The organism is Thermoplasmata archaeon (assembly GCA_038851035.1).
Taxonomy (GTDB): Archaea; Thermoplasmatota; DTKX01; order VGTL01; family VGTL01; genus JAWCLH01.
On the sequence record JAWCLH010000021.1, the window covers coordinates 1 to 50,047 of the forward strand.

The 50,047-nt window shown below is 60.8% G+C and carries 43 protein-coding genes, 2 tRNA genes and 1 pseudogene; 14 read left to right on the forward strand and 32 right to left on the reverse strand.

The window, feature by feature from the left end; all coding sequences use genetic code 11:
* Positions 1-644 (forward strand): zinc ribbon domain-containing protein (locus QW379_07395; protein MEM2870226.1); only part of this gene is annotated, 644 nt, incomplete at its 5' end.
* A 21-nt stretch (positions 645-665) separates the two neighbouring features.
* Here QW379_07395 and porB read toward each other — a convergent pair.
* The 4 genes from porB to QW379_07415 are packed head-to-tail and all read right to left on the reverse strand — an operon-like array spanning position 666 to position 3,577.
* Positions 666-1,571 carry a pyruvate synthase subunit PorB gene (gene porB / locus QW379_07400; GenBank protein MEM2870227.1) on the reverse strand — a complete coding sequence of 302 codons (906 nt, stop codon included), beginning with the start codon at positions 1,569-1,571 and terminating at the stop codon, positions 666-668.
* Between the two features lie 11 nt (positions 1,572-1,582).
* Entirely contained in the window at positions 1,583-2,761 is a 1,179-nt protein-coding gene (locus tag QW379_07405; protein MEM2870228.1) for a transketolase C-terminal domain-containing protein, read from the reverse strand.
* Between the two features lies 1 nt (position 2,762).
* Positions 2,763-3,032: a 4Fe-4S binding protein gene (locus QW379_07410; GenBank protein MEM2870229.1), complete on the reverse strand. Its 270-nt coding sequence runs from the start codon at positions 3,030-3,032 to the stop codon at positions 2,763-2,765.
* Positions 3,029-3,577 carry a 2-oxoacid:acceptor oxidoreductase family protein gene (locus tag QW379_07415; GenBank protein MEM2870230.1) on the reverse strand — a complete coding sequence of 183 codons (549 nt, stop codon included), beginning with the start codon at positions 3,575-3,577 and terminating at the stop codon, positions 3,029-3,031. Before QW379_07415 ends, QW379_07410 begins: the two co-directional genes overlap by 4 nt.
* 142 nt (positions 3,578-3,719) lie before the next feature.
* Here QW379_07415 and QW379_07420 point away from each other — a divergent pair, with 142 nt between their 5' ends.
* The 5 genes and pseudogenes from QW379_07420 to QW379_07440 all read left to right on the forward strand — a co-directional run bounded on the left by QW379_07420 (position 3,720) and on the right by QW379_07440 (position 8,171).
* A complete protein-coding gene (locus QW379_07420; GenBank protein ID MEM2870231.1) occupies positions 3,720-4,091 on the forward strand; it encodes a hypothetical protein in 372 nt (123 codons plus the stop codon).
* A gap of 74 nt (positions 4,092-4,165) precedes the next feature.
* A complete protein-coding gene (locus tag QW379_07425; protein MEM2870232.1) occupies positions 4,166-5,455 on the forward strand; it encodes a hypothetical protein in 1,290 nt (429 codons plus the stop codon).
* 116 nt (positions 5,456-5,571) lie between these two features.
* Positions 5,572-6,246 (forward strand): annotated as a pseudogene (locus tag QW379_07430) (ABC transporter ATP-binding protein).
* Positions 6,247-6,338: 92 nt separating this feature from the next.
* A complete protein-coding gene (locus QW379_07435; protein MEM2870233.1) occupies positions 6,339-7,871 on the forward strand; it encodes an FtsX-like permease family protein in 1,533 nt (510 codons plus the stop codon).
* Between the two features lie 39 nt (positions 7,872-7,910).
* On the forward strand, positions 7,911-8,171 hold the full coding sequence (locus QW379_07440) for a hypothetical protein (GenBank protein MEM2870234.1): 261 nt from the start codon (positions 7,911-7,913) through the stop codon (positions 8,169-8,171).
* 396 nt (positions 8,172-8,567) lie between these two features.
* Here QW379_07440 and QW379_07445 read toward each other — a convergent pair whose 3' ends face one another.
* The 5 genes from QW379_07445 to QW379_07465 form a co-directional block, all read right to left on the reverse strand.
* Entirely contained in the window at positions 8,568-8,738 is a 171-nt protein-coding gene (locus QW379_07445) for a hypothetical protein (GenBank protein ID MEM2870235.1), read from the reverse strand.
* Positions 8,739-8,774: 36 nt separating this feature from the next.
* A tRNA-Asp gene (locus QW379_07450) sits at positions 8,775-8,847 on the reverse strand.
* The gene (locus tag QW379_07455; protein MEM2870236.1) at positions 8,838-9,374 is read right to left on the reverse strand and encodes a PqqD family protein; all 537 of its coding nucleotides are present in this window, start codon (positions 9,372-9,374) and stop codon (positions 8,838-8,840) included. Before QW379_07455 ends, QW379_07450 begins: the two co-directional genes overlap by 10 nt.
* Entirely contained in the window at positions 9,346-11,397 is a 2,052-nt protein-coding gene (locus tag QW379_07460) for an oligopeptide transporter, OPT family (GenBank protein MEM2870237.1), read from the reverse strand. The genes QW379_07455 and QW379_07460 overlap by 29 nt, the downstream gene beginning before the upstream one ends.
* 41 nt (positions 11,398-11,438) lie before the next feature.
* Positions 11,439-12,002: a hypothetical protein gene (locus QW379_07465; GenBank protein MEM2870238.1), complete on the reverse strand. Its 564-nt coding sequence runs from the start codon at positions 12,000-12,002 to the stop codon at positions 11,439-11,441.
* Positions 12,003-12,152: 150 nt separating this feature from the next.
* Here QW379_07465 and QW379_07470 point away from each other — a divergent pair, with 150 nt between their 5' ends.
* A complete protein-coding gene (locus tag QW379_07470) occupies positions 12,153-12,824 on the forward strand; it encodes a hypothetical protein (GenBank protein ID MEM2870239.1) in 672 nt (223 codons plus the stop codon).
* 14 nt (positions 12,825-12,838) lie between these two features.
* Here the strand turns inward: QW379_07470 and QW379_07475 are convergent, their stop codons facing one another.
* The 3 genes from QW379_07475 to QW379_07485 all read right to left on the reverse strand — a co-directional run bounded on the left by QW379_07475 (position 12,839) and on the right by QW379_07485 (position 15,275).
* The gene (locus QW379_07475) at positions 12,839-14,173 is read right to left on the reverse strand and encodes a PAS domain S-box protein (GenBank protein ID MEM2870240.1); all 1,335 of its coding nucleotides are present in this window, start codon (positions 14,171-14,173) and stop codon (positions 12,839-12,841) included.
* A gap of 105 nt (positions 14,174-14,278) precedes the next feature.
* Positions 14,279-14,479, reverse strand: a complete 201-nt coding sequence (locus tag QW379_07480; GenBank protein ID MEM2870241.1) for a hypothetical protein — start codon at positions 14,477-14,479, stop codon at positions 14,279-14,281.
* A gap of 211 nt (positions 14,480-14,690) precedes the next feature.
* Entirely contained in the window at positions 14,691-15,275 is a 585-nt protein-coding gene (locus QW379_07485; GenBank protein MEM2870242.1) for a Rab family GTPase, read from the reverse strand.
* A gap of 420 nt (positions 15,276-15,695) precedes the next feature.
* Here QW379_07485 and QW379_07490 point away from each other — a divergent pair, with 420 nt between their 5' ends.
* Positions 15,696-16,448: a hypothetical protein gene (locus QW379_07490; protein ID MEM2870243.1), complete on the forward strand. Its 753-nt coding sequence runs from the start codon at positions 15,696-15,698 to the stop codon at positions 16,446-16,448.
* On the opposite strand, the gene QW379_07495 is transcribed toward QW379_07490, so the two are convergent.
* The 6 genes from QW379_07495 to QW379_07520 form a co-directional block, all read right to left on the reverse strand.
* Positions 16,429-19,128 (reverse strand): tetratricopeptide repeat protein, encoded by a 2,700-nt coding sequence (locus tag QW379_07495; GenBank protein MEM2870244.1) that lies wholly within the window; start codon positions 19,126-19,128, stop codon positions 16,429-16,431. The genes QW379_07490 and QW379_07495 overlap by 20 nt on opposite strands.
* Positions 19,129-19,215: 87 nt before the next feature.
* On the reverse strand, positions 19,216-19,500 hold the full coding sequence (locus QW379_07500; GenBank protein ID MEM2870245.1) for a hypothetical protein: 285 nt from the start codon (positions 19,498-19,500) through the stop codon (positions 19,216-19,218).
* Between the two features lie 295 nt (positions 19,501-19,795).
* A tRNA-Ser gene (locus QW379_07505) sits at positions 19,796-19,882 on the reverse strand.
* A gap of 40 nt (positions 19,883-19,922) precedes the next feature.
* Positions 19,923-20,681, reverse strand: a complete 759-nt coding sequence (locus tag QW379_07510; protein ID MEM2870246.1) for a nucleotidyltransferase family protein — start codon at positions 20,679-20,681, stop codon at positions 19,923-19,925.
* A gap of 59 nt (positions 20,682-20,740) precedes the next feature.
* Positions 20,741-21,226 (reverse strand): N-acetyltransferase, encoded by a 486-nt coding sequence (locus QW379_07515; protein MEM2870247.1) that lies wholly within the window; start codon positions 21,224-21,226, stop codon positions 20,741-20,743.
* Entirely contained in the window at positions 21,223-21,429 is a 207-nt protein-coding gene (locus tag QW379_07520) for a hypothetical protein (GenBank protein MEM2870248.1), read from the reverse strand. Before QW379_07520 ends, QW379_07515 begins: the two co-directional genes overlap by 4 nt.
* Before the next feature lie 176 nt (positions 21,430-21,605).
* On the opposite strand from QW379_07520, the gene QW379_07525 reads away from it, so the two are divergent.
* The gene (locus tag QW379_07525; GenBank protein MEM2870249.1) at positions 21,606-25,712 is read left to right on the forward strand and encodes a PKD domain-containing protein; all 4,107 of its coding nucleotides are present in this window, start codon (positions 21,606-21,608) and stop codon (positions 25,710-25,712) included.
* 25 nt (positions 25,713-25,737) lie between these two features.
* Here QW379_07525 and QW379_07530 read toward each other — a convergent pair whose 3' ends face one another.
* The 4 genes from QW379_07530 to QW379_07545 are packed head-to-tail and all read right to left on the reverse strand — an operon-like array spanning position 25,738 to position 31,284.
* On the reverse strand, positions 25,738-27,318 hold the full coding sequence (locus QW379_07530; GenBank protein ID MEM2870250.1) for a S8 family serine peptidase: 1,581 nt from the start codon (positions 27,316-27,318) through the stop codon (positions 25,738-25,740).
* Positions 27,319-27,342: 24 nt separating this feature from the next.
* Entirely contained in the window at positions 27,343-28,062 is a 720-nt protein-coding gene (locus QW379_07535; GenBank protein ID MEM2870251.1) for a phosphoribosyltransferase family protein, read from the reverse strand.
* On the reverse strand, positions 28,059-28,754 hold the full coding sequence (locus tag QW379_07540; GenBank protein ID MEM2870252.1) for a methyltransferase: 696 nt from the start codon (positions 28,752-28,754) through the stop codon (positions 28,059-28,061). The genes QW379_07535 and QW379_07540 overlap by 4 nt, the downstream gene beginning before the upstream one ends.
* Positions 28,755-28,758: 4 nt before the next feature.
* On the reverse strand, positions 28,759-31,284 hold the full coding sequence (locus QW379_07545; protein ID MEM2870253.1) for an Ig-like domain-containing protein: 2,526 nt from the start codon (positions 31,282-31,284) through the stop codon (positions 28,759-28,761).
* 179 nt (positions 31,285-31,463) lie between these two features.
* Here QW379_07545 and QW379_07550 point away from each other — a divergent pair, with 179 nt between their 5' ends.
* Positions 31,464-31,628 carry a hypothetical protein gene (locus QW379_07550; GenBank protein MEM2870254.1) on the forward strand — a complete coding sequence of 55 codons (165 nt, stop codon included), beginning with the start codon at positions 31,464-31,466 and terminating at the stop codon, positions 31,626-31,628.
* Between the two features lie 16 nt (positions 31,629-31,644).
* Here the strand turns inward: QW379_07550 and QW379_07555 are convergent, their stop codons facing one another.
* A complete protein-coding gene (locus QW379_07555) occupies positions 31,645-32,739 on the reverse strand; it encodes a peptidase M17 (protein ID MEM2870255.1) in 1,095 nt (364 codons plus the stop codon).
* 134 nt (positions 32,740-32,873) lie between these two features.
* Between QW379_07555 and QW379_07560 the strand changes: the two genes are divergently transcribed.
* The 3 genes from QW379_07560 to QW379_07570 all read left to right on the forward strand — a co-directional run bounded on the left by QW379_07560 (position 32,874) and on the right by QW379_07570 (position 38,722).
* On the forward strand, positions 32,874-37,271 hold the full coding sequence (locus QW379_07560; GenBank protein ID MEM2870256.1) for a fibronectin type III domain-containing protein: 4,398 nt from the start codon (positions 32,874-32,876) through the stop codon (positions 37,269-37,271).
* Positions 37,272-37,275: 4 nt separating this feature from the next.
* Entirely contained in the window at positions 37,276-38,064 is a 789-nt protein-coding gene (locus QW379_07565) for a sulfide-dependent adenosine diphosphate thiazole synthase (GenBank protein MEM2870257.1), read from the forward strand.
* Between the two features lie 130 nt (positions 38,065-38,194).
* Entirely contained in the window at positions 38,195-38,722 is a 528-nt protein-coding gene (locus QW379_07570; protein MEM2870258.1) for a gamma carbonic anhydrase family protein, read from the forward strand.
* Between the two features lie 160 nt (positions 38,723-38,882).
* Here QW379_07570 and QW379_07575 read toward each other — a convergent pair whose 3' ends face one another.
* The 4 genes from QW379_07575 to QW379_07590 all read right to left on the reverse strand — a co-directional run bounded on the left by QW379_07575 (position 38,883) and on the right by QW379_07590 (position 44,474).
* Positions 38,883-39,338: a hypothetical protein gene (locus QW379_07575; protein ID MEM2870259.1), complete on the reverse strand. Its 456-nt coding sequence runs from the start codon at positions 39,336-39,338 to the stop codon at positions 38,883-38,885.
* Positions 39,339-39,353: 15 nt separating this feature from the next.
* Positions 39,354-39,926, reverse strand: a complete 573-nt coding sequence (locus tag QW379_07580) for an isochorismatase family cysteine hydrolase (GenBank protein MEM2870260.1) — start codon at positions 39,924-39,926, stop codon at positions 39,354-39,356.
* Between the two features lie 224 nt (positions 39,927-40,150).
* Positions 40,151-41,161 carry an aminopeptidase gene (locus QW379_07585; protein ID MEM2870261.1) on the reverse strand — a complete coding sequence of 337 codons (1,011 nt, stop codon included), beginning with the start codon at positions 41,159-41,161 and terminating at the stop codon, positions 40,151-40,153.
* Positions 41,162-41,312: 151 nt separating this feature from the next.
* A complete protein-coding gene (locus tag QW379_07590) occupies positions 41,313-44,474 on the reverse strand; it encodes a right-handed parallel beta-helix repeat-containing protein (protein ID MEM2870262.1) in 3,162 nt (1,053 codons plus the stop codon).
* 106 nt (positions 44,475-44,580) lie between these two features.
* Here QW379_07590 and QW379_07595 point away from each other — a divergent pair, with 106 nt between their 5' ends.
* Positions 44,581-45,330, forward strand: a complete 750-nt coding sequence (locus QW379_07595) for an asparagine synthase-related protein (GenBank protein ID MEM2870263.1) — start codon at positions 44,581-44,583, stop codon at positions 45,328-45,330.
* Positions 45,331-45,611: 281 nt separating this feature from the next.
* On the opposite strand, the gene QW379_07600 is transcribed toward QW379_07595, so the two are convergent.
* From QW379_07600 to QW379_07620, 5 genes are all read right to left on the reverse strand, one after another.
* Positions 45,612-47,120 (reverse strand): tRNA pseudouridine(13) synthase TruD, encoded by a 1,509-nt coding sequence (locus QW379_07600; GenBank protein MEM2870264.1) that lies wholly within the window; start codon positions 47,118-47,120, stop codon positions 45,612-45,614.
* A gap of 162 nt (positions 47,121-47,282) precedes the next feature.
* Positions 47,283-47,567 (reverse strand): RpoL/Rpb11 RNA polymerase subunit family protein, encoded by a 285-nt coding sequence (locus QW379_07605; protein MEM2870265.1) that lies wholly within the window; start codon positions 47,565-47,567, stop codon positions 47,283-47,285.
* A gap of 63 nt (positions 47,568-47,630) precedes the next feature.
* Positions 47,631-48,143 carry a hypothetical protein gene (locus tag QW379_07610; GenBank protein ID MEM2870266.1) on the reverse strand — a complete coding sequence of 171 codons (513 nt, stop codon included), beginning with the start codon at positions 48,141-48,143 and terminating at the stop codon, positions 47,631-47,633.
* A gap of 32 nt (positions 48,144-48,175) precedes the next feature.
* The gene (locus tag QW379_07615; GenBank protein ID MEM2870267.1) at positions 48,176-49,495 is read right to left on the reverse strand and encodes a DNA methyltransferase; all 1,320 of its coding nucleotides are present in this window, start codon (positions 49,493-49,495) and stop codon (positions 48,176-48,178) included.
* Between the two features lie 125 nt (positions 49,496-49,620).
* Positions 49,621-50,047: zinc ribbon domain-containing protein (locus tag QW379_07620; protein MEM2870268.1), on the reverse strand; the 427-nt coding region annotated here is incomplete at its 5' end.

The window sequence follows — 50,047 nt, forward strand, 5'->3', positions numbered from 1 at the left end:
ATGGTACGGAGAAGGCTCTGGCCGAAGTGAGCATCGTTGTCCTGAAGGCCGAGAAGGTGACGGTTCAGGACACTGGGTGGGTGGCGGGGGCTGGATTAGCGCTCGGCATCGTTATCCTGCTGGTCGTTCTTGCCGCTGTCTTTGTGGCGGTCTCGAGGAGGCGCAGGAGGGCTGGCGAAGAGGCGGGCGCGGCCGCTGCAGGGATTGCAGCGGGTGCAGGCGCCGCTGCGGGAGCCGGTGCAGCTGTGGCAGCCGCGAGGCCTTCGAAAGAGGACGAAGTCCTCAAGGAGGCGAAGAAGCTCGTCGCCGAGGTCGAGGACGCGCTTGCGGAGCATCTTGAAGAGCACCCGGAGGGAGCGGCGCAAGTCTCGGGCGCTATGGAGAAGCTGGATTTAGCGCGCGATTTCATAAAGGAAGGCGACGGGGAAGCGGCGATGCAATTCGCGATGGAGGCTAAGGGAGCTCTGAAAGAGGCGAGAGTAGCGAGCTCGTCACCGGAGATTGCGGGCACCGGTGCCGCAGCCCCCACGACTGCGAAAAAGCGGTCGAAGGAGAAGGTGGGTGGTCTCAGGTGCCCCTCCTGCGGCGAGGCGCTTGAGCCCGAGTGGTCGGTCTGCCCCTCGTGCGGACACCAGACGCGCTGATGCTTGCATCCTTCGGCACGCTCAGAATCCAAACTGGGCGCACTGCTCGTCAACCATTTTCTGAATCTTCGCAATCTCTGCCGGATTGTCTATCAGATGGCGGAAGCGGCCCTGGGTCTTCAGGTACTCGATAACCGGCTTCCGCTCTTTGGGTTTCTTGGAGAGCTTGATGTCTTTGAGATTCGGACCCTCCAGTTCCCAGAGGATGAACATCCCGGTTTCAACCGCCAGCCGTGAGATCGCGATTGTGTCGGCGCTGTCGTGCCTCCAACCAGTCGGACATGGGGCGAGTATGTGTAGGAAGCAGGGGCCCTGCAGCTCGCAGGCCCGCTTCACCTTCCTCTTTAAATCGGCGTGGTAGGCGATGGTGGCTGTGGCGGTGTACTTGATTCCGTGCGCAGCCATTATCAATGCAATTGGCTTTTTTGGCCTCTGCTCGCCAATCGAGCACTTGCCGGCGGGGCATGTCGTTGTGCTGGCCCCGTAGGGCGTCGAAGAGCACCTCTGAATTCCTGTGTTCATGTAAGCCTCATTGTCGAAACAAACAAAGATGATTCTTTGGCCCCTCTCCATGGCCCCAGACAGGGCCTGCAGGCCTATATCGAAAGTGCCTCCGTCGCCCGCGAACGCCAGAATATTTTTCCCCTCCCTCTTCCCCAATTTGGTCAATGCTGCGTCTATGCCTGAGGCAACGGCAGCTGCGTTCTCGAACGCGGCGTGTATCCAAGGGACCTCCCATGCCGTCTCGGGCCAGGCGGTGGTAGCGACCTCAAGGCATCCGGTCGCATTCGCGATTATCGTGTTCGGCCCGGCGGCCGCGAGTACATGCCTCACCGCGACCATCTCTCCGCAACCCGCGCACCCCCTGTGCCCAGGTGCAAAAAGGTCTCTCTCCTCCGCCTTTTCTCCCTTCGTCTCTTCCACCATCGCCGTCACCCCTACAAAACCTCCCTGTTCAATCCAGCCCAGAGCGTGAACTCCTCGGGCCTTCCGGTCCTGAGCACTTTCTCCGTCCTCTCCACAATCTCCTCGAAGTGCTCGGGCAAGATGTCCCTCCCGCCCAGTCCGAGAATGCTACTGGTCAGCACAGGGCGCTTCGACTCATTCACGAGGTGCCCGGCCAGCTCAGCGTAGGTCGAGCCGCCGTAGCCAAGGGAGACGGCTCTCTCGGCCACCGACACGGCCCTCGCTCCCTTTATCGCCTCTTTAAGCTGGTCAGCCGGAAAGGGCCTGAGGACTATAATCTTAGCCATCCCGACCTTCTTCCCTGCCGCCCTCATCCTATCGATCGCGACTCTACAGGTGCCGGCCATCGAGCCCATCGTGACGATGATAATATCGGCGTCCTCGGTCCTGTAGGTCTCGACCCTCCTATACCGCCGGCCGAAAACCCTGCCCCACTCCTCGAACACCTCGTCAATCACATGGGCCGAATTCATCAGCGCCTGGTGAAGTGCGTAGCGGGTCTCCATGTAGTACTCCGGCGTCCCGAGGGCCCCGATTGTTAAGGGGCGCTCTGTGTCTAGCAAACAATGGGGAACGTACTTTGGAAGGAACGCGTCAACCTTCTCCTGTTCTGGAACTTCCACGGCCTCCATCGTGTGGGTCAGGACGAAACCATCGAGGCCCACGAGGGCCGGAAGGTAGACCCTTTTATCCTCAGCCACTCTGAATGCGATTATCATGAAGTCGAGCGCCTCCTGGTTGCTCTCGGCGTAGAAGTGTATCCAGCCCGCGTCCCTCTCGGACACGGAGTCCTGCTGGTCGCCCCAGATATTTATTGGTGCGGAGAGGGCCCTGTTGCCCACGGCCATCACGATGGGGAGCCTCATTCCGGCGGCTATGAAGAGCATCTCATGCATTAGGGCGAGGCCTTGGGATGCGGTGGCGGTGCAGACGCGGGCTCCAGCAGCGCTCGCACCTATCGCCGCGCTCATAGCGCTATGCTCGCTCTCGACCAGCATGAACTGTGCGTCCATCTCACCGTTCGCAACATACTCGGAGATTCGCTCCGGAAACAGTGTGGAGGGTGTTATCGGATAGGCGGGAACGACGTCGGGTCTCGCGAGCTTCGCCCCAAGCGCCGTAACCTCATTCCCCCTCATGATTCTCTGCATATCACCTCACCTCCTGTTCCATGGTTATGGCCTTCGCCGGACACTCGGCGGCGCAGATGCCACAGCCCTTGCAGTAGTCGTAGTCAGGTCTGGCACTCTTCTCTCCCTTGTTCATCGCCGAGTCCGGACAGTATATCACGCATAACCAGCATCTCTTGCACTTCTTCTCGTCCACCACAGGTCTCAGAGTCCTCCAGCTCCCAGTCTTGTTTCTCCGGCTCGACCCGGGCTCAGTGGCGACAAGTCCGAGAGTGATTTTCGGCAAATTCATACCCCCCTGGTTTTTTCGTAGGCCTCCCTAGCCGCCCGCACGTTCTCCTCGGTCTTGATGGGAGCGTTTTCCCGAATCGCTCTCTCAATGGCGCTCATCCCGATGTTCCCCGCTGCCCTGGAGTAGGCCCCGAGGATAGCGGTGTTCACTATCGGGTTGGTCGCGGTGCCGAGCCTGTTCGCAACGGCGATGCCCGTTGCATCCACGGTGAAGACCCTCGCCCCTCTATATTTGAATTCAGAAGGGTGCTTCGTGCTATTGAGCACCAGAACGCCCCCATCCTTCAGACCAACGGTGATGTTGACAACCTGGATAAGGGTGGTGTCGAGAACGACCACCGCGTCAGGCGTGTATACCTGGGTTCTCGTGACAATGGGCTTTTCGTCGAGCCTCAGGAAGGCCATGACTGGCGCTCCTCTGCGCTCCACCCCGAACATCGGGAATGCCTGGACCTTCTTCCCTTCAATGAAAGCGGCCGCTGCCAGAATATTGGCCGCCGTGACCGCGCCCTGACCACCCCGCCCATGGAACCTGACCTCGTACACCCCGAACCACCCTCTTCGAGGCCCGGCATTGAAATAGTCATATATACCTATTGTGGAAGCGTGACACATTCACACACGCGCGCGGGCAATGGCCGACCGATAGAGATATTATTCACGAATTACGTAACACGCTGCGTTCATCTTGACGGTGCGAAGGAGAGTCGGGCGAATTCGTTACATAGGCTTCGTTGTGAATTCAGCGGAGGGAGTAGGTAGGAGCGAGCTTGAGGCCTCTCTGGGCGAGCTCTCCCGTCTCCTTCCCCCTCTTGAAGGTCGCAGGGGCCGTATCGAGCTTACGGTCTTCACCGGGAAAAAGGGCATTCTGAGAGTCCCCCACAGATGGAGGAACTCGGTGGTCGAGCTTCTTCCCCGCATTACAATGAAGAGGTTCGGCGGAACAGCTCTGGAGCTCAGACCGGTTGTCACATCGGGAACGATCTCCAAGGTAAAGCGGAGACTGGGCTTTGCGGCGCGGCGCCCTCCGGCGCGCGCCGTGAAGGGGCCTCCCTTCTGAGCAATGCTCCGGATATAGGCGAGACCACAAAATCTTTATTCGCGCAATCGTTTTTCTCTCGCAGAGGCTTTGAGATGGCCGCCGCTGAAGATGAGTGGGGAGGGGACCTTACGAGATTTCTCGACAGGCTCCCTTCCCGCCCCTGTCTTGTGCCGCCCCCACCAAGCTTCTGCAGCGTCTGCGGAAAGCTCAACAATCCCGTCGCCTCCTTGTGCAGATATTACCCGCTCAGGTTCGAGCGCGCCAGGGGCGACACCCGCATCGGCCCGTATACGACAACCACTCTGGATTTCGAGGTAGTGCCGGGCGAAGACGAATTCCCGGACGCACCACTGATTGAGTACGAGAGACCGGGCCGGCCGGCAGGGGTGATTACCATGGCCCCTGCCGGGGCTGCTCCAAGGCTGGGTGTGAAGAAAATACCCCACACCAGAGGAGTTGCCGCCCCCGTCTCCAGGGCAACTCGCGCCCGCAGACCAGCGAGAACGCCGCGCCCCCCCACGAGAAAGGCCGTGAAGCCGCCGAGCCCGGAGGTCTTCGAGGCAGAAGTCGTCGAGATAGTGGAAGAGCCTCCGAAGAAGCCGGCGGAGGAGGTTCCTGAGAAAGGTGCGGAGGTGGAGCGGAGAGAGAGACTGGCGGAGAAAAAGAGTGAGGTTCCAGCGGGGACAGAAAAGGAGAAAAGGACGGAGGACGCGGAACAGCGAGCCGCCCTTGAGGAGGCAGAGAGGCTTGAGAGGGAGTTCATTGCAGCTGGAAAGATCCGGCCTCTTGACGAGGCCCCCACCCCGCCGCCGACTCCGAAGGAGCCCCGAATTCCCACGATCGCACCGATATACAAGGAGCCAATTTTAAAGATCCTCTCCGCTGAGCCGCCAAAGCCCTCTGTCGGAGCCCCCACCGCCAGAGGAGCGGCCCCTATGAAGGAGACCTCGTTGCCCCCTCCTCCACCGGGCTTCCACGCGGCCCCCGCGGCGGCGCCTGCTCCAACGCCACCAACTCTCCCGCCGTCCACTCCTGTGGCCGCTCCCGCAGCGACGCCCCCTTCACCACCGCCCCAACCCACCATCGCGTCCTCCCCCCAGCCCCAGCCCTCTCCCCCTCCCGGACCTCCTCCATCGCCCCAACCCCCAACGCCCGCTACATCTCCAGCACAGCCAGCACCGTCCTCAACTACGCCCCCGCCAGTTCCTGCAACCGGTAGAAGGACCGGCGGCCTTTATGATATTCTCAGAAAAAAGGGCACCGAAGAGAAAAAAGAGGCACCCACGCCCCCCTCCCAGCCTGCCACTACCGAGAGCGGCGGAACAGGAAAAACTGAGAAGGACGAAGAGTTTCTGAAGAAGCTCAAGGAGATCTCGAAATAACGGCGCCTCGCCCTGCAAAGGGCCCAAATAGCTCATCGGATATCCAATGCAAAGGGGGCAGCATCATCGGCGCGATTGCCAGACTAGAGAAGGTCTCCAAAAACTAAGCCTCAAGAATGGGGACTGTCAGGGTCATCAATGACTTCTACCTCGAGATTGAAACCGGAGAGTTCCTTACTATATTCGGACCGAGCGGCTCCGGAAAGACAACGCTACTCAACTTGATCTCCGCGCTGGTCCGGCCTACCTCAGGCAGGATATTCATCGGGGGCACGGAAATCACCGCGCTGAGCGACGCCCAGGCGACGAGGTTCAGGGCCGAGAACCTCGGCCTCGTGTTCCAGTTCTTCAATCTCTTCCCGGAGTTGAACGCACTCGAGAATGTATAAATCGGCGTGGCGCTCAAGGTTCGCGACCCGGTCGAGAGGCGCAGAAAATCCCTGAAATATATTGAGATGGTAGGGCTGGGGGGTATGGAGAACAGATTCCCCTCCCAGCTCCCGGGCGGAAAGCAGCAGAGGGTTGCGGTAGCGAGGGCTCTGGCGATGGAGCCCCTCCTGCTCCTCGCCGACGAGCCAACGGGCAACCTGGACGCGGAGACAGGCCACGCGATCTGGAGACTGCTGCGGGAGCTCAACAGGGCGACGGGCACGACGGTGGTCTCGGTGACTCACTGGGCCGAGGCCGCCGGAATCTCGCACAGGACGGTATACCTGAGGTCCGACAGGGTGGAGAGAGTCGAGCTGAGGGAAAAGAGAGGGGCGGAGAAAAGAGGCGGGGGACTGACGTGACTGGCGCCGGCGGGTCGCTCCCCGATGGAAGAGCGGCAGATCCTAGTGGAGGAGGGGGGTGCCAACCGGTGGAGCGGTGAGGGGGTGAAGGTGTGGGGAGCTATCTTCTGCGGAGATCCAGTCGAACCCTCTGGAGAATTCGCTATCGCGCTCTCGGAAGCGCCTCTCTCATCGTCGCCTCTGCCGCCCTCTACGTCTCTCTCGCCGCCATGATTCCCTCCGCGGAGCGTGCGCTCGAAGAGAAGGTTACTGAGCTTGCGCTCAGTGACTATCTCGTTCACGTGAGCGGAGGGCGCGAGAACGAGACGGCGACCCTGGTCGCCATTGAAGGAGTGGAGAGGGTAGAGGCGCGCCTCCAGAGCTCTTCCCGGATAGAGCAGGGACACACCGGTGGAGAGAGGACCACAGCGGCGACACTCGTCGGGCTCGACCCTTCCAGGAGGTCACTTGTCAACAGCGTCGAGGTGACGAAGGGAAGCTACTTCGACGGCTGCGGAACTGCTCTGCTGGAGCGAAACTTCGCCGTGAGGGCCGGGCTGGGCGTCGGGGACAGAATTCGCGTCCTGACCGCCGGGGGGCGCGAGGAGCTCAGGATAGCGGGTCTCGTCCTCAGCCCCGAGCACCTGGTCCTCTCCTCCAGCCCGCAGGCCCTGATTCCGGCTCCCGGGACGCTGGCTGTGGTCTTTGTTCCGCGGGACTGGCTCAGGAGCGCATTCGGGCTTGGGACAGACGACGTGAACGAGTTCCTCTTCCTCCTTTCGGACCCGGGACCGGAGGTGCGCCGCGCGATAGACGCGGCCCTGGCTCGGGACATTGTCATATACTCTCTGAAAAAGGACGAGGTCTACGGCTACGCCCTTATCAAGGAGGACCTGCGACAGGGCGAGAGTTGGGCGGCCGTCATCGCCCTCATCATGCTTTTGATCGCGTTCTTCATCACCTATGTCTCCCTGACCCGGCTCGTACAGGAGCAAAGGAGGGAGATAGGTGTTCTCAGGGCGCTGGGCTACTCGCGCGGAGCGGTCCTTGGGGCCTATCTCTACCTAGCTGCGCTGATAGGACTCGCGGGATCCGTTACCGGCGTCCTCATCGGAGCCTCACTGGCCCACGCTTTGTCCGGGTTCTACGTCGAGTTGATGATAGGCGCACCGCTCGTCTCCTTCACCCTCAGCCCGAAAACACTTACTGTGGGCCTCTTCTTCGGCCCCCTCACGACCCTGCTCGTCTGCAGTGTGGCGGTCTGGGGCACGGTGTCCCTCGAGCCGCAGGAGGCGATACGTGGCTCTCCACCGGTCCGTTTCTCGCCCAGAGACTGTTCGGGCTGTGCCCTGAGCGCTCCCGTGAGGGGCACCTACCTGACCCACTACGCCTTCATGCACCTCTCCAGCCACCCGGTCAGGACCTGTCTTACAACCCTGGCCGTGTCCGGCTCAATCGTTATCGGCTGCATGGCGCTACTGATGTGGCCCGCATTCGTCAACTCGCTCAGCCAGAGCCTCCACGAGAGCGAGAGGTGGGAATTACTGGTCGAGTTTTCCAGTCCCTTGAACGCGTCTCAACTATCTGCGCTCGCTCCGGGTGATGCAGTTGAGGTCGCGCCGCTCTCGCAAATAACCGCGTCGTAGTCCCGCGCCGGAGCCACGGGTGCGCCGGCGGAACCTGTCGTGGTCGTGGGGCTTGGGCTGGAGCAGCGCCTCCACATATTCAGGATAAAAGAAGGGCGAAGGGCGCTTTCGGACGGGGAAGCGATGGTGGAGAGATCTATCTCAGAGAGGAAAGGGATTGGGGTGGGCAGCTCTGTCCTACTTAGGGGCCCGGGCGGCGCGCAGGAGCTGAGGGTGTGCGGGGTCTTTGAAAATTCCTTGGGCGGGTTCTTCGTCGCCCCGGAGGTTTTCGAGGCACTAGCCGGCAGGGAGCTTTACTGAGGCCTCTACCTGAGCCTCCCGGAGGGCAGGGCGGCGGAGGTGAGGGAGGGCCTGAGCTCTTCCCCGGACGTCGCCGAATTGTATACCCCGGAATCCGCCCAGAGCGGAATTCTGGAGTTCATGGCCGACTACGAGAACCTGATCTACATCTACTCGCTCGTCGGTATCGCGATGGCGGCTGTCACGGTCTCCAATACTGTCTCCGTGGGCGTGCTGGAGAGGTGGCAGGAGTACGGTCAGCTCAGGGCGATCGGCTACTCCCGGCGCCAGATAGCCTCTTCGATAATCACGGAGACTCTCGTCGTCGTGGGGGCCGCGTCGCTCCTGAGCGTTCCGATGACCTACGCGGTCCTGCTGGCCCTCGAGGGCGAGATGAAGAGCTTTTTCCCCATGTACTCAACTATCCTCCACCCGGCAGACTGGCTTGGGTTTCTCTCTCTCAGGCCAGAACCTTGTCTTTGCCCTCCTCGCCGCGGCGCCGAGCATTCGTGCGGTGAACAGGATGGAGCTCGTGAAGGCCGTCGGAGGCGAGCGGTTCGGATAGAGAATATCTTCAGTGACTGTCAAATCCCAACCGCCAATAATTGGTCCTATTGGATAATACGCCCCGGTTGGGATTTGAACCCAAGCCCAAGGCTCGACAGGCCTCGATACTAGACCGCTATACTACCGGGGCTCCCTGCTGGCATGTCGTTTGGGTATTAATTCCTTTTCGCCAGCGGCGTAGTGTATGAGGCCGTTCCTCTCGAGGAGTGAGAGGAAGGCTGCGAGCCTCGCGTAGACCGGCTCCACGCCGGAACCGAACTCCTCCCTCAGAGCCTTCCCGAGCTCCCGTACCGATGTCCTACCGTCGATTGATAGCCAGACGAAGGTTCCGTAGGAGTCCAGATTGACCCTTATATTCTCTCCGACGCCGATGAGCCTGCAGAAGCCCCTGCCAACTCTCCCCCGGAACCTCGGTACGAGAATGGACACGGTACCCGGGGAACGTGGTTTTCCGGGGTACAGGGAGGGAGGAGGAGGGGGCCTTTGGGGTGGTGGGGCTGCGCCTTCTCCTCCCCTCCCCCTCCCGTCGGACGACGCGGGCGGGAGAGTGGGCGGTAGAATCTCATAGACAATACCAGAATTCTTGGCAGGAATCATATCCAGAAGGTTGCGGGCCTTCTTCCAGGTCCTACCCCTTCCTGAAGCGGTTGAGGACATAGCACTTGTAGTCCCGGAGCACCACCCTCCAGCCCTCCGCGAACTCTCTCCTGTTCATTGTCCTGATGTGCTCCCGAATGATGACGTAGGAGAGCAGGAGGGCGATGTAGACGAAGACCAGCAGACCGGGGAGCTCGCCCGGGGTCCCGACAAGCCCCAGCTTGAGATTGAGGATGACAAAAAGGGCTATCACTACGCCCATGATGGCCTCACCCGCAATCAGACCCGACGCGAAGAGAATTCCCCTGTTCTGGTTCTCCTCCATTGCCTTCTTCAGCGCCGGCCCCCGCTCCCCCTCGGGCAGGACCTCGAGCTCTTTGCAGAGCTTCTTCTCCACGAACTTATCTGAGAACATCTGGACGAGGCCGCCGAGCATGATTGGCAGCGTCAGTGTGAAGGGCAGGTAGATTCCGATCGCAACCGCCATCGGCGAGAGCTTGAGCACGAATTTCAGCACAAAGGCCAGAGCCACTCCCAATAGGAGCATCGGGAGGTTGATCTGCAGGTTGAATACACCCCTCGAGATTGTGGCCATGACCACGGCCTGCGGGGCGGGAAGTGGGGACGGGTGGGTCGCATCGGGGAGAGCGATTCCGTAGGCCTGGGCCAGAAGCGCGACCACAGGCGGAATCACGATCGCAGCGACCAGAACACCGATGAACCTCGCTATTTGAATATTATACGGCGTGGCGCCAAGGAGCTGGCCTGTCTTGAGCTCCTGCATCGAGTCGCCCGCGATGGCCGCTGAGCAGCACACCACCGCGCCGACGATGATTGTCGCGGTCATGCCAATGTTAACATCTAGGAGGCCGAACTGGGAAAGACCGAGGAGGAGGGACGCGGTGAAGAGGAGGGTCGCCACCGTGACGCCGGATATCGGGTTGTTCGAGGAGCCGATGACGCCCGCGAGATAGCCCGCTACGGCGGTGAAGAAGAAGCAGAAGACCATCAGCACAAACGCGGAGACACCAGCGACCCAGCCGTTTCCGGTCACCCAGAAGTAGAGGCCGGCCATGAAGACCCCGATGACCACAAAGTATATCAGGCTCATTGGGAAGTCCTTCTCGGTTCGAATGGGCGCGGGCTCGCCCCTCGCCTTCCTTCCGAACCCGCCCAGGCCCTTCATTGCCTTCACGATCGCGCTCCTCAGCTGCCAGAGGGTGATGAGGCCCCCCGTGACGATTGCCCCCACACCTACATACATGGTCTGGCTGAACCAGAGCTCATAGACGCCGCCGAGCATGGGGCCGAGCTGGGGGCCGACGGGGTCGTCTATGTAGAACCCGTGCTCTGGCCAGCCCGCAATTCCGCCGATTAGAGGGATGAGGATTATCCAACCTATAATTCCGCCGAGCACGACATTGGCCGCTATCCTCGCCCCCAGGATGTACCCAACGCCGAGGAGAGCTGGGGAGAGGCTCAGGCCTCCATACATCCTCGCACCCATACCGCCAACCACCGCCTCCAGCCTCTCTTTCCAGAGTCTGAGGCCATAGCCCGAGCTCGCGAATTTGAACAGCGCACCAACCCCTAGGCCCACGAATATCAGCCCCATCCCCCTCCCGCCTTTATCGAGGGCCTTGAGCACCTCCGCGCTCGCGACGCCCTCGGGATAGGGCAGGTTAAGGTCTACTATCATTACACGTCTGAGGGGAATGGTGAATAGGATGCCGAGGAGGCCGCCGATGAAGGAGCCTATCATCATAACGGGCAGGTTGTCCATCAGGCTCTTCCAGCCCGCCGCGCCACCAGTGAAGTTGGGGTGGTATAGAACGAGCAGAGCGGGGAAGGTGAAGATGACGCCCGCCGCGAGGGCCTCGCCCGTCACAGCCATCGCCTTCGAGAGGTTGATCTCGAGCACGGTGCCTTTGACCGGCTTTAGGAATATCAGGGCCATCACAACCGCCGGAATCGTGGCCGAGACCGTCATGCCGGCGTAGAGGCCGAGATAGGCGTTGGCCATCGCCATCACGATGGTCAGGATGATGCCCATAATGAGCATCTTGAGGGTAAGCTCTGGCACGATTTTCTCGGGAGGTATGTAGGGAACGAACTCGTCGGCCGTCAGCTCACCCCCGAAGCCGCGACAATTTTATAGTAATTATAAACGATGGTTAGGGTGAAAGCGTTGCCTGTGTCGGCCACCGTTCGGAGGCCCAGGGGGTCGGGGATGAATGGCTCCTGGTCGCCGCAGGCGCCGACCTCGACCACCACGTCCCAAGTGCCCATTCCGCGCTTCGAGGGCTTCTTCAGGGCTGTGTCCTCCGTCACATTGAAGGCGAAACGCACCGAGACGGAGCCGGAGTTGCCGCTGTCGCTCCGGGATTCCCCTTCGGGGCTGCTGACGGTCACTCCTAGCGTATCGGGCTCGTTGGTCAGCCCTATCCTGCTCGCGGCCTCGTCCTGCCAGGTGAGGGTGACAATGACCTCGACCAAGTTCGTATCGTTGATGACCACGCTGAACTGGGTCTCGGAGTTCTCGCTACCCTGACCCGCGAAACTCGTCTGAACGGATGTGAGCTCGGCTTTCTTCCCGCCGGGAAGGGCGTAGGGCTTCGTCTCTGGGCCACCGGTCACGCCTGCTAGTGCTAGGGCCACCACGGTGACCCCGAGCCCAAGGACGAGCATCCTGCGGTCATTCCTCTCCAGCGCTATCCCTTCAGCGCCGAATGGTATGTGGGTGTAATTAATCTTTTTACCAGAAGAAAATCCCCGGGGGCAGGGCGGAGGACAGTATGCGGAGCAAGCTATTAATCTGAGGAGCGGAATTCATCCCTTGTGGGTGCCGACCCTGAGGAGAGGGGCGGGAGGCTCTGCCCGCGGTGCAAAGCGCGCGAGGATGACGAAACGGTGCGCACATGCAGGGTCTGCGGCGTGGAGCTGGTCGAGATTATCAGGGCGGAGGTTGTTGGTGGTCACAGACAGGAGGAGGCCGGAGAGACCGTCCGGAGCCCGGCGTGCGACGCACCGCTAGCAGGTCCTCCACTAAGCGAGTGCTTCCCGCGCGCCCCCTTCGAGCCGCGAATTCAGCCAGTGGTTGTGCTGGGCGGTGCCTCACAGGAGGTCAGGCGAGTAGCTCTGGCGAGCATCGAAATCGAGTGCGGGGACGCGGACCTCCTGCCTCGAATATCGAACCTCGTCCTCACGGCGGACGGGGCACAGATGTCCGGACCACCGAAGGACCATGTTCCTTTGGGGGTTGGTGAGAGTGTCGAGGTCTTCGCCCGTGGACTGGACGATAAGGGGAACTGGTTCCCCTTGCCCGAGAGCTTCCCCGTGAGGTGGAGTGCGGACCGCGAGCTCGAGCTCTCCTCCGGGGCCGGACACAGAGTCACGATTAGACTCCTTCGAGAGCCTAAGGTGTCCGCGCTCGTGACTGCTAGAGCAAGGGGCTCCGACGGGAGAAGGCTCCAAAGGATATTCACGGTCGAGAGAAAGCCGCCCGGCTGAGGAGCTGTATGGCCTCAGGCGCGGAGCTCAAAATCGAACCTGCAGCATCCGGCGCCCCGCGCGATTGTGGTGATTGGCCGGACCTCTCCTACTAGACCCGTCCATTCGAAGGTCCTCTTCAGAATCATCTCGCATAGCCTGCACAACAGGGGGCTCCTTTTTGCGTCCTGGAGCCAGCAGCAGTTGTGGAGCTCTAGGCGACCACCGGAGCCGGAGAGAGAACTCTCCGCCCTGACGTCGATATTTCCGAACAAACTGGAGAGGTACAGGAGGTATCTCTTCAGCACACGAGCCGGTTCGCTCCGGTCCTTTAAGTCTCCGTTCTCGTACTCCTCCATCCTCCTCAGATTCTCGACGTGAAGCTGTCGGGCGCGCGCCTCGAACTCCTTCTCGAATACCTCCAGCGCGTGCTCGAGCTCCGCCTCTGTGAGTCTTGCTGACAGTAAGGGCAGGGCGGAGATGAGCACGATATGGAGGTCCGAGCCCCTGCGCTTCACCAGAGCCTCCTCGAGCGACCTTTTATCCGTGACGTCGGTGACGACGCCGAGCACATGCGCCCTCCCCATCAGCTTCACTGGCGAGAGGTTGACGTGGCAGTGTCTATAGGAGCCATCAGCAGATTGAATTCTGGTCGTGAACTCGATCTGCTCTCCGCCGAGCGCAAGGAGGAATTGCGATAAGGCCTTCGTCTGGTCATCCGGGTGGATGTGCAGGCCCGCCCTTCTGCCCACGTGGTCGCCCGGCCAGCGGCCCACGATGCGGCCGCACTCCGGGTTAATCAACACGTAGTTCCCCTCCTCATCCAGAACGAATATTCCGACCGAAGCGTTGGTCACGACCTCCTCGAGGAACTCCGCCTTGGCCCTGAGCTCCTCCTCCCTTCTCCTAGCCTCAGTACAGTCCTCCACCGTGCCTTCGTATACGGTTGAGCCGTCCCTGCCAATCACGACCCTCGCATTCTCCCGCACGAGGAGCTCTCTGCCGTCGTGTGTTGTCCACACCGACTCAAGCCCTCTTATCTCCCCGTCGCGCATTATGCGCTCCCTGAACTGCGCTCTTGAGTAGTTTGGCTCGTAGGCCCCGCATTCGAGGTTCCGGGCCGCGAGCTCGCTAAAGGACCTGAAACCCAGCATTTTCACCACGGCGGCGTTGGCCAGAAGAATTTTTCCGTCGGAGGTGGTCCTGTAGACTCCTATCGGGAGGTGCTCAACGAGATCGCGATACATCCTCTCGCGCTCCTCGGCCTCCGCGAGCTCCCTCTCGAGCTGTGTAACCCTCTGCCTCAGAGCCTCACAAGGGTCACCGGGCCCTCTCTCCTCTCCCCCCGCCCTTCCTCTCTTCGAGTTCAGAACCCCCTCGCCTCCATTGAACGAGGAACGCGAAAAGGTGCAGGTATAAAAACGTGTCGAACCACTCGCTCAGGGTTGTCGTAGGGCTCGCCAGTGTGGTATCTGTCAGACCTCCCCGCCCCGGGCCTTCCCCCCTCTCCTGCGTTCGCATTGGCCAATGTGCGCCCATGGAACGGCTATGTATCCCCCAAACTCTGCGGCCTCAGCGCTGAGAAGAAGCGCCTCGATGAGGGTCTGGGGCGCCTCCTGAGGGCCATTTGTCCCTCTTCCGGAGTTGCTGTCACGGTGCTCCCGCCTCTCGCTCATCCCGACCTCCTGTCTACATCAGCAGTGAGACCGGCTTTTCTGCAGTATATGAGGGGGCCATCTTCAGAAGTCTCCAGCAAACGCTCGACAATGGGGGTGTGACCAAGGAGGAGGGGCCGGGGGCGAAGACCAGAGCGCTGGGAATGGGCGCGCCTTTGGTTTAGCAGCCCCTCAGGCTTGGTTTTTTCACTCGGAGTACCCTTGAATTGCTCTATGCACAGATGGTCCATCGAGATCCGCTCACTGAAGCGCCGTCCAACACCGACCCCGCCAGCTTTCTGAGGAGTCGCTCGAACGAGTTGTGCACATTCTGTCCTGTACGCGCGCTCGCCAGTCGCAGCTCGCAACCGAAGCCGGCGCAGATGTCCTTGAGAAACTCGATATCCAGCCGCTTCTTCTCTAAAATGTCCATTTTGTTGAGAACAAGGACGACCGGGACTTTGCCGGCCTCCTCTCTCAGGTCTTCCAACCAGTCTATTGTTCCATAGAGCGTCTGGGGGCGGGTGGCATCCGCCACGACCATTGCCCCATGGGAGCCTCGGAGGAAAAGCCTGTGGGCTCTGAGAAACCTCCTGTGGCCGGTGATGTCCCATACGCAGAGCTTCAAGCGGATATCGAGCGCGCAATCCGGAGAGCTGATGAGGACAGTTTTCCCAGAGACGAGAGTGCCTACTGTGGGACGCTGCTCGGGGTCGAAGGTGCCGCTGAGGTATCTCCTTACTAGTGATGTTTTTCCCACTCCAGCGTCGCCAAGCACGCAGACCTTTCGCACGAGATGGTTTGTCCTTCTCTCCATCCATCCTCCCTTGGTCTTCAATCCGCGCTCCCGCCGGCCTCGCAAATATACGTCGTCGGACTCATCATTTAAATAATTAACTGGAAAAATTAACAGCAAGCTATTAATACTAGAAAGAATCACCGTCGAGAAAATTGTTGGGATTTGACCAAATTTGGTCGATTTTCAAGAGCTTTCGGGTCATTTTTACGCTGATAATATCTTAATATAAAATTAAGAACTTGATTTAACAGGCATTAATTTATAAAAATGTTATATTCCATAATCTATTTTTAACATTTTATATATTATTTAATTTTTAAATTATTAAGATTGCACTATCATAAATAATTTGCTGTTAATTTTTCCCGAAGATAATAAAAAGGGGCTGTGGTGTCGAGTTTGCGCCTCCTGAACAGAGGGGGCAGGAAAGGGAGAAACATGGAAACTGAGAAAAACGGGGAGAATAGGAGATGGGCAGCTCTTTTTGGGGCCCTTGTGGGCCTGATGCTGCTCGGAATGGGACTGCCCGCTGGAGGTGCCGTGGAGTTGGACTCGAAGGACTACGCCTACGCGGTCATCTTCGCGGTAGACGAGGACGGAGATTACGGGCCGATAAATGAGGGCTGGGCCCTGCACAACTGGCTAATCGACCACGGATGGCTCGATAGCCACATAACCTTCCTAGCGGACCATGACGAGGCCGACGGCCCAGCGACCAAGGAGAACCTGCGGGGCGCGATCGAGTACATCGCCAACCACTCCAGCTCGGAGAGCAAAGTGTTTATTTCTGTGATGGACCATGAATCATGGATAAATGGCCATTGTTATATTCAGACTAAAAATGGTCTAGTCTCAGTCCTAGAGCTACGAGATTGGATTAACGATATCGCAATCTACAAATCGATGACCATTGAGCTCAGTTCCCGCTACTCGGGCGCGTTCATCGAGGACCTCAGCGGCGAAGACAGGCTCATCGTGACCAGCCACACCTACTCGGAGAGCTACACGCCCAACCACTTCCTGCTGTCCGAGAGCCTGAGCGACCCGGCCGCGGACACCAGTGGCGATGGTTTTGTCTCCGTCCAGGAGGCGTTCGCGCATCAAGCCAACAAAATACAGCAGCAGTACCCCGGAACCCAAACGCCGCAAATCGAGGACAGCGCCGGAACCGTCATCCTTGACGTCGCTTAAGGGCTATGTCCCGGAGGAGGTCCTTGACCTCCTCCACTCTCTTGCGGGCCTTGCATTGTTGAAAAAGATGTAGGGCTTCCATTAAGATAGCATTGGCTTTATCCAGTTCCCCGCTGTTTTTTAGAGCCTCACCATAATAAAATAATTTCATTGCTATTTCGTATGGTATTGAATATTTTCTTAATATCGTTAAACTCTTTTCAAAATAAGAAAATGATTTTTCCCAATCTTTCATTCTTGCATAGACTTGTCCAAAATTAGAAAATCCACCCGCAATACTTAATTGATCCCCCGTATCTTCTGCAATTTTCATAGCTTTTTGAATACATCGTAATGCTTTATTAAAATCTCCTTTTATAGAGTAAGGGTCTGAAAGATTCATCAATGAAACAATCATTCCTTTTTTATTTTGCGTTTTTTTCGAAAGGAGATAACATCTTGTCCATGCTTTGATCGCGTTGTCATAATCCTTCAGATCCAAGTACTGAATTCCCAAACTATTATACGCCCTCGCCATTGGATGAATCCACTTCCTCGCCTTGAAGAGCTCGATTGCCCTATAATAATAATCTATCGCCTCCTCATATTTTCCGAGGCAGTTGTACACAAGCCCAAGGTCAATGTAGGTCTCCCCCCTCTCTGCCTCCATGTTCTCCGCCTTGAGGAAGTCCAGGCTCTTTTTCAAGTACGTCAGGGCCTCCTTGAACTCACCCTTCCTCCAGTAGACCTTCCCAATACCGCGGTATATCTCTCCGAGGGTGGGGATGTCGTAGAGCTTCAGGGCGCGCTTCTCGGCTAAAAAGTACTTCTTCAGAGCCCTGTCGTACGCCGCCTGCTCCCTGAGGGCGTGGGCCATCGCCGCCAGAATTCTGCCCTCTTCGGGGGGGTTCCCTTTCACATTGGCGAGCGCTCTATCGAGGTATATCTGGGCCATTCTCCACTCGCCCGAGGCGAGCGCGAGCTCAGACTTGATTTTGCACTCTGCAACAATACCCCGCGACGGTATGTCGACCCTCGCGGCCTCTTTGAGGAGCTCGTTTATCCGGTCGCTGAAGCCGGCCTTGAGCAGAGCCCTAACATGCTGGGCCCCGAGTTCCAGCGCCTCGACAATCCTGTCCGCAGCGGTGAGATGGTCTATAGCAGCCGCTATGTTCCCGTCGTTCTTAATGGAGAGGTGGTAATTGGCTGCGACTTGATGGTATCGCTTCCTGTCCTCGTGCTTCAGGGAGCGGTACACCGTGTCCACGACGATATCGGGGAGAGAGAACACGCCTGGAGGCGCCTCATTCACAAGCCCCGTCCTGACAAGCCTCTCGACTGCCTGAACCGTCGCCTGGGGAATCTGGAGGGCGCTGAACGGCACAGGGATTTTGAAGACGCTCAGGCAGCTCAGGACGGTTCTCTCGTCCTCGGAAAGCTTGGCGATAACCTCGCTCTCGATGAACTTTCTGAAGTCCTTCACTGCGCCGGACAAGCCTGAGCGGATAATCAGCTCGATGAAGAGAGGGTTGCCCCGCGTCAGCTCGTTGACCCTCTTCGCCGGGAGGGAGAAGGCTTTTCCAAGCTGGAGCATCTGCGCAACCTCGCTCTCTTTGAGGCCCCTTAGCTCCATCTCCCTCACGAGCTCCTTCAATAGGATGTCGCGTGGGTCGAAAACCCCGACCAATGGTTCGCGGGAGGTCGCTATGACCTTGACTTGGGTGGCGGCCCGTGGTGCGCGAGAGCCCTCCTGATGCGCAAAACTCAGGAAGAACTTTAACATCGGTCTGAAGTCGATTTGGAGCTTATGCAGGTCGTCAAAAACGAACAGAGCCCTCACACCGCACAGGTCCCTCTTCAGTATTTCAGCGATTTGCTGCATCGTTATCGGATTGAGTTCTGTTCGGAGGACATGCTCCAGTGTTCTATGTCCGCGTCTCGCGAGCAGCTCCGCCACGGGCTCGAGCAGGTTGCGCAGAGTGTCCCACTCCCGGCAGGAATGGAAGGCGACTGAGAGGTCGCCGGTAAGGCCCCTGATGAAGCGCGATACGAGTGAGGTCTTACCTATCGCGGCCGCGCCCGTCAATGAAAAGAGCCGGGCCTTCGGGTCGGCCAGAAACGAGGCGAGCTCCTTGAGTTCGGCCTTCCTCCCGACGAAGTGGGGGATGTCGAGGATGGCGTTTCGGAGGTCTATTATCTCCGGTCTGGCCAACCGTGGAGCCTCCGGCCTAGCCGGCTTCTCCCGGATTGCGTCGGCGCGGAGGCCATGGCGCTCATCCGTCGCCGTGAGCAGGGCGAAGAGGTTCCCCTCCATCCTCAGAGCCTTGCTGAGCTTTCTAAGACTCCTCACGGTAACTGTGCCATCGAGGCTGGTGAACCTAACCTTGCGTCGCAGAATCTCCTTGACCTCGGTCGCGGCAAGCTTCGCCCCGGCCTCGGTGAGAGAATAGGAGAGAGGGCTGCGCCTGAGGCCCGGAATTCTTACGCGTGAGGATGCCACCGAGCCCTCTGCGGTCAGTGAAGTAAGGAGCTTGCTGAGTCTGGGAACGCTGACGCCAAGGGCTTCGGCCATTCCCTTCTGCGTAAAGTCCTCAGGCCTCGCCTTCTTCCCAGCCCACATCTTCGTCTCCCTGAGGCTGTGGAGGTAGAGCAGAACCCGAACTTTTGGAGGGAGCGAGTCCCAAATGCTGGTGGGAAGCATGTCGAGGGCTCAATATGTCTTTCACTAGATAAGGATATTTCCTTAAAAAAGGCCAAAGAGCGGGTAGGGAGAGGCGCACCTCAGGAATCAGATGCGGATGCGGGTCTCGAGGGGCGCCCTCGGGCTCGCCCTCGGTGCGGCGGTCTTGTGATCCAGCATTAGGGCCTTTATTGATTTTTCTGCACGCGCGTCCTGCGGGAGGCGGTTTGTAAGCCCTGTGAGAGCACCTCCGGTGTATAGAACCAAATCCTTTTCCGTTCTAGAAAACCGATACTCCCTGACGAATGATGCAAGCTCGGGGGCTCTCTTGCTTTTCGTGAGGGTGAAATTAATAATAGGTATGATACCGAAGATGACGGAGTGCGCACCCATCTCTTCCACTTTCCTTTTCGCTCTATAAATGGTATTGTAAAATATATAAATCTTTATAAAGGTTTGATTCTCCATTTTTTATCCCTTCTCGGCCCCGACATGGACACTGTTGGCACCGGTTTTCAGAGGCTCAGGCGTCGATTCCGATTTCAGACCACCCTGAGAGGGCGGAGGGTGGGGGGAGGAAGGGATTTGAATCACAGAAGAGCGCTTGCTGGGCTCGGGATCTTCCTAGCCCGCGCCTCTCCTCGGCGCCATTCAAATCCCCCCGACGGCGGACTATGGTGTTTGATAACGCAGAGGGGGAGATTTGAACTCCCGAAGACCTTGAGGGTCCACCAGCTCTCAAGGCTGGCGCCGTTGGCCGCTTGGCTACCTCTGCACGCCGGAGGAATGACGCTCGCTCGTTAAAGCGTTTTGCATCACCGATGATGCCGCCTCTCGCGCATAATCCTGTCAGCCTCAGCATAGCTCTCGGGCGAGCCGATATCGAACCACATCCCGGAGAAAACGAAGCTATAAACGGGCCTCCGGCGGCAGAGCCAGGCCACGAAGTGGCCAGCGGCGTCGCAGGGGTTTCCCTCGTCAATATATGTCTGGAGGAGACGAAGGGCATCCGCATCGAAAACGTAGCAGGCCGTGGAGACGAGGGTTGAGGGTGGCTCCGGGGGCTTCTCTAGAAGGGACAGAATTCTCCCTGCTCGGTCCAAGGAGACCACACCGTAGAGCGACGCTCTCTCGTACGAGCCGATGTCGTAGACCGCCACGACGGACGTCCCGACTCTTCTGTGGTGTTCCACGAGCTCTGAAAGCTCGAGATCGAACAGGTTGTCACCGGCGACCACAAGGGTGCTGTCGCTTGGCTTTTTTTTGGAGAAGAGGTGGGCGAGAGCCCCGACGCTCCCTAGCTTCTCACCCTCCCGCTCAGCATCTTCGACGAAGAGCTCGAAGGCTAGGCCTCCGCACTCCCTCTCCATGAATTCCCTGAAGTTTCTCTCGAACTTCTTGTTGGTGGTGAGGTAGCACCTCCCGAGCCCACCGACTCTCCTGAGCTTCTCAATAGTATAGGAGAGAATTGGCCTTCCTCCGACAGGTAGGAGGGGCTTGGGGGTGTTCTCGGTCAGGGGTAGCAGCCTCCGGGCGAACCCGCCAGCCAGAATCACGCAATTTAGCTCCGTCATCGAGCCTTGATTTCCCTCACTGGATATAATCCCTTTGCGCCGCTCCAGAACGCTCGATATCACCCGAGCCACTTCACCAGCACATGGGCGCTCTCGCCGTCTCTATAATAGTTCGGAATCATGCCCGTTATGGAGAAGCCGAGCCTCTGGTAGAACGCTAGGGCACGGTGGTTGCTCATCCTGACCTCGAGCGTGACGGCATCGGCCGGCAGAGCTTTCGCCGCCTGTATGAAACTGGCAAGGAGGCATGAGCCCAGGCCCCGGCTCCTGTAGTTCGGATGGACCGCGAGCAGAAGGACCCTGACCTGCCTGGGCCCCGATATCATCCCGAGGAGGAAGGCGGCGAGCTCTCCCCGCCTCTCGACGACCTGAAAACCGTCGGGCCAGCTCTGGTATAGATTGAGGTACATCTGCACATCGTACTTTTCCCTGAACACGCTCTCGACAAGCCTGGCGACTTGGGAGAGGTCCTCCAGCCTGAACCTTCGGATGACGAAATCCTCGTTACCGGTACCGCCCTCAGGGCGGTTGTCTGTAAGGCTCATTTAGTAGCCCTGACGCCGGCTGCAGGCGAGCTCTCTCCGGACTTCTCAGGCATTTTCCAGGAGCATTTCTGGTAGAACTTGGGAAGGACGCCCAGTATAGTGTCGCACTCGCTACAGACGATCAGGAAGTATAGGCCCTTGTCCCGAATGGACCCTTCGGTGTCCTTAGCACAGTGGGGGCAGATGCTCTTGGGCTTCTGCATTACCACTCCCGGCTCACTACCCAGACCGGTTTCGTCGTAATTAAGCGTTACGAATGGACTTGAGGGCTGGGAAAAGGGCTGGGGTGGAAGACAGATAAAAATTATTGCATGGATAAGAAATCTTCATATATCCAAGAGGGATTAATGTAGAGAAGTAGAAAATCGGAGGATCGCGGATGAAGAAGAAGAGTTCACTATCGAGAATCGGAGCGATCTACCCAGTTCTTTTGCTAGCTGGGTCGCTGCTTTGCCCATTCGTCCCGGGCGGAGGAGGAATGCGCGGCCCGGGCCTAGATGTCTCTGTCCTCGGCTTCTCCAACATCAAGGATCTTGACGACCCCGGTTTTCAGAAGCCCTACCCCACGGGACAGACCAGCGTGAGGGTGAACGTGAAGAACACCGGGGATACCGCGACCTCGGCATTTGAGGTGAATATCGAGGTGGCGTATAACGATACAAATAGAACAGTCTTCTATGCTGACGCTGAGGGAGCCTCGATGCCGCCCGGCTGGACGGTCCGCGACTTCACCACCGGCAGATGGCATGTCACGAACAGGACCTGCTACTCCGCAACACACTCCGCCGGGTGCATCGGAGAGGGGCAGGCGGCAATTCAGTACGCTTCCAACTGGGAGGAGGCTCTGGAGAGCGCCGTGTCGATTTCCGTGCCGACCGGGAGCCCGGTGCTGAACTTCAGGCACCGCTACGCCACCGCCGTGAGCCAGGACGGGGGCTATATTGAGATAAAGAACGGAACCGGTGAGTGGGAGAGAGAGGGCCCTGAGACCTGGAGCTTCAACACCCCGGGTTACAACACCGTCACCGCCCCCATCAATCCGATATCGAAAGACGTTCCCTGCTTCGGGGGTGACAGCCATGGCTGGCTCTTCACGAGCGCTGACCTTAGTAAGTACGCGGGCTACAGTATCAAGATTCGATTCGTATTCAGCAGCAGCGGGACTTTCATAAGCCCGGATGGTGTCAGCGGCTGGTACATAGACGATGTGGAGGTTACCAACGGCATCGAGACGCCGTTCAAGGACGATTTCGAGTCTGGTCTGGGGAAGTGGACGCCCAGAAACCTAAGGACGCTCGACGGCCCGGGAGGAGGGGTGGGCACTTCCTGGAACGTCTTCACGGACACGAGCCCGCCTTACAATCTCTCAAGCACAAAATGCTTCTCCAATCGGAACCAGACCACAAACCAGTACGCCGATGGGGAGGACTCTGCATTGATATCGCCGCCGATTCAGCTCGCGGGCTTTACCCACGCCCGCCTCTACTTCCAGAGCAAGATGCAGTCTGCGGGCGCGTGCGACGGCGGCTTCGTTGAGCTCCAGAGCGGCGCCGGGGAATGGGTGTACCTCAAGCCCTTCATGATGGAGTATGGGAACACGCTGGACTCCGGATCGCCCTATGGCAACATCGGGGGCTACAGCGGAATGAACCCCGGAGGCAACTGGCTTCGCGCGACGTTTGACCTGACCCCCTACGTGGGCACGACGGTGAAAATCAGGTTCCACTTCTATGCAAAGGAGGGCTCCCAGAGGAGTCAAGGGTGGCACATCGACGAGATCACCGTCGTGGCCTGGAAGCTAGTCAACAAGGACCAGAAGAAAGTTCAGATTCAGCCGATGAGTGTGGGGGCGTCGGACACTGCCTCTGCGGTTTTCGACCTCGCCCAGCCGGGCTATTATGGACTAAGAGCGACAGCCCTGCTCCCCGGCGACACGGTCCCCTCTAACGATATATCCTACCTGCTCATCCGTGTCGAGAATGACTTCTCATTCAGAATGGAGCTCGGGACGAGCATGCCCGTGGAGATTATCCATGGAAGGAAAGGGGAGCTAGGCATAACACTAACCAACACCGGCAATACCGCGAATGAGGTGAACCTCACCATTTCGAATCCACCACAGGCTTGGATGATAAACCTCAGCAAGCCCAACCCGATATTCCTGACCTCTGGTAGCCAGATCAGCGTCCGTATGGATATTTTCGTCCCACTAGCAGAGAAGAGCGGTTCCTACAGCTTCAGGCTCAACGGGACTTCGAACAGAGACCCGACAAGGACGGAGGAGCGGGAGATACTGGTTCACGTGGTCAACCACCCCCCCACCGCCGTGCCGGGCCCGAAGAGAACCACGCGGGTTTACGCACCCGTAATGTTTGACGGCTCAGCCTCCAGCGACCCAGACGGCGACGAGCTCTTCTTCTCATGGGATTTCGGCGACGGAACCACCGCCACTGGGATGAAGGTCAACCACACATACACGCGTGCCGGGAGCTACAACGTCACCCTGAATGTTTCGGATGGGGGCCAGGGCTCGTGGAGCGTTGCCAGCACTGAAGTTGAGGTGAGCGACGACGCCCCAATTCCAATAATCACCATCGACACCTTGCCAAACAACGGCACCTATCAGAAGGGCGAGCCAGTGGTATTCAATGGAACAAGATCCCTCGACGAGAATCCGGGGCTCCTGCAGTTCGATTGGGACTTCGGCGATGGCACAGAGCATGGCACGGGCGCGGTGGTCGAGCATGTGTATATAGAGGGAGGGAAGTACGATGTCATATTGACGGTCACCGACCCCGCCGGCCACAAGGGGACTTCGGACCCCTACCGCGTGGTGATCAACAATCCGCCCAAGGCGGTTATCTCCTCTCCCAAGGACAGGGCCTTTTTCCTCACCACTGATGAGATTCACTTCAGCGCCAACGGCAGCAGCGACCCCGACGGTGACGAGCTGACTTATGAATGGCGCTCCAATCTCATGGGGGCGCTCGGGACCTCCCGCTTCTTTAATATGAAGATAAATGTGACCGGAACACACATCATCCAGCTGATGGTGTACGATGGGAAAGGGAGGTCGAGCTACGGAATCGCTATGGTCACCATCGACGTGAGTGAGAGGACAAACAACCCACCCGAACTGAGCAACGGGAAGGTAGACCCAACCGAGGGCGACGAGCTTATCACGACCTTCCGATACACCGTGACCTACAAGGACGCAGACAACGACATGCCCCTGTACGTCCACCTCATTCTCGACGGCATCAGCTCCTCCCCGCACGTGATGAGGGCGGTTGACCCGCTCGACACCAACTGCTCGGACGGAAAAGAGTATGAGTTCATAGTGATGCCGAACACCCTACTCAAGGGGGCAGTCTATCCTCACAACTACTCCTTCGAGACCGCGGATGGTCATGGCTCGGGCAAGGTCGCGACCGAGACCCGGGAAGGCCCTCTGGTCAAGTGGCTCCGGGACATACGCCAGGACTCGTGGAGGCCGAACGTAGTTCTTGGACACGTTTATCAAGCGGGCCCATTCCGCACTCCCCTCAATGGGGTAAACGTAACGCCGCCGCCAGTGCCGGCGGGAAAGCTGGCGCTGGATCTCTGCTTCGTGATGAACACCACAGCTCCCCCCGAGCTCTGGTACTGGGCCAACCTCACAATCCGCTACTCAACCCTAAATTTCAGCAGAGTAAACGAGAGCACTATAAGAATATACTGGAGCGTCGACGGCGGCGCCTGGACGCCCGTGCCCCTTCAGGGTCTAGAGCTGGAGAGCCAGCAGCTCTGGATGAACGTCTCGAGGGCGAACGTCCGCGTTGCCATCTTCGGCGACCCGATTCCCGTCGCCCGACCCCCATCCCATCGAGAGGAGGGCCCAAGCGCCCTGATGATATATGGTAGCGTCGCCGCCGTCGTGGTCGTCCTTCTGGCTGTCGTAGCGGTGATAGTGATGCGCCACCGCAGACCCGCGGCCCCTCCGGAACCGAGCTATGAGGAGGCCTACGCTCCGGAGAAGGAGAGGGTCGAGGCGCCCGCAAAACCGGCCAGGACCGAGAAGGCCACGCCCGCGCCCCCCGTTGTTCCAGTAACGACCACCGGGGAGCAGGTGAAGATATTCCGCCCCGCGACCGAGCAGGAGGTCAAGGTCTTTAGGCCCGCCGAGGCGGAGGAGGTCAAGGTGTTCAGGCCGGGGGGCGAAGGAGAGACCGAAGTGAAGGTCTTCAGGCCCGGGGGGAAGGAGGAGGAAGAGGAGGCCGGGGAGGGCGAGGCTGGGGAGGAGAAAGGCGAGGAGGGCGGGACGGGTGAACAGGGTGAGCCGGTCCGGGAGGCTGGGGCCGAGGAGCGGGAGGAGCTACGGGACAGCGCTGGAGAGGGCGGCGCTGGTCCGGGCGAGGGCACAGGGACCGAGGAGGACCAGGGGAAGGGAAGGGAGAAAAAGCTCCCCGACGACGAGCTGGACAGAATGCTCGAGGAGCTCAAGTGAGCCCGGCCCTAACTAGCACCTTCCCTCAGACCGGCGTCCTTTTCCTCCGGAGCCCCCCGATTTTCCAGACCCTGAAGGCCACCAAGAGCGCCAGAGAGGCCGCAACCGCTCCGGCCACCCAGAGAATTCCGGGGCCCGAGGCAATCCCACGAGGTCCAGTGAAGGGTACGGTGAAGCAAGTTTCGTAAATGAGGGAGCTCTTATTTCCGAAGAGAGCCCTGGCCTCGAGAGTGTGGTTGCCCTCGGCCAGCCCATTGAGTTCGAGAGACCAGTTGCCGAAGGGGCCGTTCCCTAGGCGCAGGGGTCTCCACGCGCCGCCGTCGATTCTGGCCTCGGCCCTCTCGAGCTCCCCGTATCTATTCCAAGCGAGTCCCCGCGCCCTCGCCACCCGACCTTCGACAGTGACGCTTGTAACGAAGCACTGGAGGCCGGTGTCAACCCTTTCAACGTCACGCGTCCTCTCAGCCATTCTGACTGCCCTATAGGCATCGACTATCCCCCATCCGTACTCCCTGTTCCAGAAGGGGTCGAGGTCTGGGGCAGAGGGCTCCCCCCTCCTCTCTGCGGTGGCCCTGAGAATCTCCCTGGCGACCGCCGGGCTGAGTTCGGGGTTCGCCTCCAGCATCAGGGCGACGATGCCAGCGACGAGCGGTGTGGCGTAGGAGGTGCCGCTCCCCCTAGGCCCGTATCCATTCCCAGAGCCGTCGCCCACTCTGTCGAACTCTGCCTGTGTGATGTCCGTTCCGGGAGCGGCCACGTCGGGCCTGAGCTCGTTGAAAGGGTCACCGTCCCCATTGTCCTTTCTAGGCCCACGCGAGCTGTAGTCCGCGATAACGTCGTCCGAGCGGTCTATGGTGTCTTTGTCGTCGGTGGCGGCGACGCAGATGCCGTTGCTGGCTGCGCTCATACCCCTAAAGCCGTCATTGTCGGGTCCGTCGTTCCCGGCTGCGTGGACCACGATTATCCCGGCCTCAACCAGCCTGTCCACACCAGCGGAGTAGGGGTCGGAACCGTCCGATGAGCCACCGACGTCGATGCCCCACGAGAGGCTCAGGATGTCGATGCCCCTGTACTCATCCCCCCCGGAGGGCCACTGATGGTCTTTGTGCTCGAGAGCCCATTGAATTCCCTTCAGGGAAGCGTCATAGAGCTTGAGCGGGCCCTCGCCGGGGGCATAGCCAATCACAGTACCGATTCTCAGGTCAACGAGCCTCGCCCCGGGGGCCGAGCCCTGGTACCTGCCCTCAGGCGCTCCGGTGCCCATGGCGATTCCCGCGCAGGTTGTTCCATGGCCGTGGGTGTCGTCAGCGTCGTAGGTCCCATCGCGGGGCGTGAGAGGGGTCTCGGGCTTGCTCATGTCCGCCCCCCCGAGCCACTTCCCCGCGAGGCTGGGGTGGTTGTTGTCCACGCCCGTGTCCATGATGCAGATCGTCACCCCTTTCCCTGTGTACCCCAGCTCCCACGCAGTGAACGGACTGTACTCGGCCGACTGTTTTGCCTTTGTGGCTGGGTTGGCGATGTCGGATGCAGGGACGAGTGGGGCGGCGTGGGTCGTCAGGAGGGATATCAGGGTCAGGGGTAACAGGAGCCCAGAGACACGGGGCATCGCTGTGACATCCGCGGGTGGATATTAATGCTTGTTGGTGCCCCTGAGCCCTCTCTCTGAGAGAAAAGCGGCCAGTGCCTCCACAGCCTCCCGCGTGGTGAGGTCGTACCAGTCCTCATAGGCATCGGCGACCGCGAAGGGGCCGCCGCCCCTCACGTCGGGGCAGACGATTCTGTCCGCCTCGGCACCGACCATCCTGACGGACTCCGGCGGGGCGGTCGGGACCGCCACAACGATTTTCGAAGGAGAGCGGGCACGGACGGAGCGGACGGCCGCGAGCATCGTGTATCCAGAGGCAAGGCCGTCGTCGGTCAGGACGACCACCCTGCCCTCCACGGGCGCCTCAACCGGCCCGAACTCCGCTCGCCTGCGTTCCAGCTCCTCCTTCGTCGCCTCCTGCGCCTTCCTGATGTCCGCCTCGCGCAGACCGAGGAGGAAAACCAGTTCGCGATTGAGCACCACCCCGCCCCCCAGACCCATGGCGCCGAAGCCCGCCTCCGTGTTGCCGGGTATCTGAAGCTTTCGAACGAGCTCGATACCGAGTTCCGCGCCAAGGGCGCGCGCGATTTCTATCCCAACCGGCACGCCACCGTTGGGAACCGCCAGAACTGTGCAGGGCTGGCCAGCGAGGTCCTTCAGCGACTCAGCCAGCACCCTCCCAGCGTGGCTCCTGTTGCGGTAGCGGGGCCTCGCTCGCCCTCCATGGAACAGCTCTCTAAAGCTCTCCTCCCGAAGGTTTCTCATCGCTCACTCCTGTGAACACGCGATACCACGGGCCGCTGCTGGTCTCCCCTCCCCGCCCGTCGGCTCGGTCTCACATCCGCCTTCACCTCGAACAGCGCTAGCTCTTCGAAGTCCAGTCTGCGCGAGCGCAGCTTCCTCATCCCGAGGCCCGGCGCCGGGGGCGGCACCGCTCCGGGCCTGAGGGAGAGAACGAGGAGGGCTTGGCCGCCCATCGCGAGGTGCGCTGGAAGCCCCCCAAGAAAGCGCCGCGCCACCTCGAGGCCGTCCGGGCCGCCGCAGACCGAGGCGTCGAGCCACGGATCCCGGGTCAGGTCGCCCTCCTCGGTCGGCAGGTGGGGCGGGTTGAAGAGCACGAGGTCGAACCGCCCACTTATCCCATCGAAAAGATTCGTCATCACGACCTCCACCCTCGCACCGACGCCATTCTTTTTCGCATTCTTTCTCGCGAGTCTCGCAGCGTGAGGATTGATGTCCGTGCAGACCACCTCCGCCCCCCGGAGGGCGCAGAGAATTCCCGCAAGGCCCGCGCCCGTTCCGAGCTCGAGAACCTTTCTCCCTCTTAGCTCCATTCTCCCAAGGCCGGAGGCGAGGAGAAGGCTGTCCTCAGAGGGCGGGTAGACCCTGTCGTCGCCACACAGCACAACCCTTTGGCCGCCGACTGTGTACGCCACCCCCACCGGAGCCTTTTTCATCCCCCTACTCCTCCTCGCTATCAGTGCCATCATAACCCCGGCCGGATGGAGTCCCGCGCCCACCGTACGCCCTCCAGGCGAGCCAGAGACCGAGAGCCGTCATTCCGATGGCCGCGAGCAGACTCGCTATCGGGACCAAGTCCAATGCCCGACCCTCGTCGGTTGCGAGAAAAACATAGGTCGATGCCGTGGCGCGGTTCCCGCACCTGTCGAACGCCCTCACCACGATCGTGTTATTGCCGGGCGCAAGCGCCACGGTGCCCGACCACACTTCTCCCGTGAGCACGCACCTTTTCCATCCCCTCCCGCTCCTCGATACTTCGACGCATTCAATTCCGGAAGGGTCACGGACGATTCCTGAGACCACCACCCTCCCCTCGCCCACCCTGAGCCCGGGTGAAGGGTTGAGAATTTCCAGCTCGGGTGGCGTCGTATCCGGCGGCGGGGGCTCGTAGAGGACCCAGAGTTCAAGAGCGGCGGTGTTGCCCGCGCGGTCCGCAGCCCTCACGCGGATGATGTTCCATCCGATGGATAGGTTAAGCGCACAGCTCCAGCTCTCCGCCCCCTCGGCTGCTACCCAGACGGCTCCATCCAGAGACAGCTGGACGCTTGAGACGCCGCTTGGGTCACGAGCCCGCCCAATTACTGTCACCTGACTCAGCCCGAGAGCAGAGCCGTTGGTTGGGTAAAGAACCTCTATCACGGGCGGCGAGAGGTCCGGGCGCCTGATGAAAACGACCAGTGAAGTCTCGGCCTGATTACCGAGCGTGTCCCTCGCCCTTATATACACTTTGGCGGTGCCCTCCATCAGAGCCACGAGAGTCCGCCAGCTCTCATTACCCTCGCATCGGGTCCAGTTCCGCCGATCCGCGCTGACTTCAACAAGAGCCACCCCGTGGGGGTCGGAGCACTCCCCTTCGACCGGAATGACCACTTCGGCATGCTCGGAGAAGGGCGCGGGCGAGAGAATTCTGATGGTCGGCGGGAGCGTGTCGCGAACCACGAGCAGCTCGCTGCGAGCGGAGTTGCCAACCCCGTCCACTGCCTCGACGAGGGCTCGGTTCTCGCCCTCGCTCTCGAGGGACCACACTAGCTCGAGGGGAGTGTTGGGCTCGAAGGCCTCAAGACGGGCGCCGTTAAAAAAGAGGGATTGTCCATCGGAGGTTATTCGGACCGTCACATTCAGGGAGGAGGTCAGGTGACCCGGCGGTGGCCAGACATCGAGCGATGGGGGGGTGAGGTCTATGGTGAAGAGTGCGACCGCCCTCCCCATATTTCTCCAAAGGTCCCATGCCCGGACCTCGAGCATATGGTCCCCCTCCCTTAGGTTCTCGAGTCTCAGGGACCATTCCCGCGTCCCCTCCGCCGGAGCCCAGTCACCTCCGTCAAGCGAAACTTCGACAAGCGCAACGCCCGCTTCCCCCGTCCTCTCTAGCCTGTCCAGGGCCCTCCCACGCACCGTAATTTGTGTTGCGTTCAGCCACGTCCCGTTTTCTGGGAAGTCTATGAAGACGAGGGGTGGCGTGACGTCGATGAGGATGGTAATGTTCAGGGGTTCCGAGACATCACGGACGAGCCAGCTCTTATGGCCGCCGGAGTTCGCGGATATATTGAAAGGTCCGTGATACCTTACGCCTCGGTTGAGTACTGTGTGGGAGAGAACCCGCGCTCCCCTGACCTCCCCTAGTTCGTCGGCCTGGTAGAGCTCCTCGGGGCCGTCGAAGGGGCGGACAGAGAGGATAGCACCTGCCGCGGGTGTCTGGTTGTCGAATATTACTCTGGCATCGAGACTCCAGGCGAGCTTGAGGGCGCTGGATGAATCAGCGACGGTTACATCGATGGGGTTGAGCCCGCAGTCTAGGGTCTCGAGTCGGGATGAATTGAGTAGCAGGACCGCCGCGCCGGTGTTCCCCTCGAGCGAGCAGCGGACGAGCGAGCAAGAGCCCGCGGAAGCGACCAGTCCCACCACGTTTGCCGTGAATGTGCAGTCGCGCACCGAGAGGGGGGCGCCGACGATGCAGAGGCCCGCAGCCGAGAAAGAGAAGGTCGAGTTCTCTAGAAGAGCGCTCGAGGTCTCGATAACCGGGCCCGAGAGCTCCGGTTCAGTCGAGCAGGTCCCGGCCCGGGAGATGGTGCTATTTGAGAGAACAACGCTTGAGCCATACAGGGCACGGAGGCCGTAGGAATTCCCCGAGGCGCTGTCCAGCCTCGAGTTGTGGGCGATTAGCTCCCCTCCAGACTTCACAAGGAGACCAAATTCGCCCGGGGATGTGCAGTTGAATAGCAGCGCGGCGTTTTCCAATCTGAGGCACCCCCCCGAGCCAACGGTGATGTTCCCGCAAACCACGAGGGTTTCGTTGGCCACCACCTCGGTCGAGGCGACTGTCCAGTCCCGGGGACCTGGGGTTCCCTCGGGAGGGAAATGAGGTGCAGACCCTGCGGAGAGCCCCCGGGCGTGGGTCTCCGGAGCCGAAGCGGGGGGTAGAGTCACGAGGAGGGTGAGCGCTATTAGGGCGGCGCGCGCCGTCATCGCCATATCATTGTATGCGGAATTATTTATTAGTATTGTCCATGCATCACCAAGGGGGCCGGTCCGGGGCCCAGCTCCAGCGGCATTATCCGGGGGGGCGGCACCAAAGCGCAGGGACAAACGCTATATAGAGGTTGTTGTATGCGGTAATTCAACCGTTGTCTGGGGGGAGAGGGCGGATGGAAGAGCCTCTCTGTAACATCGAGATAAGCCGAAGCGCCAATCAGTTTGTTGCCCGCGTCCAGACCGAACTCGGGGGGGTGCGGGAGTACCGGAGCCGCACCTTCGAGGAGATTCTGGAGCAGCTCGTCATAGACCTGCAGGAAGAGTTCGAATCCGGTTGATTTCACCAACGGAGCCCTAGACCCTAAGCTCACCCCTCTCCAGCAGCGTCCTCTCCTTTCCCGAGCGGAGAATCGCCGTGAGGGTGGGCTCGTTTATTACCCCGTCGTAGTGGATGAGAGCGGGGCCGTCGTTGTCGTAGTTAGACCCGATCGCGATGTGGCAGGTCCTATAGACCTTCTCGTCCTCCAGAATATTGCCAACAACGCGCGCGGCGCGGTTGAGTCCTATCCCAAGCTCGCCTATCGCGCGGGCGTTTGCGATGTATCTCTCAGCCTCCCTATCGGAGAGCCTCCCTTGCTCCGCGAGCCTGCGGGCCGCCGCCGCACCCCTCGCCACCGCCTCCCTGAGCCTCTTCGCTTCGGAGCCGCCGGATATTCTCCGGACGAAGCCCCCCTCGACCTCCACAATAACGGGCCCCCTGAGCACCAGCTCCCCCCTGTCCGTGGCGATGCTCCCGTCAAATACCACCCTGCCATTCGAGGCCCCCAGCTCTGGCGAGACGAAGACCTCCCCAGCGGGCAGGTTCCCGCCCCTCCCGGGCTGTGAGAAGTCGCCATCGTCGAGGTGGCTCCTTCTTCCCCTCAGGCCGATGAGTATATCTGTCCCTCTCTCCGTCTCTATGTGAACCGCCTCGGCCCCGTCCAGCAATTTAGCCAGCGCCCTGCAGTCCCGACCCATTCTCGAATAGTCCACGGGGACTGTTCGCGCGAACATCTCCGCCGTGACGCCCGGGGACCAGAAGGCGCGTGATTTCTTCGCCGCGAGAAGATACTGAAATGCACTGTCATATTTTCTTTTCCCCATCCGGTAGGGCCTCCTCAGGGCCACCCGGTCCTTGCCGAGCTTCTGGCGGCTTATAGATATCATGACCTCCGGCGCGCTCCTTATCGCCGCCAGCACGGCCTCCTCGGCGAAGTCGAGCTGGGTCTTAACTGGCTGGGTGATGAGCACAGGCGCCGCCCCGACCTCCGCCGCGGCGTCGAAGAGCTCTCTCGATATCCTCTGGCCGTCCTCGTGGGGGTTGGTCACGATGAGCACTCTCTCACCTCTATCTACCGCGAGAACGGTTCGAACCGCGACGCGTGCAGCCTTCGCGAGGTCTCCCTCCATGCGCAAGCCCCCTCCGCCGGCCTGTATCGCGCGGGAACATATAAAGTCAGAGGCTCTGTAGATGTTCGGGCCTTCGTGACGCGCGGCTCGGCCTTCGCACAGAGATTTTAATAGATGGAGACTTATTAGATATAATGACCGGGGCTAGCCGGATGAGTCCGCGGGCGGGAGTTTCGATTGTTCTGTTGATAACATTGCTCATCAATCAGCCCGCCGGCTCCGGTCTTATTTATTTAAAGCTCCCAGGCGACGGACTGGAAATCACTGAGCGTGCGGGCCACTCCTCAGCTAGCAGGACCAGACCAAACCCACGCCAAGAAGCACCGCCCGCACCGACGAGTTGGCCGCGATTCCCGAGCAGCGCAGGAATCATCCCGAACCTCGGCCAGATATCCGACCCTGAAGTCCTTTTCTGCACGGGCGAAGCGCACTTCACCTCCCGCGGTGTAATTTTTAGAGTGATTGGCGGCGGCGACAGGGCCCGCCCTACGGCCCCCCTCCTCTCAACCTCCTCTCTCTCTGGCCGAACCGACTCCACAGCCTCTTCATTCCGGAGCAGCGCGTGGGTCTACAGGATGGAGTTCGACGGTGCGAACAGGGTCCGGCCTGAGGAGCTCGGCAGTCCGATATACAGAATCAATTTCTACTTCGGCAACGACTCAAAGCGCTGGGTCTCTGGCGTTCCGGTCTACTCGGGGCTGGTCTACAGGAATCTCTATGATGGAATCGATCTCGTTTTCAGGGCGGTGGCGGGGGGCCTGAAGTACGACTTCATCGTCGAGCCGGGCGCGGACCCCTCTCGTATTCGCCTGAGGTATGAGGGGGCATCGGTTTCGACCGACGGCTCCAGCCTGCTCATCAGCACACCCGCGGGAGTCCTGAGGGAGGGAGAGTTGGGGGCTTTCGAGGGCCCACTCCCCCTGGCCGGCGCGGATGTTGGAATCGAACATCCAGCTACGGCGTATTGCGAGGGGGGGCTGGAGGAGGTTAGTGGGAGGGTGGTCGTCGAGGGGGACACGGTTGGCTACAGTGTTGTCCGTGACCCCGGCATGACGCTTGTTATTGACCCCCTGATATTCTCCACCTACATCGGAGGCTGGGCCGAGGATGGCGCGGTATCCCTCGCCCTTTCGCCCTCGGGGACCATCTACATGGCCGGCGAGACCCGCTCGCTCGACTTCCCCTCCACGCCGGGGGCCTATCAAGAGGCCCTTTCGGGAGGGAGGGACGTTGTGGTACTCGAGTTGAGTCACGACGGCACCAGCCTCCTGCGCGCCACATACCTCGGAGGAAGTCTGGAGGAGCGGGCGGGCGAGCTCAAGGTAGGAGCCGAGGGCAACATCTATCTGGTGGGCACAACGCTCTCTCCCGACTTCCCCGTCACCCCCGGCTGCCCCGACAGCACTCTCGGTGGCGATTCGGACGCATTTGTCGCCATATTCACCCCGGACTGCGCGCGCCTTGACTTCTCGACCTATCTCGGCGGCTCATCGGAGGAATTCGGAAGCTCCCTCGAGTGGGCTCCTGACGGAGCGATTTATATCGGAGGAGAGACGCGCTCATCCGACTTCCCGGTGACGGACGGAGCGCTCAACGTATCCCGCCCTGGCACGGGTGATGTATTCGTCGCCGGCATCCACGCCGACGGCGGGATATTCACGTCGGCCGTATTCGGGGGCTCGGGGAGGGAGGGCAGCGTCTCGATTCGCCGGGACCCCGCCGGACAGCTCGTGGTCTCCGGCTCGACGACCTCCACGGATTTTCCAGTGACCTCTGGCGCCCACGACCGGAGCCACAATGGAGGCATTGATGTTTTCATCACCAGAGGCAGTTTCAGCGGCCCGACCCCAATCCTCCAGTCGACCTTCCTCGGAGGCTCGGGCGACGATATCTGCACCGGAATGGCTCTGGATTCGAATGGCATCGTTCATGTCGCTGGACAGACCTTCTCCGGCAACTTCCCGACCACCGCCAAGGCTTACTCCCTCGTCTACTCCGGCTCGGGCGATGCTTTCGCGGCGAGCGCCAGCCGGGACCTCAGTGCCCTTCTCTTCTCCACGTATATCGGCGGCTCGGGCGCGGACCTCGTCTCCGCCGTCGGGCTGGACACCGACGGATGCCTTCTCCTCACAGGAGGAACTGCCTCCCCGGAGTTCCCCGTCACTCAGGACGCGAGCGGGACCGGGCCTCCGGCCGGAATGGACGTGTTCCTCCTGAAGCTCGTCAACGGCTCGGGCCTGCGCTTCTCGACTCTCTTCGGGGGAAAGGGCGAAGACGCCGCCGAGGCCCTCGTCGTTGACTCGGAGGGCGTTGTCTGTCTGGCGGGCCGGACAGCCTCGCAAGATTTCCCGGTGAGCGAGGGCTGCCACGACGCTTTCTACAATCAGGGAGGCGACATCTTCGTCCTCGCACTTCGCCCGCCCGACCCCCCCAGCCCTCCCCGTATAGTCGAAGTCCGGGCCGGGCCCGGAGAGGTCGAGCTGAGGTGGTCCCCCCCGGAGCACGATGGCCGCTCTCCGATTCTCGGGTACCGAATTCACAGGGGCCCTGTGAGCAGCAACCTCTCGCTCCTCGCCGCGGTTGACGGTAGCACCACCCGGTACCGCGACACAGGAGTGCGGAACGGCACGACATACTTCTACGCCCTGTCCGCGTTCAACAGGTTCGAGGAGGGCTTAATGTCGGAGGTGGTCAGGGCCGCGCCCGAGTCGGTCCCCGGGCCGCCGCTTAACCTGACCGCGAGACCGAACGACCGGACTGTGATTCTCTATTGGTCGCCGCCCGAGAACGACGGGGGCTGGCGTGTCTTCGAGTACAGAATCTACCGAGGAATGGAGCCGGGCGGTCTCCACCCCTTCGCCACGAGGAACGCGGATGCCACGACGTTTCAGGACATCGGTCTGGAGAACGGCGCGAGCTATTTTTATGCGGTCTCCGCCGTCAACAGGCTCGGGGAGGGGCCGCGCACCGGGGCCGTCGAGGCGACTCCCGGATTTCCCCCCGGACCCCCCCGCAATCTCAGGGCCGAGGGAGTCGGGGCATTCATTGAGCTGCGGTGGGAGCCCCCAGAGTTCGATGGCTACAACAGAATTCTCAGCTACTCCGTCTACAAAAGGGAGAGGGGTGCCCTAGACAACGTCGTGGCCCGTCCCGGCCCGGGGGAGACCTTCTGGAGGGACGGACCCCTCGAGCCGGGAAAGGTTTGCTCCTACTACATCACCGCCCGTAACGCCGTGGGCGATTCTCCGCCGAGCAGCGTGGTCACAGCGTCGGCTGACGAGGCCCCTTCCGCGCCCCCCGGGGTCATGGCGGTCTCGAGGTCCGGGCCGATAGAGCTGAGCTGGCGCGAGCCCAACAGCGATGGCGGGTCCCCCATTCTTTATTACAATATCTACAGGGGCGGGGGCGAAGCGGGGCTCTTCGAGCCTAGGGCCCGTGTTGACGATGCGCTATGGTTCCTCGACACTGAGGTCACTGAGGGAAGAAGGTACTTCTATAGGGTGGCTGCTGTTAATGAGATGGGCGAGGGACCGGCGAGCGAGGCGGTATCGGCCGTTTCGGACTCGACCCCCCCGATGGTCTCGCTCCGGGAACCGGCAGAGGGGGCGTTCCTCGCCAATAGAATAGTGATTGTCTCGGGCCCGGCGTGGGACTCCAATGAGCTGCTTAGGGTCGAGGTCCTTGCCGGAGGAACCCATCCCGCGGGCCTCAGCGCGGGCAACTGGTCCTGCAGGCTGGAGCTGGACGAGGGCCGACACACCATAGTCGCGGTCGCGATGGACGTCGGAGGCAACATTGCGGTCGCCTCCGTGAATGTCACCGTTGACCTCACGCCACCCCAGGTCTGCATAACGCGGCCCGCCCCCGGCTTGGTGACGAGCCGCCGCTGGATGGAGGTCGAGGGTCTCGCCTCGGACAACTTCAGGCTTGAGAGCGTCGAGGTCAGCGCCAACGGTTCCATCTGGTTCCCCGCCGCGGGGAGGCCGGGCTGGAGGGCGCTGGTCGAGGCTCGCCACGGCGAGCTCGAGGTTATCGCAGTCGCCACAGACGCCGCGGGGAACGCCGCAGTCGCGAGCGTGAACGTCACCAGCGACCTAGAGCCCCCCTATGTAGAGATTGTTTACCCGGAGGACGGCGTGAGAGTTCGGGCCAAGGCCTGTCCATTCATAACCAGGGCTCGCGTTGCGGCCTCGGATGACCACGCACTGAGCCGTGTGGAGCTCTCCACGGACGGCATCAGGTGGGTCCCCGCGCGCCTCGACCTCCACTGGAGCGCCGACATCGTGCTCGACAGTGGCGAGCAGGTCATATGCGCCCGCGCGGTGGACGCGGCGGGCAACGTGCGCTACCACAACATAACCGTTCTCGTGGAGACCCCCCCTCCGGGAGCTGCTCCCCTCGAGCTCTGGGCGCCCGCCCTGGCGGCCGGCGTGGCGGCGGCGGTGCTCGGCTCGGTCTTTCTCCGTCGCAGAAGGGGCCCTCCACCACAACCCTTAAATCAAAAAACCAATATGGGCGCGGGAGCGGGGTAAAAATATGCCTGTGTTCGCGCCCGTTGGGGAGAAGGAGGTCTCGAGGGCTATTGTGGGGGAGTTCATGAAGGAGCTCCTCGAGTATCTTGAGAGCGACGTGGTGGTCATAGGCGGCGGGCCGAGCGGGCTGATGGCCGGGAGGGAGCTCTCGAGGCGTGGGGTCAAGACCGTTCTCTTCGAGAGCAACAACTACCTGGGCGGCGGTTTCTGGATAGGCGGCTACCTGATGAACAAGCTCACCTTCAGAGCCCCGGCCCAGCGAATTCTCGAGGAGCTGGGCGTTCCGTTCAGGGAGGCGGAAAAGGGCCTCTTCGTCTCCGACGGCCCCCACACCTGCTCCAGACTGATCGCGGCCGCCTGCGACGCCGGTCTGAAGATAGTGAACATGACGAAGTTCGACGACGTTGTGCTGAGGGAGAGGAACCGGGTCGCGGGCGCGGTGGTCAACTGGACCCCCGTCGGCGCAATGCCGAGGCAGATAACCTGTGTGGACCCGATAGGGGTGGAGTGCAGGGTGCTGATTGACGCATCGGGCCACGACGCGGTGGTGGTGAGGGCCCTCGAGAATCGCGGCCTCCTGAAGGCCCCGGGCTATGGCGCGATGTGGGTGGAGAGGTCGGAGGACCTGATCGTGAAATACACCAAGGAGATCCACCCGGGGCTCGTCGTCACGGGCATGGCGGTCTCGACCGCCTTCGGACTGCCGCGAATGGGCCCGACCTTCGGCGGGATGCTCCTCTCGGGCGAGAAGGCCGCGAGGGTCGCCATGGACATACTCAAGAAAAAGGGCTGAGACCCGCGGCTGTGGGGGGTGTGGGGCGGGGTGGCTGTCCAATGGTGGGGAGTCGCGGGCGCGCGGCGGTGGAGCAGGAGCTTGAGCGAGGGGCTGGAGAGGGAAGGAGACAGAAGGGGGGTATCGGCTGATGGCGGTCTACGAGTTCGAGGGAAAAAGACCCGTAATTGGTAAGGACTGCTACATTTTCGAGAGCGCCGCGGTGATGGGCAACGTTGTTCTAGGGGATAACGTGTTCGTTGGCCCGGGGGCGGTGCTCAGGGCCGACTACGGCCGCATAGAGGTCGGGGACCGCTCCAGCGTCGAGGACAACTGTGTCTTGCACGCCCGCCCGGACCAGCTCTGCAGGGTCGGGAGCGACGTCACACTAGGCCACGGCGCCATCGTGCACACCGCCAGCGTTGGCAACTGGACCGTGGTCGGCATGGGAGCGGTCATCAGCGACTTCGCCGAGGTCGGGGAGTGGTGCGTGATAGGAGAGGGGGCCGTGGTGAAGAACAGGACAATTATCCCGCCCAGAAAAATCGCGGTCGGCGTCCCGGCGAAGCCCGTCGCCGACGTCTCGGACGAGTACATCGCCCAGTGGAGCTCGTTCAAGAAACTCTACAACGAGCTCGCCGCCCGTAGGTACCCTGCGGGGCTCAGGCGTCTGGCATAGCCCGCATCCCATCCCCAGGACCCCCGCCGCCACTCCCTGCCCAGTGTACTCCCTCGCCTCCATTTCGCCCCGCCCCAACCGTCTCCCTCGACTCGATTGCCGCCACGTCCATCCTCACTCTCCGCACCACCTCCCCTCCCCATTCCCTCCACCCCTCTCCTCACCTCTTCCTCCCCGCCTTCCGACCCTTTCGCCTGCCCCTGCCTCTCTTGCCCCTCCTGCTCCGTCTGCTGTATGCGTATCCAACAATATGAACCGTGGCAAGCGAGACCACGCAACCGATGAGCAGGGACCTCTGGTCGTTGAAGCTCATCCAGAAGTGGTTCCCCTCCGCAAAAAGCAGAACCAGGCCTATTGCGCCGTATGATTTGCTACCGAAGAGCAGGTAGAGCTCCTTGATTTTTCTGGCGACGATGAAGATGCCCAGGCCGATGTATATCGAGAGGGCCAAGAGCACGGGGTCGGGCATGTTGGTCGTAGCCAGCAGGAGGATGAAGCTGACTATGTTGCTCAGCACGTTCTCGAGCTGCGCCTTTGCGCCCTCCGCGAATATTCCGATGAGGATTGTTCCTATGATGCTTGCATAAGCCGCGTGGATCGGTTGAATCAGCTCCATCCCGGGCTCATCCCTTCAGCTCTTGAGCCTTCTGAGCTCCTGAATCACCTCTTCGCAGGTCTTGATTTTCACGCCCACGTTCCTCATGTCCCGCAGATTCGCTTCGTGTATCTCGGGAGTCGAGGCCGTGGTTCCATCGGAGAGGACGGTCACGTCCAGATCGTATGCTAGGGCGTCGTACACTGTGCTCCGTACGCAGTTGGGGGTTTGGGTGCCCCCGACCACGACCGCCTTTATGCCGAGTCTGAGCGTGAGCAGGGGGAGCTCGGTCATGAAGAAGCCGCTCCAGCGCTTCTTGGGTATCACATACTCCCCCTCGCGCGGAGCGAGGGGGGCCACGATGCGCGCGCCGGGCGTGTTCTCTATCACCCTCGGCCCCTTCTCCGTGAACTCACGAATTCTCACCAGCTCCACGTCCGACCAGTCTTTTCTATAGAGCCTGATGATGTGGAAGACCGGCAGCCCCTTCTTTCTGAATTCGTCCAGGACGCGGCGCAGAAGGGGCACGGACTTCTGCGTTGCCTCCCTCATCTTCACGATGTCCTCCTGCATGTCCACGATCATGAGGGCGGTTTTACCCCTGGGCACCTTCGCACCTCCATAATTCCGAAAACGGCTCCGGAAAAATAAACCTATGCTCCGGCGTATCGATATCGCAACGGCGCATCTGGCAATGCGCGGCGGTTATCTACATTCGACGGGCGAATTCTCAAAACCCCTCACGAGCCAACTCCCCCATGGCTGGACGCGAGGGCAGCTCCTTGGCTGCGAAACCGCGCCCGGGGCGGTGGAGAACATCCCCGGCCATCCCGTCAGAAGCCCTTCACACTAAATCTGCCTTCCCTAAGCAGGACCCTCTCCCCGCCGCTGCCGAGTTCTAGAATCACTGTGGGCCGCGTGATGAGGAAGTCTTGGTGAGTCCTCGAGAGGTTCTTCCCTCCGGGATAGTCCGAGTTGTTGCCAAAGGCCACGTGGGCCGTTCCATCGACCTTCTCCGTCTCGAGGAACTCGCGCATTATCCTCGCCTTTTTATTGAGGCCGACCGCGAATTCGCCCACGCACCTCGCCCAGGGGTCGGTCGCCTGCACCCTCTCGATTCTTTTCCGCAGGGCCGCGCTGGGGCATTGGACCCTCACAACCCTTCCCCCGCGCACCTCGAGCCGGACCGCGTCTTCGATGAGACCTATGCCGCCTATCGCGCTCGCGCATACCAGCACACCATCCGCCGAGGTCTCGACGGGTCCCACGATAACCTCCCCCACAGGCAGGTTCATCCACTTGAGCGTCTCCCAGTTGAGTCTCGTGTCGGTGAAGAACTCCCTTCCCTCGACGCTTAGGCGGAGGTCCGTGCCCTCTGGACAGGTCACCCTGAGCGCGACGGCGCCCTGGCAAAGCCTCATAAGCTCTTGGGCGCGGGCCTGGAGCTCCACGTAATCCCGCTCGCTCAGGGCGAGGGCGCCGTCGGTCAGCATGTCCATGGTGATACCGGGGCAGTGGCCGAGCCTGACCCTCCGCCTCCTCTCCAGACCAATCAGCTGAATTCGGAAGGGAGTCTCCTCCGCCCCTCCCCTCAGCACGTTCATGAAGATGTCCGGGCGGTCGGAGATAACAGCGGCCTCGAGAAGCGGCGGGACCCCCTTGCGCGGTCTCCTCTCCCTCGGTAGCTCGATGAAGCGGGTCCAGAGCCCCAGCTCCAGAGCGGCCGACGAGAACGCCCTCCCCACCTCTTCCAGCTCCTCGTCGCAGACCACTGTCAGGCTCTCACCCGCGCGGGCCTCGAGCACGCAGCTCAGAGCGTTTCTGGCGGCCTCCACACGGTCCATTTGGCTCCCCTCTATACTCAGCTCAAAGTGCGGCACTTCATGCGGTGCTCCATCCGGGCTCCCTCAGGTTGGCCACCTGAGGCGGCCCGGGGCCACAGGGCCTCGCTGAGTGCGCGGAGAAGACATGCCCCCTCCCCCTCATGCCCGGTTCTCATCTCTTCCGGCGCAGCAGGAGGGCCGCGAGCAGGGCCGCCGGGAGAAGCAGGAGGCCTGCGAAGCCTGGAATTCCTCCCCCTCCTCCGGAGGGCTCGACCCTGTAGACCGTGAGCTCGACCTGCTCCGTGTTGCCGGCCTTGTCCTTGAAGACGACGAGAATCGTATTGGGGCCTTTGCCCAAGAGGACCTCGCCGACGAAGCTCCCATCGGGTCTAATGCTGACCTTGTTGCCGTTGATTGTTACCGTGGCGCCCGGTTCGACATTGCCCGCGACGGTCACATTGCCGCGAGTCACCCTTAGGTTGTTCTTCGGCTGGGTCAGGTTGAAGACGACCACCGTATCTCTGATGATCGTTACAACCAGCTCCTCAGCGTAGTTCCCTGCGGCGTCTACAGCAACGATTGTGAAGGTGTGGGTCCCGTCGGTCTCCAGAGGCACCGTCAGCGAAAAAACCCCCCCAGCCCCCACCTCGACCTCCTCGTCGTTGATCGTTACCTTCGCACCGGTCTCGGTCCTACCCCTGAGCTCGACACTGCTGCTCCTGGTGATGAAGTTGTCGGGTGGGGAGGTCAGCCTCAGCTCCGGAGGAATCGTGTCGAGAATCACGGTGACAGTGGTCATGTTCCTGTTCTTGAGGGGGTCGATGGCCTCAATCGTGATGACATTCTCCCCCTCTTTGTCGAGCGTGATCTCGGCGACAAATGTCCTTCCTGAAAAGCTCACGCCTGCGCCGTTGACCTTGACTAGGGCCCCGGCCTCCGTCATCCCTCTGACCTGAATCAGGGGCGTGTTGAACAGCGCACCAGGAAGGGGCTCGAGCACCATCACCTCCGGGGGGGTTGTGTCCCTGAGCACGCTCAGCACTATGGCCTGGATATTCCCAGCCCTATCCCTCGAGGCGACCTCGACGCTGTTCTCTCCCTCGGAGAGCTGGATGGTAGCGGTGAAGTTGCCACGGCTGAGCTGGACCTGGACACCGTTTATGGTGACGGTGCAGCCCTCCTCCGTGAAGCCCTTGATGACGAGCGAGGTCTCGTTTGTCGCTATGTACATCCCGATGGGCTGAGTGAGCTGGAGGACCGGTTTGACGGTGTCCAGCTCCCCGGAGACCTGGACGCGGGCAGTGTTCCAGACTGCGTCCGCGCACTCGACCGTGATCGTGTTGAATCCCTCCACAAGGCTGACTGGGGCCGCGAAGCTGCCGTCCGGGCTGACAGGAATCTCCCTTCCGTTGATGAAGGTGTGCCCGCTTGTGTCGTCCACCTTGCCCGTGACGGTTATCGTGCTCTGATTCACCACGAAGCCTTCCGCGGGCCAGCTCAGGTTGATCACGGGTGCGACCGTGTCCCTAATAACGGTGAGGGTCTGGTTCTGGTAGTTCCTCCCCCTGTCCACGCAGGAGACCGCGATGGTGTTCGGGCCCTCCTTCGGCAGCGGGACCGTCACCGACCACTCCCCGCCCTCGCCCATCTTCGCCGCCAGGCCATTCACCGAGACCCAGGTCCCTGGCTCCGCCGCTCCCTCGACACTGACGGAGGTCCTGTTCACGGTCTCGCCATCTCCCGGTGTGTCGACGCACACCCAGGGCGCGACGTCGTCGAGCGGGAAGACGAAATCGTAGCTCCTATTGAACGCCAGGATGGTCCAGTTGCTCACACCGCCTTTACTCGCGGTCAAGTTGTACGGGGCCTTGGTCACGTTGGCCTCCGGCCTCGCACCCTGCGTCTTCTCTTCGATGATGAGCCAGTTGGTCCAGCCCTCGCTGTCGGTCACGACCGCGACCGCTGTCCCGCCCCTCCTGTCGAGAACCTTGACTAGGGTCTCGGGCGCGGGGGCGCCGGTGCTCTGAATCACGGTCCTGATATGAAGCAACCATCGAATGCTGAGGATGGCGTTCTGGTCCGTTATGTTTATGGTCGTGTTGTCGTAGGTGGTGTTGATGAGGACGCAGGTTCCGCCGGCGTTCCCGCCCTCCTGATTGGCGAAGTGGATGTGGTGCAGGCTTCCGGAGATGGTGCAGTTGGTGAAGGTGCCGCCGAAGGGGGCACCGGTGCCATCGCCCGCGATGCCGGATACGGTGTTGTCCTTGATTGTCATGTCGTAGAAGAATGTGTTGCTGTTGGCGACCAGAATCACGCCCACGCGGTTCCTCTCGACGATATCGGAGCGGCTTGTGGAGCTGGACATTGTGGCAATACCGTAGCCGCCCGCGCTATCAGTAAATGTGTTGGAGTGGATGTGGTTCTGCTCGAGGATGCAGGAGCCTTGGCGAACGAAGATTCCGTCGGCGTTGCCGGTGACGTTGTTGCGGGCAATGTACGAGTCAGGGCCCACGTTCAGAATTCCCCATGAGAACGCGCTGCTTGTGCCCTTATGGCCCTCAATGCGGTTGTCGGTGATGTTCGGGTAGCCAGAGCCCTGGAGCCATATTCCCTGCGTCACCGAGTCCCTCGGGTCGATATTTGCCCTGATGGTGTTGTTGGTGATGAAGGGCGAGGCGTCTGCAACCAGTATGCCGCCGCCTGTGCTGGCGCCGCAGTTGCGCACGTTGCCGGAAATTGTGTTCCTGTCTATAATGGGCCGGCCCCCGCCCGTGACCGCCACCCCGCTCCAGTAGTTGCCGCTGATGTTGTTTTTATAGATATAGGGAGAGGCCCCGGAGTCGATGAAGATGCCGTAGATGTTCTCAGTGAATGTGGAGTTTGATATCTGCACCTGGCTAGACTGGATGTAGGGGCCCAGGTTTTGATAGACGGAGCTCGATATGCCGCAGTCGCGGACCGTGCACTTCTCCAGTTGAGCTGTGGCACCTGAGCGTATCCAGAAGAGGTAGCGGTAGTTCGGGTTCACAGCCTGCACTGTGCAGGAAGTGGCCCTCAGGGTCGCTCCCTCCTTTACCTCGATGTGGTACTGACCGCCCGTGGTGCAGTTCATCTTCAATGTGACTCCGGTGGCGGTCAGGGAGCCCTCGATGGTCAGGTTGCCGGTGAGGATGATTGTGTCGCCCGACCAGCTCTGCGCGCCGACGACAGTCTGGTCGCCGAAGAGCTCGATGATGGCGCCACCGGCGTCCCAAGTCCAGCTGGGAAGAGTAAATACCCCGACGAAGGTGACCGCCGCAACGAGCACAGCCCTAATATTTAAGCCGATATACATCCCTCCCTCTCGCTGGTCTCTCAGAAGACCTAACAAAATACAGTGTATATAAATAATATGGTATGACGCCGTTGGGCGAAGAGTGGGCCGTGGGGGGTCCCGGAGAATGGCTCGATGGGGGAGGATGCTTGCAGAGGCGCTATCAAGAGCCGTCGAAAGAGGTCAGGCAGGCGTCTCGGGAGGGGTGCTTGCGTTCTCGGGAGGCCTCGACAGCTCCCTCTTGGCCCTGCTGATGGCCCGACAGGGACGCGCGCCCGAGCTGTGCACCGTAGGGCTCAAGGGGGCCCGGGATCTGGCCGCGGCTGAAAGGGCAGCTTCGCTCCTAGGACTCGAGGGAAGAACGGTTGCGCTCGTGGTGGAGGAGGGGGACGTGCTCGAGGCGGTGCGCCGGCTGCGCTCGCTCCTCCCCTCCGCTACCATGATGGAGCTCGCTTTTACTATCCCCTTATTCATCGTTTGCGCGCGGACGAGAGAGAGAGTGATTTTCACGGGCGACGGCGCCGACGAACTCTTCGGCGGCTACCATAGATACCTTAGAATGCGTCCCGGAGAACTCGAGTCCGCCCTTCGAGCCGACCTTGAGCGCCTGATAGGAAATGGAATTCAGCGCCACCGCGCAATCGCCCGGAGCTTTGGCAGGGAGTTAGTGACGCCCTATCTCGACGATGAAGTCGTTGAGCTGGCCCGGAGAATTCCACCGTCGGAAAAGGTGGCGGGTGGGGAGAGGAAGCTGGTTCTGCGCGAGGCAGCCCGGCTCCTAGGCCTGCCAGAGGAGCTCCGCGGGGCGCCGAAGAGGGCAGCGCAGTACGGCTCGGGAGTAATGAAGGTGCTGGAGAAACACAGCGCGTTCTGTTAGACCGGGCAAGGGCGGGCCTGCAGTCCACTCGGGCGGGCGGGACCGGAACGCCGATAGGAATTAGCCGGGGAGGTTCCTCCGTCTTGTCCAATTCAAGAGCATCAATGGTGTCAACAATTCATGCCACTAACCTGCTGCTCAGATGCGGGAGTAAATCCGGAGCTCAACATTACTTAAGTTGGGGAGATATAAACAGAACCGCCCACGCCCCGTCTAATGGGGCGTTGAATTGGTAATCATTACCGCTCTTGCCATTCCCCTCTCGCAAGCATCTCTCGTGGTCAGTAGCTCAGCACCTCTCCCTTCATGTACTCGCGCATTAGGGCGGTGGCGTAGCAGCCGCGCGGGAGGGTGAACCTGAACAGGACCGCGTCCGGCTCGAGAACAATCTCCGGCTCGCCGGGCCTAAATGGGACGAGCACCTCCCTGCGCGTTCCCTTCGACGACGCTTCCGGAATCTCCGGGATTATGAAGTCCTGAGGGCGTAGGCCCTCCTCCGCCACAACCGCCCTCTCTATCTCACCCATCCTTCCTTCCGCAAAGGGGGTCTCAGTGCCAAATAGAATTCCGGACACGAAGGCCCTCCCCTCGCGCGCCCTCCTCCTCGCCCTCTCTAGATTGTGCTCCTCGACCAGAATGTATCTATCGTGGTCCGGCCGCCCGTGCGCGTCCGCGGGGAGGACGATGTCTCCGACGACTGGCTCGCGCAGGGGAAGACCTCCGAGAATTCGCCTGCTCAGGACGCGATTGAAGAGCTGGGCTTGGTAGGCGTGCACAAACATCATTAATAGATTGAGGGGAAGCCGCCTGAGCGCGCCCGCCCAGTCCCCGGGGTGGTTGTGCAGGTGCTGGAGCAGCGTCCTCTCGAACGAGAGGCGCTTGGGGAAGTACTTCAGCGCCTCGCCGAAGACTCTCTCCTTCACACCTCCGCCCTCGACACACCCTTCCGCATCGCCGCCCCGGATCCCACATGCCGCGGCTCTCCACTCCTCCTCCAACCGTGCCCTCGCTGCCCTCGCCTCCTCCCCCTCAGCTTCCATAGGCCGGCCGAGATAGGTCATCACCGCGCCCTCGAGGTTCCCCTGCACCATCAGTTTTCCGATGGTGTGCGTCACCGGCCTCAGCGCCCCGAACCTCTGGATGCCAAAGAAGTTCGGGAATCCCCCGGCTGCCCTGAGCTCCGAGGTGACCGCATCAAGAGCCGCTCTCAACTCCCCAGAGCTCTCACCTAGTCCCTGGTCCTCCGTCGGGCTCTCTTCCCGATGCCCAGACACTCCCTCGCTACCAGAAATCGGGGGCTCCCCTGACGCCCCGGGGGCGGCCTGAGCCCCTCTCAGCCTTATCACGAACCTGTTGCCCAAGAGCTGCCCCAGCTCCACCGGCCTGTCGCTTGGATAGGTGTCGAGAACCTCGAAGTCCCCCAGCGAGACTCTCCGCACCTGCTCCTCGGAGGCTCTGAAGCTCATCATCTGGACCTTCACGCCGCGCTTGTCCTTTGTTCCCGCAAACTGAATTCTTTTTCGGCTGATTCCCATTGCCCGGGAAAGCTCCCTGACGAGACGGTTTGTCTCCCAGTTGCGCGAGCGGACGCGGGCCGCAACCCACTCCCCGCCTTCAACCCTGGGCGGAGGAAGGGAGAGTTCCTCGACTAAGAAGTCCTCGGGAAGGCTCTTGAGCCTCCCCCCGACGCCCGGCGAGCGGCTTAGGTAGACCTCAATACCGACTCCCCTCTCCACCTCCGGCGGCTGCGGCCCCATGCTCCTCGTTCCCGGGTCACCCGCTGCGCCCATCTCGGCTCAACCTCACTTTTACTGCGCTCGGATAGCTGTCGCTTCCATCCTGGGTGGTCCACCCATATCCACCTCCCAAGGCCCTCTCCCCTCGGCACCGTGAATCTCGCGGGTCAGGTTAGGCCGGCCTCTGAAAAAACCGCACAATTGTGCTCCGTGAGCTCACACTTTGGGCTTCTTTGCCTTCTCTACAAGCAATTGAGCGTCCCTGAACTCTGCTGCCAGGGCCTTCGCGGCCTTCTTGAGAGCGGCGTGGGGCTTCCCCTGCCTCACCCTGACCCTGAGCCTGGGCCGGGCGAGCATGGGGTGGCCTATTTGGTAGGTCGCCTGCGCGACATTCTCGTCGGCGAGGAGCTTTTGCTTGAGCGGCTCGAGAATCGTCTCGTTGGCGCCGATGACCTCGACCTCAATGGTGTCCTTCTCTTTGCTCAGTATCCTAACCTCCATCCCTCTGCCCCCTCACCCCCTCCACTCAGGACCGGGAGCGGCGGGGCCCATCACCCCCTCCCTTTAAAAAGATTGCCCCGCGTACTTCCTCCAGGCGGCCTCCGCGTCGCTCCTTTTCGCGATCTCGGCCTCCTCGAACCTCACCCAGTCGATTCCCTCTAGAGGGTTGCGGCCGAGTTGCTTCACAAAGCGTGTCGCAAAGTCCCTGACCTGCTCCTCGGTCCCGCTGACGCCCAGATTGATGTAGAATGCTTTCGTGTAGCTCCCGAGGTGCTTGTACCTCTGGCTGTTGATAACGACATTCACCTTCCCGCTCTCGATCACGACTATCCAGGATTTGTCCTCCTCCAGCCAAGAGTAGCCCACCAAGGACATGGTAATGTTATTGTCTATCTCCAGCGCGGCCTTCCTCGCCGCCAGACCGACGTCGGAAAAGTTGATAAAGGTCCGCAGGCTGAGGTAGCCCACCTCCTGATACCTCCCCTCCTCGAGCGCCGCCATCTGCACGTAGGGCTTTTCGTCACGCGGGCAGGCGTAGAAGGTCACCATGTTCTCCTGCGGGTCGACGTCGCTCATCCTGCCTCAACTCTTAATTGGCGGGGGAGATTTTATCCTTTGCTATCCGGAGTTTCGGGAGGGGGCCGGGGGGTCTTCCCGGCGAGCGCGAGGAATCGCTTGAGATGCTTGTGCTCGAGCGAGCCATCTGGCTCTGCCAGACCCTTTTTTATCATCTGCGCGTTGACGAAAGTCCTATTCTTCAGAAAAACATAATAGAGGGGCTTGCCCTCGCTATCGCGCACCGCCCCATCGTCCTTAAGAAACACCTTGCGGCCCCTGAGCACACTTTTTAGAAACTCGACCGCCCTATCCCTAGCGCCCTCTCTCTCAACGACGCCCAGAAGGCCTACGACCCTCCCGTCCTCAAGAAGGAGGGTTGTGGGGGAGAGGACCTCCCTGACCGAGTGAAGCTCGCGCCCCGCCGGCCTCTCCCAGCTCACTCTAGACCCAAAGTCCCTAACCCGGGGGTCCACTATTCTCCTAAAGCCGCGGGCGTCGTGAAACACATACGGAAGGCGCGAAATCTCCGCTCTAGGGTCGCTCTCCAAGGGCTTCTGGCGGATGAACTCAATCTCCGCATCGAATGACTCGAGCCTCTCCATGAGCCTTCTCCGGATTATGGGAAGGCACGCATCATTTATTTCATAACCGATAGAGCTGCGGCCGAGGTTCAGGGCGGCCAGCGACGTGGTTCCGGACCCCAGGAACGGGTCAAGTACTGTCTCCCCCTCAAAGGTGAACATCCGAATCAAGCGGCGCGGGAGCTCTTCCGGGAAGGGCGCGATGTGCTCCCTCTGCCTCTCCCCGGGGAAGCTCCAGTGCCCCGAGAAGTACTCATTCCACTCCGCCGCCGTCAGCGCCGACCTCCTCTTCACATCGGGCGGTGGCACCGGGGCGCGGCCCGGCTTCCTGAATATCAGAATGAATTCGTAGTCCAGCTTCAGGATACCGTTGCGGGGGTAGGGGTAGGAGCCCATGACCGTCCCCCCTCCGCTCGTGTTGCAGGTAGTCACCTTTTGCCATATCACCGCGCCCATGTAGTCCGCTCCAGCGCTCTCGAAGAACTTTATAATCTCCGTCCTTATCGGCACGACCCTGTAACCGCCATAGTGTGCGGCCCTCGCGAACTGGTCGCCGATGTTGATGCACACACGGCAACCGGGGTGGAGGACGCGGAGGCACTCATTCCAGACCAGACCGAGGTGGTTGATGTAGTCTTCATAACTGTCGTTGAAGCCTATCTGACCACTAATTCCATAGTCCTTGAGCTGCCAGTAGGGCGGGGAGGTGACGACTAGGTGCACGCTTGAGTCCTCGACCTCCGCCATGCGCCTCGCGTCGCCCAAAATGATTCTATGGAAGGTGCCCATCCGCCACTCCAATTGGCGTAGGTAGGGAAAAAAGCATCGGCGCTACAGGGGTTTTGATTCTGGTAAGAAAAATAGGTTGTCTACAGGGTCCACACCGCTCAGTGTCGACGTCAACTAGGGTGCGGCTAGCGCGTCCCGTGCCCGCAGGCCGGACAGACAGTCCACTCGGGCTCCAGAGGCTCGCCGCAGGAGGGGCACCTGAGACCACCCACCTTCTCCTTCGACCGCTTTTTCGCAGTCGTGGGGGCCGCGGCACTAGGGCCCGCAAGCTCAGGTGACGAGCCCGCTACTCTCGCCTCTTTCAGAGCTCCCTTAGCCTCCATCGCGAATTGCATCGCCGCTTCCCCGTCGCCTTCCTTTATGAAGTCGCGAGCGAGCTCGAGCTTCTCCATTGCGGCCGAGACTTGCGCCGCTCCCTCGGGGTGCTTCTCGAGATGCTCCGCAAGCGCGTCCTCGACCTCGGCGACGAGCTTCTTCGCCTCCTTGAGGACTTCGTCCTCTTTCGAAGGCCTCGCGGCTGCCACAGCTGCACCGGCCCCCGCGGCGGCTCTC

What these genes read in the sequence shown, in the direction of transcription:
- QW379_07425 (MEM2870232.1), top strand. Translation starts at nt 4,166, where the DNA reads ATGGCCGCCGCTGAAGATGAGTGGGGAGGGGACCTTACGAGATTTCTC.
- QW379_07515 (MEM2870247.1), bottom strand. Translation starts at nt 21,226, where the DNA reads ATGAGCCTTACAGACAACCGCCCTGAGGGCGGTACCGGTAACGAGGAT.
- QW379_07410 (MEM2870229.1), bottom strand. Translation starts at nt 3,032, where the DNA reads ATGAATTTGCCGAAAATCACTCTCGGACTTGTCGCCACTGAGCCCGGG.
- QW379_07590 (MEM2870262.1), bottom strand. Translation starts at nt 44,474, where the DNA reads ATGTATATCGGCTTAAATATTAGGGCTGTGCTCGTTGCGGCGGTCACC.
- porB (MEM2870227.1), bottom strand. Translation starts at nt 1,571, where the DNA reads ATGGTGGAAGAGACGAAGGGAGAAAAGGCGGAGGAGAGAGACCTTTTT.
- QW379_07550 (MEM2870254.1), top strand. Translation starts at nt 31,464, where the DNA reads ATGGAAGAGCCTCTCTGTAACATCGAGATAAGCCGAAGCGCCAATCAG.
- QW379_07560 (MEM2870256.1), top strand. Translation starts at nt 32,874, where the DNA reads ATGACCGGGGCTAGCCGGATGAGTCCGCGGGCGGGAGTTTCGATTGTT.
- QW379_07480 (MEM2870241.1), bottom strand. Translation starts at nt 14,479, where the DNA reads ATGAGCGAGAGGCGGGAGCACCGTGACAGCAACTCCGGAAGAGGGACA.
- QW379_07555 (MEM2870255.1), bottom strand. Translation starts at nt 32,739, where the DNA reads ATGGAGGGAGACCTCGCGAAGGCTGCACGCGTCGCGGTTCGAACCGTT.
- QW379_07535 (MEM2870251.1), bottom strand. Translation starts at nt 28,062, where the DNA reads ATGAGAAACCTTCGGGAGGAGAGCTTTAGAGAGCTGTTCCATGGAGGG.
- QW379_07500 (MEM2870245.1), bottom strand. Translation starts at nt 19,500, where the DNA reads ATGGGTGCGCACTCCGTCATCTTCGGTATCATACCTATTATTAATTTC.
- QW379_07540 (MEM2870252.1), bottom strand. Translation starts at nt 28,754, where the DNA reads ATGAAAAAGGCTCCGGTGGGGGTGGCGTACACAGTCGGCGGCCAAAGG.
- QW379_07520 (MEM2870248.1), bottom strand. Translation starts at nt 21,429, where the DNA reads ATGCAGAAGCCCAAGAGCATCTGCCCCCACTGTGCTAAGGACACCGAA.
- QW379_07525 (MEM2870249.1), top strand. Translation starts at nt 21,606, where the DNA reads ATGAAGAAGAAGAGTTCACTATCGAGAATCGGAGCGATCTACCCAGTT.
- QW379_07465 (MEM2870238.1), bottom strand. Translation starts at nt 12,002, where the DNA reads ATGCTCGTCCTTGGGCTCGGGGTCACCGTGGTGGCCCTAGCACTAGCA.
- QW379_07545 (MEM2870253.1), bottom strand. Translation starts at nt 31,284, where the DNA reads ATGACGGCGCGCGCCGCCCTAATAGCGCTCACCCTCCTCGTGACTCTA.
- QW379_07585 (MEM2870261.1), bottom strand. Translation starts at nt 41,161, where the DNA reads ATGGACCGTGTGGAGGCCGCCAGAAACGCTCTGAGCTGCGTGCTCGAG.
- QW379_07495 (MEM2870244.1), bottom strand. Translation starts at nt 19,128, where the DNA reads ATGCTTCCCACCAGCATTTGGGACTCGCTCCCTCCAAAAGTTCGGGTT.
- QW379_07610 (MEM2870266.1), bottom strand. Translation starts at nt 48,143, where the DNA reads ATGAGCGACGTCGACCCGCAGGAGAACATGGTGACCTTCTACGCCTGC.
- QW379_07490 (MEM2870243.1), top strand. Translation starts at nt 15,696, where the DNA reads ATGGAAACTGAGAAAAACGGGGAGAATAGGAGATGGGCAGCTCTTTTT.
- QW379_07615 (MEM2870267.1), bottom strand. Translation starts at nt 49,495, where the DNA reads ATGGGCACCTTCCATAGAATCATTTTGGGCGACGCGAGGCGCATGGCG.
- QW379_07405 (MEM2870228.1), bottom strand. Translation starts at nt 2,761, where the DNA reads ATGCAGAGAATCATGAGGGGGAATGAGGTTACGGCGCTTGGGGCGAAG.
- QW379_07455 (MEM2870236.1), bottom strand. Translation starts at nt 9,374, where the DNA reads ATGTCCTCAACCGCTTCAGGAAGGGGTAGGACCTGGAAGAAGGCCCGC.
- QW379_07510 (MEM2870246.1), bottom strand. Translation starts at nt 20,681, where the DNA reads ATGACGGAGCTAAATTGCGTGATTCTGGCTGGCGGGTTCGCCCGGAGG.
- QW379_07595 (MEM2870263.1), top strand. Translation starts at nt 44,581, where the DNA reads ATGGCTCGATGGGGGAGGATGCTTGCAGAGGCGCTATCAAGAGCCGTC.
- QW379_07485 (MEM2870242.1), bottom strand. Translation starts at nt 15,275, where the DNA reads ATGGAGAGAAGGACAAACCATCTCGTGCGAAAGGTCTGCGTGCTTGGC.
- QW379_07530 (MEM2870250.1), bottom strand. Translation starts at nt 27,318, where the DNA reads ATGCCCCGTGTCTCTGGGCTCCTGTTACCCCTGACCCTGATATCCCTC.
- QW379_07570 (MEM2870258.1), top strand. Translation starts at nt 38,195, where the DNA reads ATGGCGGTCTACGAGTTCGAGGGAAAAAGACCCGTAATTGGTAAGGAC.
- QW379_07600 (MEM2870264.1), bottom strand. Translation starts at nt 47,120, where the DNA reads ATGGGCGCAGCGGGTGACCCGGGAACGAGGAGCATGGGGCCGCAGCCG.
- QW379_07565 (MEM2870257.1), top strand. Translation starts at nt 37,276, where the DNA reads ATGCCTGTGTTCGCGCCCGTTGGGGAGAAGGAGGTCTCGAGGGCTATT.
- QW379_07575 (MEM2870259.1), bottom strand. Translation starts at nt 39,338, where the DNA reads ATGGAGCTGATTCAACCGATCCACGCGGCTTATGCAAGCATCATAGGA.
- QW379_07605 (MEM2870265.1), bottom strand. Translation starts at nt 47,567, where the DNA reads ATGGAGGTTAGGATACTGAGCAAAGAGAAGGACACCATTGAGGTCGAG.